Raw genomic sequence first — 57,671 nt, 5'->3', positions numbered from 1 at the left:
ACCAGGTCAGCTGGAATTGGTCCGACAAAGGCTCTGGCCCCAGTTTTTTTAATGGCAGATGTTTTTCTTCTTCTCCATAGGGAAACAGGTGCATTGTGCCAAATTGCCTCACATCCCGATAACGGAGTTCTGTCCCGTCAGTAAAATGAAAGATGACATGGGTGTGCTTTTCACAGGGTTCCCCCTGATGCGCCAAACGGTATTTCCCCTCCATCCTGAGATGGGAGACCAGTACCAGAGGAGGACAAACGATTTTCAAAAACTTGCCCCGCCGTCCGACCTCGGTAATTTTGGCGCCAATCAACTGCTGCCTGAATTCCCGGGGATCATCGGGAAGTCTCACAATGCGCGGCAGATGCACAGTTACATCCTGGATCTGCTTGCCGACAATCAGTTTCTGCAAGGTTTTTTTTACGGTTTCTACTTCAGGTAATTCTGGCAAGGTTTCTCCTCCTATTTTGCTTCGTACCAATTGCTGCCCACATTGACATCCACTTTTAACGGGACGGACAGTTCTACGGCATTTTCCATCGTATTTCGTACCAATTCTTTCATTTCCGGCAGTTCTTCTTCGGGCACTTCAAAGATCAGCTCATCGTGAACCTGCAGAAGCATCCGGCTTTTCATCCCTTTTTCGGCCATATGCTGATCCAGTTTCACCATGGCATGCTTGATAATGTCTGCCGCAGTCCCCTGAATAGGTGTATTCATTGCGGTACGCTCAGCAAAGCTTCTTTCTCCGTAATTTCTGGCGTTGATTTTTGGCAGATAGCGCCGCCTTCCCAGCATTGTTGTAACATAGCCGTCTTTTTTGGCCTGCCGGACAATTCTGTCCATGTATTCTTTTACACCCGGATAGGTGGCAAAATAACGGTCAATAAATGCCTTGGCTTCTTTTTGCGGAATATCCAGCCCCCGGGATAACCCATATCCGCTTATACCATATACGATGCCAAAGTTTACCGCCTTGGCTTGCCTCCGCATAAGCGGGGTAACCTCCTCCTCACAAACGCCAAATACATCCATGGCTGTATGGGAATGGATATCCTTGTCTTCCCTGAACGCTTTTTGCAGGCTTTTATCCCGGGAAAGATGGGCAAGCACCCTCAGTTCAATCTGCGAATAATCGGCTGACAGCATATACCAGCTTTCCTGGGAGGGAATGAATATCTGACGAATCCGTCGGCCTTCTTCCATCCGAATCGGGATGTTTTGCAAATTCGGCTCGGTCGAACTTAACCTCCCCGTTGCCGTAACGGTCTGCTGAAACTGGGTATGGATTTTTCCGTCAGAACCAATTTCTTTCCTTAGACCTTCTATATATGTAGAATACAATTTCCCAACCTGGCGATAATGTAAAATTTTCTCGACAATTTCATGCTGTGGCGCCAATTTTTCCAAGACGTCAGCGCTGGTAGAATATCCTGTTTTCGTTTTTTTAATGACAGGCAGTCCCAGTTTGTCAAACAGAATCTCCCCCAGCTGTTTTGGCGAATTGATATTGAACACAACACCAGCAATCTCATGGATTTCCTCTTCCAATTGATCCATGGAGGCTTTCAATTCCCTGCCCAGTTCATTGAGTCGGCTTTTGTCTACGGAAACCCCCCGTCTTTCCATTTTTGACAAAATGGATGAAAGCGGCAGTTCCAGGTTGTACATCAGTTGCTCAAGCCGGGCCTCCGCAAGCTGTTCCTGCAATACCGGCCCCAATTGATGAATATAATAAGCCTTGCGGGCAATATGTTTTGCCAGTTCTTCCCCTTCCAACTGCCGACGTTTCGCCCCTTTTCCATACACTTCGTCGTCTGACGGCAAGCCTCCGTCTCCCCTGCTGTTTACAATTCGGGACAGGGATGGATGCGAATCGGACGGGTCCAGCAGATAGGCGGCCAGAAGAACATCAAACGATAACCCTTCTACCTGGAGATTGGCTGATCCCAGTAAAACCGACTGGGCCGTTTTGGCATCATACACCGTTTTGGGCTGATCCGCCCGAGTCAACCAGTCACGAATCATGTTATTCTCCCTTACCAGTTCTGCTGGCAGAACCAGTTGCGTTTTTCCATCAGAAACTGCCAGGGCAATCAGTTTTCCCCTAACAGGATGGTCACTTGTCACTTCTGCGAAAAAGGACTTTTCTCCATCTGCAAAAAATCTGCTCCACGCGTCTAACTCTTCATCCGTTTCAATATACTGATATGGAATAGTTCTTTCGACCGAATGTTGTGCCAAATTGCTTTCACCGTCTTTGGCCAGACGGGAAAGCAAGGAGTTAAACTCCAGCCTTTCAAACAGCTGCACCACCTTCTTTCCATCCCGGCCTTTAAGTGCCAGATCATCCAGATTTAAAGAAAGCGGGACTTCTGTGTAAATGGTGGCCAGCTTTTTGCTTAACAGTGCCTGCTCCCGATGCTGTTTCACTTTTTCACGCAATTTTTTTCCAGGCAACTCTTCAGCATGCGCCACAACTTCTTCTACAGATGGAAAAAGATGCAACAGTTTGAGCGCAGTTTTTTCTCCCACTCCGGGAATCCCCGGGATATTGTCTGATGCATCTCCCATCAGCCCTTTCAGATCAATGATCTGTCGCGGCTTCAATCCGTATTTTTTCTCGATCGCCCGGGAATCGTACCGTTCCATTTCAGTTATCCCTTTTCTGGTTAACAGCAGATCGACATCCTCATTGACAAGCTGAAGCAGATCCTTGTCTCCGCTGACAATATGGACGGACACATCCTTGCACGCACATGTCCGCGCGAGCGTGCCAATAATATCATCCGCTTCATAGTCTTCCTTTTCAAAATAGGGAATGCCAAAGGCATCCAGTACCTGTTTGATCAGCGGAAACTGTTCGGAAAGCTCTGCTGGCGTTTTTTGCCGTGTTCCCTTGTATTCCTGAAAATCCTTGTGACGAAAGGTTGTTTTCCCGGCATCAAATGCGACCAGCATGTGTGTGGGCTGTTCATCCTCCAGGATTTTCAGCAGCATCATGGTAAAGCCATAAACGGAATTGGTATAAACTCCGCTTGCATTGGATAAAAGCGGCAACGCATAAAAAGCCCGATAGGCAATGCTGTTGCCATCAACCAAAATAAGTTTGTCCAACGATCTTCACACCTTTTCCCATCTCGTTTTCAACCATAAGCATATTGTAACACGTTCAAATTTGCGTCTTCCAGTAAATTGATAAAAATACACGAACAAACGATCTGTTTGCCGGCTTGACCGGGATATAGCATTACATTTTTCTTTTCCATACATTAATTTTCACAGGGAAAGGCGAGGGAACATGTACGGACGTTTACAGCGATCGGGCCTGTATGTACAAGGATCTGAACAGGTTGCTCCGGAATTTGTTAAAATCCGCATCCGGCGGGACCAAAGCCGCTGATTATTATTCCTGTGTTGCAGATCCTCCCGGGCACGGAAAAGTTTCCGGCATACTCTGGCAGATGAAAGAAACATTACCGGTCGTTTACATAACTGGATGCTTCTTTAACCGGGCACCGGATGCCTCCATTTCAGCCGGTTCAGCTTTCCGGTTTTGAAGACGCAAATGAAAAGACAATTGATGATTGCACCGGAAGTTTATGAAGTGTATCCAGGATCTGTATTTGTCAACTTGCGGTCCGGTGACCGGGGATGTCAAGCTTGAGAGGTCAATGAAGAGGAACAGGCCTTGCGTTCAGCTTTTAAATAAGATCAGGTTGTGTTTGACTATTGGCAAATTTTGCTGCGGAATCAGGAATTGAAATGCCCTGGCCGTTTCCGGAAGGGAGGAACCAGGGCTGGGATGATTCACATTCATGGATATGACAAGAGGCGATAGCCTTTAAACTACCGCCTGTCATGATGTTTTCCGGGCTGTGGCATTTCCGGAAGTTTTTCGTTAAGCGAACGGCTATCCTTTCATTGCTTCCAAAATGATCTCCCGGGCACGGCGGCCTTCTTCTTCGGTAGCCTGCCGGACTCCCTCCAGGGGATAAAAAAGTCCCATTTGCACCCATTTATAGACCCCCATGGTATGGTAAGGGTTGACCTCCACTTTTTCCACATTCCCAAGAGTTTGAAGAAAATGACCCAGCCTGCTCAGGTCTTCTTTCCGGTCGGTGACGCCGGGAACCAAAGTGTAACGGATCCAGACGGGAACCTTTCGTTCCGCAAGAAGCTTGGCAGTCTTTAATATTTTTTTGTTGGAACATCCGGTCAACTGGCGATGCCGTTCAGGATCAATCATTTTCAAGTCGAGCAAAACAAGATCTGTATAAGGGAGAATTTTTTTGATCCGCTCCGGATTATAACCGTTGGAATCCAGGGTGGTGTGTACTCCCAATTCCTTGGCCTGCCTGAACAGTTCACCCACAAAATCATTCTGCATGGTAGGTTCTCCGCCTGAAACGGTAAGCCCTCCATGAGACGCTTCGATATAGGGAAGATATCGACGGAGTTCATCCACCAACTCCTTGGCTGTCACTTCCCGACCTCCTTTTAAAGACCAAGTGTCCGGATTATGGCAATACTGACATCTCATTGGACACCCCTGCATGAAGACAACGAAGCGAATTCCGGGCCCATCCACTGTCCCAAAGGTTTCCAGCGAATGGATACGTCCTGTCACTGGTTTGTCCATAATATCCGTCACCTTCTTCCCACCGGTTTGATTGGTAAAACTTTTTCTGCCTGCATTTTTCCCGGAGACAAAAAACTTCTTGCTTCATCGATCAACCTGTCAAGGTATCAGATCTCCACAAGGAATTTTCGAATACAAAAACCACGTCCGCCTAATCGGTTGCCTCTCTATTTCTTAAACTGAAAGGGGGAGTAATTCTTTGTCAAAGATCAAGCAACCTGTATCTAAATCCGTTCATGGAAGGTTCTGCTGATGACATCTTCCTGTTGTTCTCTTGTCAGCTTGATGAAGTTGACCGCATAACCGGATACACGAATGGTCAATTGCGGATATTTTTCCGGATGTTCCATGGCGTCCAGCAAGGTTTCGCGGTTCAGGCAGTTGACATTCAGATGATGTCCACCTTGTACTGCATAGCCATCCAGCATGGAAACAAGATTGGAAACACGTTCTTCTTTTTCTTTCCCCAAGGCTTTGGGCACGATGGAGAAGGTGTTGGAGATTCCATCCTGGCAATCCTCGTACGGGATCTTGGCTACGGATGAAAGGGAAGCCAATGCACCGCTGTGGTCACGTCCGTGCATCGGGTTTGCACCCGGGGCAAATGGTTCTCCGGCTTTGCGTCCATCCGGGGTAGTTCCTGTCTTTTTCCCGTAAACAACGTTGGAAGTGATCGTCAAAATGGATTGGGTCGGAACAGAATTGCGATAGGTTTTATGTTTGCGCAATTTGTTCATAAATCTCTCAACCACTTCGACAGCAATAGAATCTACCCGGTCATCATTATTTCCGTATTGCGGGTAATCTCCTTCGATTTCGAAATCGACCGCTATGCCTTCTTCGTTGCAAACCGGTTTTACTTTGGCGTATTTGATGGCACTCAGGGAATCGGCCACGACAGACAATCCGGCGACACCGCATGCCATTGTCCGCAGGATTTCCTGATCATGCAATGCCATTTCAATCCGCTCATAGCAATATTTGTCATGCATATAGTGGATGACATTCAGTGTATTGATATAAAGTTTGGCCAGCCATTCCAGCATGTTGTCATAGCGTTCCCACACTTCGTCGAAGTCGAGGACTTCGCTGGTAACCGGACGGTAAGACGGTCCGACCTGAACACCGGATTTTTCATCTTTTCCACCGTTGATGGCATATAGAAGCGCTTTCGCCAGGTTGGCGCGTGCCCCGAAGAACTGCATTTGTTTACCGATGCGCATGACCGATACACAGCAGGCAATTCCATAGTCATCGCCGTAATTTACCCGCATGCGGTCATCACTTTCATATTGGATGGAGCTGGTATCGATGGATACCTGCGCACAGAATTTTTTAAAGGGCTCAGGCAGGCGGGGCGACCAGAGTACCGTCAGGTTTGGTTCCGGAGCCGGTCCCAGATTGTAAAGGGTGTTCAAGATCCGGAAAGAGTTTTTCGTTACCAGGGGTCTTCCATCCAGACCGATTCCTCCGATCGATTCTGTTACCCAGGTCGGGTCTCCGCTGAACAATTGGTCATATTCAGGAGTACGGAGGAATTTGACGAGACGCAGTTTCATGACGAAATGGTCCATCAGTTCCTGTGCTTCGACTTCGGTCAGTTTTCCTTCCCTGAGATCCCTTTCAATGTAGATATCCAGGAAGGTAGAGGTACGGCCAAGGCTCATTGCAGCACCATTTTGTTCCTTGATTGCAGCCAAATATCCGAAATACAGCCACTGGATCGCTTGCGCAGCGTTTTGGGCAGGGCCGGAAATATCATAGCCGTAAGAAGCTGCCATTTCTTTCAGCTCGCCGAGGGCCCGGATTTGTTCTGTCATTTCTTCCCGGTCACGGATTACTTCTGCTGTCATTGCATCCGTTTCCAAAATTGCCAAATCTTTTTTCTTCTCTTCGATCAACCGGTCAACACCATAAAGAGCAACACGGCGATAGTCTCCAATGATCCGCCCGCGCCCATAGGCATCCGGCAGTCCGGTAATAATTCCAGCTTTACGGGCAGCTCTCATTTCCGGAGTATATGCGTCAAATACACCCTGGTTGTGTGTTTTCCGGTATTTGGTAAAGATTTCTTCTACCTGCGGATCCAACTCATATCCATAGGCATCGCAGGAGTTTTTCACCATACGGATACCACCAAATGGCATGATCGCCCGTTTTAAAGGAGCATCCGTTTGCAAACCGACGATTTGTTCAAGATCCTTGTCAATATAGCCAGGTTTATGGCTGGTGATGGTGGAAACCGTACGGGTATCCACATCCAGAATACCGCCATTTTTGATCTCATCTTTAAAAAGCCCGCTTACTTTGTCCCACAATTTTTTCGTCCGTTCCGTCGGCCCTTCCAGGAAGGAATGGTCTCCGTAATAGGGTGTGTAGTTATTGACAATAAAATCACGGACATCAATAAGATTAACCCAGCGCGATTTCTTAAAACCTTTCCAAGCGCCCATGTTCAAACCTCCTCCGACAAATTCGGTCAACCTTTATCAATTTGCGCAAATGGTTTTTTGGTGAACCTGTGCAGAAAAGCACAGGCTCACCACCCGTTGCGATTGTTCCCCGTTTCATTGTGCAGATTGTTATTTGGTTTTTTTAGGTACACCCTCGTACGCCTTTCGATACAGAGCAGCCAGTTCCTTGACCAAAGGCATACGCGGATTGGCTGTGGTACATTGGTCTTCAAAGGCTTTGTCAGCCAGCCAATCCACCCTGGATTCGAAAACTTTCCGGTCTACTCCGCATTCGGCCAGGGACATGGGGACATTCAGGCTGTGTGCCAGTTGAGTAACCGCTTCAATCAGGCTTTTAACCCCTTCTTCCGTAGTCTTGGCCGGCAAACCGAGCATGCAGGCTATTTCCGCATAACGTTTGTCAGCGCGGAAATAGTTATATTTCGGGAACGAATTGAACTTGGTCGGTTTCTCCGCGTTATAGGCAATCACATGCGGCAACAGGATTGCGTTCGCACGGCCGTGGGCAATTCCAAATTCCGCTCCCAGCTTGTGGGCAAGGCTGTGGTTAATGCCCAAAAAGGCGTTTGAAAAGGCCATGCCGGCGATACAGGATGCGTTGTGCATTTTTTCCCGGGCAAAGGCGTCCTGTTCATGGTAGGATTTCGGCAAATATTCAAAGACAAGCTGAATAGCCCTCATTGCCAGTCCGTCTGTGTAATCATTGGCCATCACAGAGACGTAGGCCTCAATGGCATGGGTCAGCACATCCATTCCGGTATCGGCAACAACCTGTTTGGGCAGACTTTGAACGTAATCAGGATCGATAATTGCCACATCAGGCGTCAGTTCGTATTCGGCCAGCGGGTATTTGGTGTGACCCATTTGTTTGTCGGTAATAACCGAGAAAGAAGTAACCTCGGATCCCGTACCGGACGTGGTCGGAATGGCGACGAATTTTGCCTTGTTCCCTAATTTGGGAAATTTGACTACCCGTTTGCGGATATCCATGAACTTCTGTTTCAGCGCATTAAAGTCACTCTCCGGTTCCTCGTAATAGAGCCACATCACTTTTGCCGCATCCATTGCCGAACCGCCTCCCAGGGCGATGATGACATCGGGTTGGAAGGAATCCATCATTTTCTTGCCACGCATTACTGTCTCAACCGACGGATCCGGTTCAACATCGGAGAAAATTTCACTGTGAACGTAATCCGGTCGTTTGCGCAACCAGTACAATACTTTGTCCACATATCCCAGCTTGACCATCACGGGGTCAGTAACGATAAAGGCCCGACTGATACCCGGCATTTTTTCCAGGTATTTGGTAGAACCACTTTCGAAATAGATTTTTGGCGGAACCTTGAACCACTGCATGTTGACCTGGCGGTCTGCCACCCGTTTGGTATTGATCAGATTGACAGAAGATACATTGTCAGTGGTCGAGTTGTTTCCAAAAGACCCGCATCCCAGAGTCAGTGAGGGAATATTGGTGTTGTAAATATCCCCGATCGCTCCATGGGTAGATGGGGAATTGACCAGCAAACGCCCTGTTTTGATACGACCTGCAAATTTTTGTACAACCGCATCATCGTTGGAATGGATCACTGCACTGTGGCCCATGCCTCCAAAGTGAACCATTTCGTCAGCGCGTAAAATTCCTTCATCAACATCCTTCACCCGGTAACAGGCCAGCACAGGGCTCAGTTTCTCCTGGGAAAGCGGATATTTTTCCCCAACGCCCTCCAGTTCGGCAATCAGGATTTTGGTATCTTCAGGTACATTGATTCCGCCCATGGATGCAATCTTGTGAGCTGATTGACCAACAATGGCCGGGCGGATTTTTCCGGTCTTCGGATCGATAATGGCGGCTTCCAGTTTTTTGCGTTCTTCCGGTGAAAGGAAGTAACATTTGTTTTCGATCAGTAACTGCTTGACGGTTTCATATACTGGTTCCTCAATAATGACGGCTTGTTCCGAAGCACAGATCATTCCATTATCGAAGGTTTTGGAAAGGATCAAATCCGTCACCGCCTGCTGGATATTTGCTGTTTTTTCGATAAAGCAGGGCACATTTCCCGGCCCTACACCCAAGGCTGGTTTCCCTGTACTGTAAGCGGCCTTAACCATGCCGGAACCACCGGTTGCCAGCACCAGTGCCACATCAGGATGATTCATCAGCATGGTGGTCGCCTCAAGTGAAGGCTGATCAATCCACTGAATACAGTGTTCCGGAGCACCATTTCTTACCGCTGCCTCAAGCAACACTTCCGCAGCTTTGGCACTGCTTTTCTGTGCAGATGGATGAAAAGCGAAAATAATGGGATTACGGGTTTTGATCGCAATCAGGGATTTGAACATGGTGGTAGAGGTAGGATTGGTAACCGGTGTTACGCCGGCAATGGTTCCCACCGGCTCTGCCACAACGCGATATCCTTCATATTTGTTCTCTTCAATGATGCCGACGGTTTTTTCGTTTTTGATATTGTGGTAAATGTACTCTGTGGCGAACAGGTTTTTGACAATTTTATCCTCGTAAACCCCCCGCCCCGTTTCCTCATGTGCCAGTTTGGCCAACTCCATATGCTGATCAAGACCGGCCAAGGCCATTTGATGCACGATATGATCGATCTCTTCCTGCCCCATCCTGGCAAAAGCCTCCTGGGCCTTTTTGGCGTTGGAGCACAGACGATCCACCATCTCCCTGGCTTGATCAATCTTTTTTTCAGCAATGGGTTTTGTCGTCACTTTCCCCATGGTAAAAACCCCCTTTGGTAACCCTCTTGTCGTGATGCTGTTATACATTTTTTATATGAATTATTACAACAGCACCCTTCAAGCTTTTTCATGTGAATTATATCACAATATATCTCTGCTTTATATACTAAAAACAAAAAAACTCTGTTTTGTAAGCGTTTTACGGGTTAAATATTTGTGAACTATTTATCAAAGTTAGTTGTTTTTTCTAGCGACCAACAATCGTGTGTGCTCTGTTATATATATGTTGGTCAATTTTGATCCACCTGTATCAACTTTTGTTGTCAGGCTCCTTTTTATTGGCAACTATTTAACAGCCTCTGCGTCTATACGACTATATTCAATTACAAGCAAGGGGCTCACAGGTCCCTTTTCAGGTCAGCATCCTTCGCAGTTATTGGTCTGACCTCTTAAAGATCTGAGTTAAACTTGCTTGTCTTCGCTTAATCGCGATTTTGCATATTTAATCCATCAAGACAATCAGACAAAGCAAAAAGGCTCCCGGATCTGTCAGATCCGGGAGCCCTGCCGGAATAGTCGGTTGTCAGCCTTGAGAAAGACGCTTGTAAAATTCATACCTTTCCTTTGCGTCTTGCATGGTTTTTTCGAACAGTTCTTCTGCCTGCTCAGGGTACTGCTTCGCCAAAGAGGCATAGCGTACCTCGCCCATCAGGAAGTCCTTGAAAGCCGTGAAATCCGGTTCCCTGGAATCCATTTTAAAAGGATTTTTGCCTTCCTTTTTGAGATCCGGATTGTATCTGTAAAGACTCCAGTAACCCACTTTGACAGCATCGCTGATCTCTGCCTGGGCTCTGCTCATCCCGCCTTTCAGACCATGGTTGATACATGGAGAATAGGCTATGATCAAGGATGGTCCTTTGTAAGCCTCGGCTTCCCTGATCGCTTTCAAAGCCTGGTTCATGTTGGCTCCCATACCAATCTGGGCCACGTAAACATAACCGTAGGTCATGGCCATAGCACCGAGGTCTTTCTTCCTGGTACGCTTGCCGGAGGATGCAAACTTGGCAATGGCAGCAGCCGGTGTGGATTTGGATGCCTGACCGCCTGTATTTGAGTAAACCTCCGTATCAAAAACCAGCACGTTTACATCGGCATTGGATGCCAGTACGTGATCAAGACCACCGTAGCCGATATCATAAGCCCAGCCGTCACCCCCAAAGATCCAGACAGACTTTTTGATCAGGTGATCCTTCATGCCGTAAATCTGCCTGAGTACAGGATTGTCCTGTCCTTCCAGCAGAGGCAGCATCTTATCCGTGGCAGCTTTCGAAGCTTTCGCATCATCCCTGCCATCCAGCCACTGCTGGAACGCCTCTTTCAAAACTGGCGAAACGTCCATTGACAAGGCTTCCTTCATCAACTCAGCGATACGCTCCCTCTGCTGCTGGATTCCGAGATAGATTCCATAGCCGTACTCGGCATTATCTTCAAACAGCCCGCTGGTCCAGGCAGGCCCCTTGCCCTCGTTATTGGTGCAATAAGGCATGGATGGGGCGCTGGCACCCCAGATGGATGAACAACCAGTGGCATTGGCCACAATCATCCTCTCCCCGAACAACTGGGTAACCAGCTTGGCGTAGGAAGTTTCCGGGCATCCGCCGCAAGCGCCGGAAAACTCCAGCAGCGGTTGGGCAAACTGGCTGCCCTTGACACTAAACCTGTTGTGCCGGTTATCCTTTACGGAAACGGTCATCGCATAATCCCAGTTTTCGGATTGCGCCCTCTGGGTATCAATCGGCTTCATAACCAGGGCTTTTTCCCTGGAGGGGCAGGTTTCAACACAGACCCCGCATCCCATGCAGTCGTATGGACTTACCTGGATGCGGTAATGCAGGCCAGCAAGCTCCTTGCCAACAGCCGGCCTGGTTTCGAAAGATGCCGGGGCATTTTTTACTTCCTCTTCATTCAAAAGAAACGGCCTGATGGCTGCGTGAGAGCAAACGACAGAGCATTGGTTGCACTGGATGCAGTTCTCCAGGATCCACTCGGGAACAAATCCGGCCACACCACGCTTTTCGTACCTGGAAGTACCCACCGGGAAAGAACCGTCCTCCCTTCCTTTGAAGGTGCTTACCGGGAGCTTGTCTCCTTCCAGCCTGTTCATAACCTGCAGCACGCTCCTGATGAACTCCGGCGCTTGTTTGTCGGATACAGGTTCGTCAACTGCTTTTGCCCAGTCAGCCGGTACATCGATCCTGATCAGGGATTCAATCCCCTTGTCGACCGCAGTGTAGTTCAAGTTTACTACCCTGTCACCCTTGTGGCCGTAAGTCTCTTTAATAGTACGTTTCAACTCTTTTACAGCATCTTCCAGAGGAATTACATTGACCAGTTTAAAGAAAGCGGATTGCATGATCATGTTGGTCCGGTTGCCCAGTCCAATGTCTCTGGCAATATCCACAGCATTGATGATATAGAAATTGATGTCGTTTTCGGCGATATACCTCTTGACGGATGCCGGCAGTTTTTTATCCAGTTTCTCCGGCTTCCAGACGCAGTTGAGAAGGAAAGTACCGCCTTTCTTGAGACCGGTTAACATGTCCAGGGTATTGATATAAGACTGGTTGCTGCAGGAAACAAAGTCGGCACCCGTAATCAGGTAAGGCGATTTGATCGGTTTCTTGCCAAAACGCAGATGTGAAACGGTATAGCCGCCGGACTTCTTGGAATCGTAGGAGAAATAGGCCTGGACATACAGATCTGTGGTATCACCGATGATTTTGACCGACTGCTTGTTGGCCCCAACCGTGCCATCGGAACCCATGCCATAGAACTTGCACTGGATCGTTCCTTCTGGTGTTGTCTCAATATGTTCAGCCCGTGGCAAGGAGAGATGCGTGACGTCGTCAGTGATTCCGACGGTAAACCTCTTTTTCGGACGGGCCGACCTCAGGTTGTCAAAAACAGCGATGATGTCGGACGGCAGGAGTTCTTTTGAACCGAGGCCGTAACGACCGCCAATAATCAGTGGTCTCTCTTCCACATCATGAAAGAGGGTCTTCACATCCTCAAGCAATGGTTCGCCAAGGGAACCCGGCTCTTTTGTACGGTCCAGTACGGCAATCCTCTTTACAGTCCCGGGAAGGACTTTAAAGAAGTATTTGTTGGAGAAGGGCCTGTAGAGATGAACTTTAATAACCCCTACTTTTTCTCCCCTGGCAGTCAGGTAATCGACTGTCTCTTCGATGGTATCGCACGAAGATCCAATAGAAACAATGATATCTTCTGCATCTTCCGCGCCATAGTAATTGAAAGGCAAGTACTCCCTTCCGGTCAGACGGCTGATATACTGCATGTATTCGTATACAATGTCAGGTACCGCCTCATAATACACGTTGTTGGCTTCCCTGGCCTGAAAATAGATATCCGGGTTTTGGGCAGTACCCCTGATAATCGGATGTTCAGGATTCAGGCCTCTGCTTCTGAAAGACTTGACCGCCTCCCAGTCAACAAGTTCTGCCAAATCCTCATAGTCAAGGACTTCGATTTTCTGCTGCTCGTGAGATGTTCTGAATCCGTCAAAAAAATGCATAAAGGGCACTCTTGACTTAATGGACGCAAGATGGGCGATCGCGCCAAGGTCCATCACTTCCTGCACATTGCTGCTGGCCAGCATGGCAAAACCGGTCATGCGGCAGCTCATGACGTCGGAATGGTCTCCGAAAATGCTCAAGGCATGGGTAGACAGAGCACGGGCGGCCACATGGATCACGCCCGGCATAAGTTCGCCGGCGATTTTGTAAAGGTTGGGAATCATTAACATTAAACCCTGCGAAGCAGTATAGGTAGTCCCCAGTGCTCCTGACGCCAGGGTGCCGTGAAGAGCGGAGGCTGCTCCTGCCTCTGACTGCATTTCTACGACCTTTACAATTTGTCCGTAAATGTTTTTCTTGCCCTGGGCGGCCCATTCATCAACATATTCCGCCATTGGTGAAGATGGCGTGATCGGATAAATGCAGGCACAGTCGGTAAATGCATAAGACGCATATGCTGCTGCCTTTGTTCCGTCCATGGTCTTCATGTTTTTCTGCATTTCAAATACCTCCAGTAAGAGCTAAGGGTAATTCAGGATCCGTTCGTGGAAAGTTCAATGACATCTCCCTGTCGTTCTCTTGTCAACCCGATGAAGTTAACCGCATAACCGGTTACACGAAACGTCAATTGCAGGCATTTTCCGCATGATCTACGGCATCCGGAAATATCATAGCCGTACAGGGGGCGCCCCATTCTTTCAACCCGCCAAGGGCACGGATTGTGCTTTGTCATTTCTTCCCGGTCATGAGAAACTTCTTCGGTCATTGCATCCGTTTACAAAACGTCCATGCCTTTTTTTCTCTCTTCAATTAACCGATCATTCCTGGCCCTTTTGACACCGGAGCATAGACGACCCCACCATAACCATGGCATGATCAACAGCGGATTTGGCCGTCACATTCTCCATAATGAAAACCCCATAGATAAATCCACTTGACTTGAGCACTGTTATATAATATTTAATATTTGTTGTTATAACAGTAGCTTTCAAGCTACTCTATGAGAATTATAGCACAATATATTTTACAGTTTATATACAAATTGCGAAAACCTTATTTTATAAACGTTTTTTTGTTATTAGCATATTTATGGATTATTTATTACAATTAATTATAATTTTCTAGCAACCAAGATCTGTTATATATCTGTTAGTCATTTTTGATTTATCTGTACTAATCTTTTGTAATCACAAGCAACAGGAAGCGATTTTCCGGTCAGGGGATGGAGGCATTGCTTGCAGAGCGATCATGGATTTTTGCAGATGCAAGGCAGCATAAATAACCGGAGAAATGAAAAAGAAAACTTTTTGATGCATACCTCCAATTTTCTCCAAAAATGACATAAATCTTTTTCAAATAGGAGATTTCACTCCTGGTATTAATTCCCTTGAAATAAAAAAGAGCCCACAAGCGGCTCAAATATCAATGGAATTTCAGTTGAGACATGGTTTTGTTCATAAATTATATTTAAAGGGATGCTTGCTACATCCCTTTAATACCGGTGACCAGTCCCGAACAGATTGATTTTTTCTTTTACTGCCTGTTTGAGCGCCTCATTGGCCGGCTTTAGAATAACCCGAGGTTCATAAACATTACGGTTATTTTCATCTGCCAGGAAATCCCGTACCGCATTGGTCCAGGCCTGGGCACATTCTGTATTTACATTGATTTTGGCATGCCCCAGCCGGATCGCCCTTTGGATTTGATCATCCGGGATCCCCGAACCGCCATGCAATACCAGCGGAATATCGGTCAGTTCGGAAATCTCTTTCATTCTTTCAAAATTGAGCATGGGTTTACCCCGGTATGGTCCGTGAACAGAACCCAGTGCCGCTGCCAGAGCGTCGATATTCGCTTCTTTCACCATTCGCAGACATTCTGTGGGATCGGCATATCGAACACGGGTCTCCAGCCCGTCTTCCGAACCGCCGACAGTCCCTACTTCCGCTTCCACTGAAACTTCGTACAGCCGGGCATATTCCGTTACTTCCCTGGTCATGGCAATATTTTCATCAATCGGATATCTTGAGCCATCAATCATTACCGAAGTATAGCCGGCTTCAATCGCATACTTGCATCTGTCCACACTTTGTCCATGATCAAGATGCAAGACAACCGGAATGGTGACCGACATTTCCCTAATGAATTCCCTGATGACTGCAGCAATGGCGCGAAATCCACCCAAATCATCGACGAGACGGTCAGACGACGCCAGAATGACTGGGGCGCGCTCTTCTTCGGCCGCCTGCAAAATCGGAATCGCCCATAACAGGGAATTCAGGTTATAATGACCGACCGCATAATGATCTTCTTTCGCTCTCTGGACAATCTCTTTCATTGATACAAGTGGCATATTAAGTCTCCTGTCTATCCATAAACTGCGTCCATCCTGACCACGGCAATGAACTTGCCGAAACTTTTATTTGCCCGGTTTATGAGCAGAAGCAAATCAGTTTGTCTCAACTTTCGGAGCTTTGCCTGTCGTTTCCCGAATAATCAATTGGGGATTGTACAGGATGCGTTCTTTCCTGGAATGGCCAAGTTGGATTTCTTCTATTAAAAGATTTACCACTGTTTTTCCCATCCTGGCGATTGGCTGGGCAACCGTGGTTAAGCGCGGATAGGTTGCCGTTGCCAGAATGGTATCATCAAAACCAATCAGGGACAGCTGGTCAGGAATTCTGATTCCTCTCTCCTTGGCTCCCAACATTACACCGATCGCCAGCTGGTCATTGCAGGCAAAAATCGCGGTAGGCGGTTCGGGTAACTGAAACAGATTGTCAAAAGCCTTGATTCCATTGGCAATTTTGCCTCTCGTTCTGACTATATACTCCTGTCTTGGCCGGATTCCATAGGTTTTGAGAGCTTGCAAGTATCCTTCCGTCCGTTTGACGCTGGCAAGGGCCAATTGTTCACTGATAATCGCAATGTTGTGATGGCCATTCTGCAAATGGTGAATCGTTGCTTCATACCCGCCTTTAAAGTCGTCCACAAACACCTTGGATACATCCATGGCGGGATCATCCTGTGTCAGCATCACTACAGGCACCCCGTTTCTGATCAAATCCTGCAGAATGCTTTTATCACTGTATGTTGAACTTACAATAAATCCGTCTACAAGCTTGTTCTGTAAAAGTTCAACATTCTTTTTTTCTTTTTCCTCGTTTTCATCTGTACTGCACATGATGACACTGTAACCTTTTTCATGTGCCCTGTCTTCAATTGTTTTTGCAATTTCGGAAAAAAACGGGTTGGATATGTCCGGAACCAAAAGACCCATTGTTTTGGTACCTTTCCCCATGAGTGCCGACGCCATTACATTAGGATGATAGTTCAATTCTTCCATCGCTTTCTTTACCCGTTGTTTTGTCGAATCGCGCATGTTGCCGGTATTATTGTTGATAACTTTGGAAACCGTCGCAATGGAAACCCCGGCCTTTTTCGCTACATCATAAATCGTTGCCTTCATGTCCTTTGCCCCACTTCAACATCATTAGTCTCTTTTGGATATAAGATATCACAAATTTTAAACGATATCGCTATATTTTGCAGACATATCCATCGATTCTGCAACCAACCGTCCCTGGCATCGGCCGGAACTGCCAGGAGCATGAATCCGCAGGGCTTTGTTTCAGGACAGATATTGCCTGCACTTTCCTGCAGGCTGAAAATGCGGGCAGCCACGAACCGGTTCCGGTTGACAACCTTTTATGATTTCACTCGTACCAGCTTGCCTGTTTCAAATGACTTCTTGCAAGCATAACCAAGTCTGGTTGACTCAACGCCATCCCGAACGTTTACGGACGGCTTTCGGTTTTCCAGAATACAATTGATAAATTCTTCCGCTTCACTCAGGTAGGACTGTTCAAACCGTTCCAGGAATCCACCGGTACATTTTTTGACGGCTCCCGTTTCATTAAAGATCATTACCTGGTTGCGTTCCGGAACCGTACCGATGCGAAGGGTTCCATTGGTCCCGATGATTTCGGTTTCTATATGGTAACCGTGTGCACAGTTGCGTCCTGCAACGAAAATTCCGATTCGGTTACCGGAAAAGCGTACCATGGCAGCTCCTGTTTCCGCGTCCCCCAACTCCGCAAATTCCGGACGTGCATAACTGCCGCCAATCGCCCAAACTTCCTCAGGCTCCGCCTGCAAATACCAGCGGGCCAGATCGAGATCATGAATGGCCATGTCGAGAAACAGCCCTCCACTGTAATTGTCCCGGGCAAACTTTAGAAAACTGTCCAGTTTACCGGCCGGGTCCAATCCATAACAGCGAATCAGAACCGGTTCGCCGATTTCACCGCTGTCAATCATTCTTTTCGCATCTGCATAAGACCGGTCATAGCGCCGCATAAACCCCAGCATGAAAACTTTATCCGGGTGTCGGGAGACAGCCTTTTCCACTTTTTCGGCTTCTTCCAGATAAAGTCCGAGCGGCTTCTCGCTGAATACATGAAATCCTGCTTCCAGTGCTTTTTCGATCTGTTCGTAATGGAATCCCGACGGGGAGGCGATAAATATCGCTTCCAGTTCCCTGTTTTCAAGCATTTCATCGTAATCGGCATAGCCGTAAGGAATGCCCCATTTTTCCTGTACTTCTTTCACTTCTTTTTCCACAACACTGCAGACTGCAATCAGTTCACAATTAGGAACCCGGAGTGCCAGGTTTTCAGCATGCTGGTAACCCTGGCGACCCAGGCCGACAATTCCAACTTTTACTTTTTTATTTGCCATGAATGGCACCCGCTTCCCCCTGATAATTTTGTAAAGGGATTGCGACAGGGTTATCAGGCATGCCTCCAAAAACAAGGAAAAAGATTCCGGTTCCCTGGTTCATCGATAACCCCGTCATAAGACTCACTAAACAAACATGAATAGAACCTATTTATATACCGGCTTTTTCCCTGATATATCTCCGGGCTCTCAGCGCATATTCAAACGGGTTGGCTTTGGCCGGATCCTGTTCCGCTTCCACAAGCAGCCATCCTTTATAATCCGAGTTGGCCAGGATTTCAAAGATCCCGGTGAAATCGATGCTGCCATCCCCCGGTACAGTAAATACACCTTCGCGGACACCGTTTAAGAAACTCATTTTTTCTTCTTTTACTTTGGCGGCAACATGATCCCGAACATCCTTCAAATGGACATGCTTGATTCTGGGCAAATATCGTTTCAGGATTTCAACTGGGTCTTCTCCGGAAAGATACAGATGTCCGGTATCATAGAGAAGGAAAACAAGATTTTCATCGGTCATATCCATCAGTTTGCCAATCTCTGCGGTTGTTTGCACTCCTGTGCCCATATGGTGATGGTAAACCACTTTCATCCTTTTTTCCCTTGCCAGTTCTCCGAGTTTGTCAAGCCCTTCGGCCAGCCTTTTCCATTCCTCATCGGTAAAATGCGGTTTAGCGTCAAATACCGGTGTATCCATCTGTCCCTGCACACTGTGGCCCTGTTCAGAGACAACAATCACTTTTGCTCCCATTTCATGTAAAAAGTCGCGATGCCTGATGAACGCTTTTTCCGTTTCCTCAAATGGTTTTGTAGTAAGGAAAGCACTGAACCAGGCGCTGGCAATTTCCATGTTTCTCAGTTCAAGTGCTTTTTTGAGTATTTTTGTGTCGCGTGGATACTTGTTTCCTACTTCTGTCCCTGTAAAACCGGCCAGTGCCATTTCGCTGATGCATTGTTCAAAGGTGTTTTCCTTGCCCAGGTCCGGCAGATCATCATTTGTCCATCCGATCGGAGCAATTCCCAGTTTTACTGCATCTTTCCTGAACATAAACGTACCCCCTGTGTGGTAATCATCTGCATGTATTTTGGAACGGTTTCAAACAAGTACCCTATTCAATACTTTCTCGCTTTTTCCAATTGCTTCAGGCAATCCTGATATGCTTTGCGGATCGGTTCTTTTTCCGAGACCTCGGCAACTCCAACATGCCACCAGCTGTCGTAACCATCGGTCATTGTTTTGGGAAGCACTTTGATATCGATCAACGTGGAAACCGTCTGTTTTTTGGCATCTTGCAATGCCTGTTCCAGTTCCTCCATCGTCCGGACCGTATAGGTTACGGCACCATAAGCAGCGGCACTCTTGGCAAAATCAATCTGGATAATGGGTCCGTCCAGCTGCTTTGTTTTTTCACTTCGTTTGCGAAATTCAGTGGCAAAGCTGCCCATCCCGTGATCCATTTGCAAGTTGTTAATACAGCCAAACCCGGCGTTGTCAAAGACGATGACATTAATTTTCTTTCCTTCCTGAATACTCGTTATCAATTCAGAATGAAGCATCATGTAGCTGCCATCGCCGACCATGGCATAAACTTCCTGATCCGGCCTGGCGATTTTGGCTCCCAAAGCGGCGGCTATTTCATATCCCATGCATGAATAACCGTATTCCATATGGTAAGTATCAGGCCGGATACTGACCCACATCCGCTGCATGTCCCCTGGCAGGCTTCCGGAAGCACCTACCACAATGGCATCATCGGCAATCAATTCATTCACTTTTCCCAAAACGGCAGTCTGTGTCAAACAGGAATTGAAGGCCTGCACATATTCAGTCAGTTTCTCATCCAAATGCCCCGCAATTTCCGGCTTGTAGCCTTCCGCATGAAAATCGGTTTGGCAAAGGCGTTCCAGCTCTCTTTGCCAATCCTGTCTGGCCTGTTCAATTTCACCCTGGTAACCGGACCGGTACCCGATTTTCTTAAGCTCAGCCTGGAGATCCTCAAGACCTGCTTTCGCATCGGCAACAATCTTGGTGGCATCCAGTTTGGAAGCATGAAAATCTGAAACATTGATTGTAACAAAAGCCACTTTGTCATTTTGGAAAAGCTGTTTGGAAGCGGTGGTAAAATCCGTAAAACGGGTTCCGACTCCAATTACCAGGTCTGCTTCTTTGGCAATCCGGTTGGCAGCAGCGTTGCCGGTAACGCCGATTCCGCCCAGATTCAGCGGATGGGTGGATGGCAATGTGCTTTTTCCAGCCTGTGTTTCGGCAAACGGGATATGAAACGCCTTTACAAACTGGTCCAGCACAGCGGCTGCTTCCGAGTAGCGAACTCCCCCACCGCAGATGACTAACGGTTTTTTGCTGTTTTTGAACAGGGCCGCCACTTGTTCCAGTTCAAACCTGACAGGTCTTCTCCTTGCAAAACGATGAACACGTTTTTTAAAAAAGGATTCCGGATAATCATACGCTTCTGCCTGGACATCCTGCGGCAGGGCAACCGTTACCGCGCCGGTTTCGGCCGGGTCCGTCAGTACGCGAACAGCATTCAGCATCGCGGTCATCAGCTGCTCGGGGCGGGTCACCCGGTCCCAGTATTTACTGACCGGACGGAAAGCGTCATTCGTGGTCAAGCCGGCATTATAAGGCTGTTCGATTTGCTGCAGTACCGGGTCCGGCTGGCGGGTGGCAAATGTGTCACCAGGCAGCAAAAGGAGCGGAATGCTGTTGGCGGTGGCGGTCGCAGCTGCGGTTACCATATTGGCTGCCCCCGGACCCACCGATGAAGTACAGGCGATTATCTGCCTGCGGTGCTTCTGCTTGGCAAATCCGATTGCCGCATGCGCCATTCCCTGCTCATTTCTTCCCTGGTAAACTTCCAAATCCCCGGCATCCTGTTCGAGTGCCTGTCCAAGCCCCAGGACATTTCCATGACCAAAAATGGTAAAAATGCCCCTGAACAGTTTTTGTTCCTTGCCGTCCGCTTCGATATACTGGTTATTTAGAAATTTGATCAAGGCTTGTGCTGTCGTCAATTTCATACTCTCACCCCAATTCCCCAAAAATCCTGTTCTTGTCAGACCCAGCGGCTGGTAATCACTTTTTTGCGGGTGTAAAATTCGATACTGTCTTTCCCATTGGCATGCAGATCACCATAGAAAGAATCTTTCCAGCCGGAGAACGGGAAAAATGCCATCGGAGCGGGAACTCCAATATTAACGCCAAGCATGCCGGCATCCATGTTTTCCCGGAATTTGCGCACCGAACCACCGTCTCTTGTGAAAATGCAGGCTCCATTGGCAAAGCGCGACTGATTCGCCACTTTAATCGCTTCATCAAGATCTTTTACACGTACAATGCAAAGAACCGGGGCAAAAATTTCATCTTCCCAGATTTTCATATCTGTGGTGACATGGTCAAAAATGGTCGGGCCCACAAAGTATCCTTTTTCTTGAGCCGCCTTGTCCCTGCGTCCGTCGCGAACCAGTCTGGCCCCTTCTTTTTCGCCTGTTTCAATGTAGCCAAGGGTTCGATCCTTGTGTTGTTTGCGGATGACCGGTCCAAGAAAAACATCATCATCGAGACCGTTGCCAATTGTTACATTGTCCGCTTTTTGCACAAGCTCACTGATAAATTGGTCTGCAACCGTTTCTTCCACCGTGACGACTGCGGCCGCCATGCAACGTTCACCGGCTGACCCGAATGCCGCATTCAGAACCTGGGTGGCGGCATTGTCAAGATTGGCATCTTTCAGTACGATCGAGTGGTTTTTCGCGCCGGCCAACGCCTGAACACGTTTCAGATTTTCCGTGCCCCGCTTGTAAACATATTCCGCCACAGGCCGGGAACCAACAAAGGAAATGCGGGCAACGTCCGGATGATCCAGTAACCCGTTTACGACATCATGTGCACCGTGAACGATGTTGAAAACACCTTTGGGAAAACCGGCCTCTTCTGCAAGCTCAACCAGACGGTTGGCGGTAAGGGGGGTACGCTCCGACGGTTTCAATACAAAGGTATTGCCGAGGACAATTGCCATTGGGAACATCCAGCATGGAACCATCATCGGAAAGTTAAACGGGGTAATCCCTCCTATGACACCAACCGGATACCGGTACACTGCTGATTCCAGTTCCGTTGCGATGGTGGCAAGATTGTCCCCCATCATCAGGGTTGGGGCTCCGGCAGCAAATTCGACATTTTCAATGCCCCGTTGTACTTCACCTTTTGCTTCCTTCAGATTTTTCCCGTTTTCCACCGTAATCAGTTTCGCCAGTTCATCTGAGTGGTCAACAAGCAATTGCTGATATTTGAACAGGATGCGGGCCCGTTTTGGAACAGCGACATTTTTCCATGTTTCAAAAGCGGTTTTTGCTGCTTTGACGGATTCATCCACTTCTTCTTTGGTAGAAATCGGAACAAAGGCGATCACTTCACCGGTTGCCGGGTTAAATACTTCTTCGGTTTTGTCGGATCCGGATTCAACCCATTTCCCGTTGATATAGTTTTTCAGCGTTTTCACGGATGTTTACCTCCTGCCAGAAATATTGACGTTAAATTATTGTTGCTCAGATCCTATCAGGTATCGATTCTTTCCGCCGTTTTGACAAACTTATCCAATTCTGCCTTTGTCGGCATTGCTTCAGAACAACTGTGCCGGGATATGACGATTGCAGCAGAAGCACTGCCATATTCCATGGCCCGCGAAATCTCCCATCCATTCATCAAACCGTAGATGAATGCGGACGCATAACTGTCCCCGGCGCCAAATGTTTTCAGTACTTTTGTCCTGAAAATGCCGCCAGTATAGGAGTGGCCATCTTTGGTATAGGTGATCGAACCTTTGGAACCATGCTTGATCACAACGATTTCTGCATGATGACCAAACCATTTCCCTGCGGTTTCCCGATCGGTCTTTTTTTCTTTTTCAAATTGCTCCATCATGTCAAATTCTTCTCTTGTTCCGATAATGACGTCACATTTTTCCGCTGCCAGATTATAATAGATGGCGGTCTCCTTATCGGAAGTCCAGGTATAGGGGCGATAATCGAGGTCAAAAAATACAACTGCATCATGTTTGCGGGCATACTCCAGTGCAAGAAAGACAGCTTCGCGTGACGGGCTTGCGGCCAGGGCAGTGCCGGAAATCAGCAATGCCCTGGTCTTTTTGATATAATCTTCGGAGACCTCGGATGTTTCCAGCTTCAAATCTGCAACATTGTCACGGTACATCAAAATGCTGCAATCATTGGGACTCTTGATTTCTGTAAAAGCAAGTCCGGTAACAGCGCCCGTTTTATCCACGACAACACCGGAAGTATCCATTTTTTTCTCTTCCAGGAAACGAACGATAAACCGTCCCATCTGGTCGTCGGAAACCTTGCCGATAAAACCGCATTTAAGCCCGAGTTGCGCGGCGCCAATGGCGATGTTGGCTGGTGAACCGCCGACATATTTGGTAAACGATCTCGTTTCTTCCATCGGGCAATTGATTTGCTCGGTGTTCAGATCGACAGCAAGTCTGCCAACAGCGATCAGATCGAGCGGTCGATCCGTTTTGAAATTCAGGTTAACCACCATAATCCTCCTAACTCTGTTTGTTTAAAAAAAGCTGCGGCAGGGTGAAAATCTGTCTGCCTTATTCATGGCATCAGCCCGTTTGTCTTGCCGTAGCCGTGAAACATCTCTTGCGTGATCATTACAGAAAATTGACAGGTTCATCCTTCAATTCGATAAAGCGCTTAACTTAATCCTGTAAAAAGAACTCCGTTGATTCAATTTTTCTCAAACAGCCATTCATGTTCCGGTGCATTGTGAAATTTCCAGGTTCTGACCGGACCGGCCATGACATTCAAATAGTATGATTCATAACCGGGTACCGTCGTAAAGGGATGATAACCTTCCGGCACAAGAACAACGTCACGGTTTTCGATGCAGATCGTTTCATCCACGGAACGGTCATCGTTATAAACCCGCTGAAATGCGAACCCCTGCCTGGGATGAAGTTCATGATAATATGTTTCTTCCAGATAGGATTCATGCGGAAGATTTTCCCGATCATGTTTGTGCGGCGGATAACTTGACGTATTGCCATCCGGTGTGAATACTTCAACAACAAGCAGACTGTCGGCTTCCCTGTCCTCGGGAAGGATATCATGAATCCGTCTGCTCATTTTTCCGGAACCGCGATCAGACTTCCTTACGTCTTCCGGTGCAATCAATCGCGCCTGATAAGTTCCCTTTCCGGGGGCCATGCATACGGCAAGTTCCAGATCCGAGAGCGATTCAACCTGGTAACGGTCATCGTTTGGAATGTAAACGGAATAAGGCGGTATTTTTTCAAATACGCTCATTCGCCTGCCGATGCCGTTAAATTCCTTTTTCTCGGTCCGGATCGTCGCTCTCCCTGACAACAAAACGAGACAAACTTCATTTTTTCCTGTTTTTCTCTCAAGCAAATCGCCTTTTTTCAATGAGTAAACTTCAAACCCCACATACTTCCAACCTGCCGATTCCGGCGTCACTCCCAGGATTTTGCCATCCTGATCAGGTTTATGAGGTTTCAAATGCAAACCAGACATCCAGCCTTCCTCCTCGCAGCACTGTTGGTAAAGCGCTTAATCTATCCAAATATGAGTATACCCCATTCATTTTTTTAATACAATGATCGAGCTCTCTCACCAAAGCGCATCAAATCATTCCAGTCCCTTAACCTTTGCCGGTTGTCCGCTTTCCAGAGATTCTCTGGCGGCCATGGCAATTCTTTGCGCCATGATTCCATCTTTGAATGTGGTCCGGATTTCCTGATTGTTCATAACCGCTTCCACGAACTCTTTCACTTCCTGGATAAATGCATCATTGTACCTTTCAAGGAAGAAATACAGTGGATTGTCCCCCTTTACCCCGTCTTCCGACAATAAATCCACTCTGGACTCCGTCTCATTGTTTACTTGTGCAGACCCTTTTGAACCGAAAGCTTCAAGGCGCTGATCATACCCGTACACTGCCTGGCGGCTGTTATCAATTACTCCCATCGCACCATTTGCAAATTTCAAAGTGATGATGGCAGTATCCACGTCACCCAGCTCGGCAATCTTCGGATTGATCAGGGTGGCTCCCTGAACATGGACTTCTTCCACTTCCGAACCGGAAATGTAGCGTGCCATGTCAAAATCGTGAATGGTCATATCCATGAAGATACCTCCGGAGCGCGACACATAGTCCAGCGAGGGTGGATTGGGGTCTCTTGAGGTGATTTTCAAAACATGCAGATCTCCGATTACTTTTTTCTCCACCAGCTGTTTTACTTTGTGAAAGTTCCTGTCATACCGCCTGTTAAATCCCACCTGAAACTTTACGCCAGCTTTCTGTACTGCTTCATAGGCTTTTAGAGTTTCTTCCTCTGAAAAACTGATCGGCTTTTCACAGAAAATGTGTTTTCCGGCACCGGCAGCCTCCCTGATGATCTGCATATGCGTATCCGTGGAAGTACAGATAAACACGGCATCAATCCCAGGGTCATTTACAAGTTCCCGATAATCCCTGGTCAACTTTTCTGCGCCGCTTTCTGCAAACCAGTCCTTCAGGTCATCAGCAAAAATGTCAGAAACCGTTTTCAATCTGACTTGTGGCATATTTTTCATGTTGTTCATATGCAATTTCCCGATTCTTCCCGCTCCGACAACTCCAACCGTAATTTTTTTGCTCATCGGATCCACTCCCTTTATAAATTGTGCCAGAGTAAAATGAAGTTTATTTGGCAAGTCCCAGCGGTGAAAACGTCAGGTACATTACAATTACAGTAATAACCACCAGAGCGCTAACCCATTTGACATGTTTCCACGGGGTTAAATCCACTTTATGCCGCCCTTCCTGAAATTCGAACGGTCGATCAAGCGGTTTGATTCTTCCAACCAGCCACAGGATGAATACATCCGCCAGGAACAGAACACTTAATACATACAGGTAATGAATGTGGGACAAAAAGAAACTTGCAAACGCATAGGTCACAACGTGGAAAACAAGGGTTACTTTTGCTCCAAATGCGGTTACATACCTGGAGTAAAAACCAAGCACGATAATTGCCAAAAGCGGCATGCTGTACAAGCCGTTAAATTGCTGCACGACATTGTACAGCCCGGTTGGAGCGAAAGAAATCAGCGGGGCGATTATTACCGATATCATGCCGACAATAACAGTAACCGTTTTTCCAGCTCTTGCAACCTGTTTATCAGTTGCATTTTTCCTGAAAACAGGCTTGTAAAAATCCAATGTAAACAAGGTTGCTGTGGCATTCAAGGCACCCACAAATGAACTCAGGATCGCACCAAAGATCACGGCTCCAAAAATCCCGTACGCCCATTCGGGCAATACTGCGGTAAGCAGGCTGGGATAAGCATCATCAGGAGTTGAAAGCGAATCTCCAAACATATTGAATGCGATAATGCCCGGGAAAACAAGGAACAGCGCGCCGAAAATCTTGAAAAAACCTACATACAATGCTCCTTTCTGGCCTTCTTTCAGGTTTTTTCCAGCCAATGTCTTTTGAACAATCATCTGGTTTGTACACCAATAAAACAAGTTGTTAAAGAACATGCCGAAAAAAAGCGTTGGCCAGGGAACAATTTTGGAATCGATTGCTCCGATCGAGTTCAACTTTTCCGGTGTATTGGTTCTGATCAGATCAAGCCCGCCAAAAAAGCTCCCATCTCCGAGAACAATCAGCCCCAGCACCGGGATGGACAGCCCCCCGATCAACAGGCCAATCCCATAGACGGTATCACTGAATGCACCCAATGACAATCCGCCCATCAGCAAGTACATCAGACCGATAACACCAATGCCTGCGGCAATAAGGGCGACAGCCACCAGCTGATCGATCCCCATCGTTTCACTCACGTTGAAAATTTTGTTGAAAACGAGTGAGCCCGAATACAGCACAACTGGCAGAAATGAAATCATATAAGTAAAAATAAACAGGACAGAAACAATTCTTTTGGTAGTTGTATCATAGCGTCTTTCAATAAAGTCGGGGATCGTATCCACGCCATACTTCAAATACTTTGGCAAAAAAACAAGCGCCAGCAAAACAATGGCAATCGCAGCCGTAACTTCCCAGGCCATCACTTCCATCCCGGCCATATAACTCTGGCCATTCTGTCCGACGATCTGCTCCGTGGACAAATTGGTCATGATGATTGAACCGGCGATCGTCACCGCCGTCAAACTGCGACCACCGAGAAAGTAACCTTCTGAACTGGTATTATCAACTGCACGACTTCTCTTGTAAGCAAAAAACCAGACTGCAGCTATAATCAAAATGAAAGACAGAACAGAAAAATAAATCAAATTGGCTCTCTCCTCTGCAAGTTAGTCAGGATGTTCACCGAACCAGATCAGTTACCTTCGTGGTGTTCCGGAATATTGGAAGCTTTTTTATATCTATCAACTGCAATTCAGATCCGTTTAAGCAGCATGAAAAAACATAAAAAAGCGCTTAACCAACAAACAGAATAAAATAATATCTGTTTTAAATAGATTGTTCTTTTAATATTCGGCTATTCCCCCTTTACTCAATATTTAGTAAAGCGCTTAACTAAAAACCAAAAAATAAAACGATTTCTTTACTTGATATATATCTTCAATTTTTGCCGCAAACCAATCTTCTTTTTGTAAACGCTTACTTGATTTAAGTATAATTTTCTTTATCTTTAAAATCAACACCTGGATTTGTGGCAGATTTGTAAAAACATGATCAATTTCCATATTGCAAAGTTTTCCATCCGGATCTCTGTCCCGGTTTTACTCCCCTTTAGCGAAGTCCTTTACACAGCAAACAATCAAAACCATGTTTTTTCCCAAATTGAAAAGTCCCCCTGATATGGGAGACAGAAAAAGAGGATTGATATTGATGCTGGAGTTTGAGGAGAAACCTGCTGCCCGTTACGATGAAGTATGCCTGTTCCTGTCTTCACATGTTTGTGAATCTTTTGCTTTCCGTATGCTCTACCTGCACATAAACAGGCGTTGCAGTGATGAACTGTCCCTGGTTCTCAATTCAGGTCGATCCGTTTTCCGGTTTGGATATAAACGATATTTTCAGCAATATTGGTTACATGATCCGCAATTCTTTCCAGAAAGCGGGCCACAAAGCATACTTTCCGTGCCGCATCTGCGTACTGGTTCTTTAACGGCATGTAATCGCTCATTTCCCGGACCACTTTTTCATACATCTGATCCACCTGATCATCACGGCGGGCCAACATCCGGGCGAGATCGATATTGCCGTCAATATAGCTGTTGAGTCCATCATTCACCATCTGCTGCGTCATTTGCGCCATTTGCAGAATCAGGGACAAATTATTGATTCGGGGCTGATTGGATTCTTCCAGAGCAACCACTTCTTCTGCAATATCGACGGCCAAATCGGCCATTCTCTCCAGATCGGAGGCAATATTCATAGCCGCAATCAGTTTGCGCAAATCGGTTGCAACTGGCTGCCTGGTAGCAATCAGTTTCGTGACAGTGTCGTCTATCTCCACTTTCAGTTCATCGATTTGACAATCCAGTTCAATGATTTCCCTGGCAAGCTGTACATCCCTTTTTACAAAGGATTTTATGGACTTGTTGATGGAGATTTCAACTTGTTCGCCCATCTTCAGCAACTTTTTTTTCAGCTCGCCCAGAGACTGGTCAAATTGTCGGGCAGCCATGGTAACCTCTCCTCTCATCAGCCAAACTGGCCACTAATATATTGTTCCGTTCGCTGATCTTCAGGATGGGTAAATAATTGCTCGGTATCATTCACCTCGATAATTTCCCCATTCAGAAAAAATACGGTTTTGTCAGATACACGGGCGGCCTGCTGCATGTTATGAGTAACAATGACAATGGTATAATCCTTCTTCAACTGAATTACCAGCTCTTCCAGACGCTCCGTGGAAATGGGATCCAGGGCGGAGGCCGGCTCGTCCATCAGAATAACATCCGGTTCAACCGCCAGCACACGGGCAATGACCAAACGCTGCTGCTGCCCGCCGGACAGTCCCATCGCGGAAAGATGCAGGCGATCTTTCACTTCATCCCACAAATTGGCCTGTTTCAGGGTACGTTCCACAATCTCGTCCAGCTTCTTTTTTGTTTTTATTCCATGAATGCGCGGCCCATAGGCGACATTATCATAGATCGAGATGGGAAAGGGATTGGGTTGTTGAAACACCATCCCCACATTTTTCCGCAGCTGCACCAGATCAGTTTCCCGATCATAAATATTTTTCCCGTCAATTGCGATCCGCCCCGATGTGTGAACCCCCGGAATCATGTCATTCATCCGGTTCATGCTTCTTAAGAGCGTGGATTTTCCGCATCCGGACGGGCCGATGAAAGCTGTCACCTGATTGGGGATAATATTTAACCGTATCTTTTTAAGCGCCTGGTTCTCTCCGTAATAAAGGTCAAAATCCTCGATGCTTATTTTGTCTGTCATGCTTCTTTTTCCCCCTCAACTTATACCATGCCAGATCATCCAAAACGGCCGGTCAAATAATCTTCCGTCTCTTTCTTCTTTGGATTGGTAAATAACTGTGCGGTCTCGCCAAATTCAACCAGATTTCCCATGTAAAAATAGGCCGTATAATCGGAAATGCGCGCTGCCTGCTGCATATTGTGCGAGACAATGGCAATCGTAAAGTCTTTTTTCAGCTCTTGCACCAGCTCTTCGACTTTCCCGGTTGAGATCGGATCCAGCGCAGAAGTTGGTTCATCCAGCAAAATGATTCTCGGATTCATCGCAATCGCTCTTGCAATGCACAAACGTTGCTGCTGTCCACCGGAAAGCGCCAGAGCTGTTTTGTGGAGCCGGTCCTTTACTTCATCCCACAGGGCAACTTTTTTCAGGCTTTCTTCAACGATTCTGTCCAGATCTTTTTTGGAAGCCCCATACAGGCGGGGTGCAAAGGCGATATTTTCATAAATCGATTTGGAGAACGGATTGGGCCGCTGAAACACCATGCCGATATGACGTCTCAGATGACTCGTATTGATCACAGGCTGATTGATATCAATCCCTTCCACCATAATCCTGCCCTCGACCCTGGCTCCGGGAATGGTATCGTTCATTCGGTTGAGACAGCGCAGAAAGGTTGATTTTCCACATCCGGACGGACCAATAAATGCTGTCACGGTATTTTGGTACAAGGGCAGATCCACTCCTTTTACGGCATGGGTTTCCCCGTAATAGACATGCAAATCAACGGTTTCCAACTGGACACGCAGTTGTTTTTTTTCCTGCGGTTGGGAAATTTTGAATTTGGGTTTTACCTGAACCGGAAACGGAACGGTTATTGTTTGAGGCATCACATACTCCCCCTTAATCAGCTTGAAGTGAGGCGTGCATGGATAAACCGGCCTAACCAGCGCGCCACCAGATTGAAAATCAATATCGCAATCACCAGTAATGCAGAAGCGCCGCTCGCTACTTCTTTCGCATCAGGAATAATTCCTTCTGCATTCACTTTCCAGATATGAACCGCCAGTGTCGACGCAGGGCGAAACGGATTCAGCGGTGAGGTGGGTGAAGTGAAGTCCCAGTTCGTAAAATCAAGCGGAGGTGACGTCATTCCAGCCGTAAACAGCAAGGCGGCGGCTTCCCCGAACACACGTCCTGATGCCAGGATGGTTCCGGTTATAATACCTGGCAAAGCGGCAGGGATCAGTATCTTTAAAATGGTCTGCCAATGGGTAACTCCCAGCGCAAAGCTTGCTTCTCTCTGTTCACGGGGGACTGCTGTCAAGGACTGTTCCACAATTCTGACCATCAAAGGCAGGTTGAAAACGGTCAGGGCCAGAGCACCGGCCAACATGGAATAGCCCCAGCCGGTATACTGGACAAAAACCAGCAATCCAAACAGGCCAACCACAATGGATGGCAATGAGGACAACACCTCAATGCTTAAACGGATAAAGTCGGTCAGTTTTCCCGGTTTGGCATATTCGGCCATGTAAATGCCGCCGCCAAGACCAAGCGGAATGGTGATCAGCATGGTCAGGATTAACAGGTAAAATGAATTGAATAATTGCGGCCCCACGCCGCCGCCTCCGGTAAGAACCGAGCCGGGCGCTTCCGTGACAAAAGACCAGTCGATCACGCCAAGACCGCGAATCAGGATAAAACTGACCAATCCAAGCAGGATGCCGACAATTAAAACAGCGATGGAATAAAAACAGAAGGTCGCGATTCGGTCGATTGTCTTTGCGTTCATCTAATACTCTCTCCTTCGGGTAATGAAACGGATCAAAAAGATAAAAAGCATGGTTATCAATAACAGGATTAAGGCCATCGACCACAATACGTTGTTATAAGTGGTTCCTTGTACGGTATTTCCCATGTTCAGGGTGATGACACTGGTCAGTGTGCTGATCGGTTCAATGAAACTTGCCGGCAGGTTGGGCGAGTTTCCGATTACCATCTGCACCGCCAATGCTTCGCCAAAGGCCCGGGCCATTCCCAAAACAACCCCTGTCATCAACCCTGGTATTGCCGCGCGCACAACCAGACGGGAGACCGTTTGCCACCGGGTTGCCCCCAAAGCATAGGAACCTTCGCGTATTTGCCTTGGAATCGCCTGGATCGCATCCACACCGACACTGATGATGGTAGGCAAAATCATGATGGACAAGACGATAATCCCGGCCAGCAAGCCAAAACCAAGCCCGCCTGCGGTTTCCCGGATCACCGGGACAATAACGGTCAATCCGATAAATCCGTAAACAACCGAAGGAATCCCAACCAGCATTTCAATCACCGGCTGCAAAATCTTTTTCCCCCAATCAGGCGCAATCTCGGTCATGAAAATGGCTGCTCCGATTCCCAACGGAGCACTGACAACGGTCGCGCCCAACGTAACAGCAAGCGATCCCAGGATAAACGCCATCGCTCCGTAAAAAGGACCTCCTTGCTCCGCTGAAGCAGTGGGGCCCCATTCAAAAGAAAAAAATTCCGCCAGCGTAATCTGATTGTTGACAAACGGGGAAATCCCCTTTGAAGTAATAAAATACAAAAGCGAAAACAAGGTAACAATCAGGACCCATGCGCAAACAAGCGTAATGATTTTACCTTGTTTCTCAATGATCAACATTTTCCGCATCGGCTTCATCAGTTGTTCTGAAAGCGATTCTTTGCAGGAAGACCCTTGTGCTTTTGCTGCCTGTTCCACTTTTCCATCTCCTTTCTGTCAATTGAAGCAGGGGATCGCGCCTGCGCAAGCCCGCCCCCTGTTCTGGACAGATAGTCTGTCTTATTTCACAATATTGCCGTTAACATCCCGTTCCACTTTCATTTCACTAATCGGAATATAACCCAGTTTCTTTACGAGTCCGTTCTGGATTTCATCAGATTTGATGTAACCGATAAATGCTTCTTCCAATTGTTTGTTCTTCTCATTTTGGTTCGTATACATATGTTCATAGGCCCAGATTTTCCAACTGTTTGTATAAACGTTTTCGTTCGTCGGCTCAACATTGTCCACTTTTAATGCCCTGACAGAATCATCGATGTAGGAGAATGCGAGATAACCAATGGCTCCAGGCGTTTCAGAAACAATTTTGCGAACGGTTCCGGACGATTCTTCTTCAATGCCGCCTTCCCCGCGGAACTCTTCATTTCCGAGCAATCCATATTTGGCAAACGTAGCGCGTGTCCCGGAACTTGCCGGACGGTTCACGAGCACAATCGCCTGATCTTTTCCGCCAAGTTCTTTCCAGTTTTTGATCTTGCCGGTAAAAATATCGATCAGTTGCTGATGTGTCACATTATCAACACCCGTTCCCGGGTTTACGATCGGTGCGATGCCGACAACAAAAACTTTATGGTCAACGACTTGTTTGCTGTCAACTTTCTCTTTTTCTTCTGCATATACATCTGAATTGCCGATATCGGCTGTATCATTCATGACGGCACTCAGTCCTGCACCGCTTCCGCCGCCTTGAACATTCACCTGAACTCCGGGATTGGATGTGGTAAATGATTTTCCAGCTTCATCGACAAGCGGCTGCATGGCTGTCGATCCTACCACGGTCAGAGTGCCGGACAGTTGTCCCTTTTGTGCCCCCTGACTGTTCCCGCTGCAACCGGTCAAAACACCCAAAGCCAAAGCAAAAATACTGCCAAGTAAAAATCCCTTCTTTATCATTGTTTTGCCCCCCAAGGTAAAGAATGGTTGCCAATCAACACTTTGTACTATAGTCTTTTTCTTTTATATTCAAATAATACCGCTCCAACCAGTAAACATCCGAAGCCAAAGCAAAAATACTGCCAAGTAAAAATCCCTTCTTTAATTATTGTTTTCCCTCCAAGGTAAAGAATGGTTGCCAATCAACACTTTGTACTATAGTCTTTTTCTTTTATATTCAAATAAAAGAATAGTTAAGATTATGTTAAACTATTTTAAAAATAAAAAAGCCCGCGGGGTTATCCTGAACCGCAAGCACAAAGTCCCGATTATTTGGATAAGAGAGGGAACGTCAGTATAAAGGTTGTGCCTTCTCCCACTTTGCTTTTAACTTCGATTTGTCCCTGATGTTCCTCAACCAGATGTTTCACAATTGCCAAACCCAATCCGGTTCCTCCCGAATCTCTTGCCCTTGCCTTGTCTACCCTGTAAAACCGTTCAAAGATGCGGGGCAAATCCTGTTCCGGAATCCCGATTCCCGTATCGCTGATCTCCAGTTGCCAACGGTCGGTGCCGCCCGTTGCCCGCAACCTGATTTTCCCGCCCTGGGGGGTGTAGTTGATTGAATTGGAAAGCAGATTTAACAGGATCTGCCGGAAACGGTCCTCATCCACTTCTACCTCGAAAGGATGGTCAATTTTTACGGATAAAGACTGGTTCTTGCTTTCAATCTGATCCTGCACCATCCTTCTGACAGACTGCAACAATGATTCAACTGACACTTTGCTGATTTTCAACGGGGTTTGCTTTGATTCAATCTGTGTAAGATCGAGCAGATCGCCAATCAGCCTTTGCAAACGCAAACTTTCTTCATGGATAATGCGCAGGAATTCCCTGGCAGTCTCAGGATCATCCATTGCCCCATCCAACAGCGTCTCCGCAAAACCCCTGATCGAAGTGATCGGTGTCTTCAGTTCATGCGATACATTGGCCACAAAGTCCTTGCGCAATTGCTCCAACCGGCGGATGGCTGTAAGATCATGAAAAACGACAACCACCCCCACACCGTTTTTTTCCACCCACATCGGTGCCAGATTAGCTTCCAGTATTCTTTCCTCCGGGTAATACAAGGGGATTTCTTTCCGTATTCGGGTGTTGGATTCAGCACATTCGGTAATTAACGAACTGATGTCATAGGGATAGGTAAGCTGCCTGAAAGACCGGCCAACCAAATCGGACTGCGGAATGCCAAACATTCGTTCAAATGACCGATTGGCAAGGCTTACCTTTCCTGTCGCATCAATCATGATCAGGCCGCTTTCCATGGATTCGATAATGCTGTTCAGCCTCCGCTCGCTTTTACGGATGGTTTCCATTTGATTTTGCAAACTGTAAGCCATCCGGTTAATTGCCCGCCCCAGAAATGCAATTTCATCCTGCGTATCTGCCCGAACCCGCCGATGAAACTTTTTGCGGGCGATATCCGAGGCTACCTGTGTAATTTCCTCAACAGGACGGGTTATTCCGCTGGCGATGCGCGAACTGAAAAATGCGGCCAGGGCGTAAGCGATAATCAAGCCCAGGATCAGGGAGATCCAGACCTGGCGTAACGACTGGTTGATTTCTTCCATATCCAGTGATAACAAAATGGCTCCCACCACTTGATTGTCACGAATGACGGGAACAGCGGCATATAAATATTCTCCGCGAATGGACGTTTGCACTTCTCTCTCTTTCCCATGATGCAGAACACTGTTTACTTCCGGTATGTTATGGCCATTTTTGTCCAGCCCTGTTTTCAAATCCCGTTCTCCAATCAAATTTCCTGACTGATCAAAAAAATTTATGTGCACATCCAGTGTTTTCTGGAATAACTCTTCCTGCTTCCTCAATTTGCTGTAATCAGTCCATTGGACCGTTTCAGCCAGGACTATTCCTTCCTTCTCCAGGCGGTATGTTAATGAATCCAGATAGGATGATCTCAGCAACAAGGCGACAAAAATCCCTGTCCCCAATACGGAACAACCAATTAAAAGCAGAAATGACCAGGTAATCTTGGAACGCAGTGATCTCATTGTTTTTTAGGCCCTTCAAATTTGTATCCAATTCCCCGTACGGTTTTAATGTAAACCGGGTTGCGTGAGTCGGGCTCTATTTTATCGCGCAGATGGCTGACATGAACATCCACAATTCTTGAGTCGCCCACATAGTCATAATTCCATACCGCATTTAACAACTGGTCCCGTGACAATACCTTGCCGCGATGGTTGGCCATGTAAAGCAGCAATTCAAACTCTTTCGGGGTCAAATCGATCTCCTCGCCATCCCGTAAGACAACATATCCGTCCGAATCAATTTGCAAATGGCCGATCCGGAGCAAAGAACCGCTCTCTTCCGCCTGATGTCCGCCAGTCAGGGCTTCAATCCGCCGGAATATCGCCTTCACCCGTGCTGTAAGTTCCCGCGGGCTAAACGGTTTGGTCATATAATCATCAGCACCCAGTTCCAGTCCCAGCACTTTATCCAGTTCATCCGTTTTTGCCGTCAGCATCAGGATAGGAATATGTTTTCTCTCCTGCCGCAAACGCCGGCATACCTCCAACCCGTCCAACTTGGGCAACATCAGGTCCAATACCACCAGATCCGGGTCCGTCTCTTTTACCATTTTGAGAGCCATGAGTCCATCATAGGCAACCTCAACCAAATAGCCTTCTTTTTTCAGGTTGAACTGAACCAGCTTCACGATTGATGCTTCATCATCCACTACCAGGATTTTTTTGCTCATTTTGCAGCCCCCCTCTTTACTACCGGTAAATTATTTCTAATTTATTAATCTATTATTTACAATGAAAATCATAACATAATAAAGTTAAGAAAAAGTAAAAAACACCCTCTTGTCAGAAGGTGTGTTTTCCCAATTCAGAAATTATCAAAAACATTATGAAAAATCGGCCGCAAGGGCTGCGGAGGCAACACGACGATTTCTCCTTCTGCAATTGTTCGCTGATTGCCGGTAACAAGCGCTTGCAGGGTTATTGTTTTATCTGTCTGACATTTATGGCTCACTTTCAATAACAGGAATATTTCTTTTTCTGGATGAAATGTTTCCGGAAAAGAGATGCGCATCTCTTTCATGACGCTTCCAGGCCCCGGCAATTCAGTGGAAATCAGTGCGGAAAGCCAGCTGACGATCAGGCCGGCCGGAACAATCACCTGACCATATCCGGTTTGGGCAGCATAACTTTCTTTCAGGTAGATTGGATTGTAGTCATCGGCGGCACCCAGATAAGCAAAAATATCACGTAAAATGACTTTCCTCTTCACTTCCACACGATCCCCCGCTTGAATCTGGCTCCAATCTTTTCCAGAAGCTGTGATTTTGCCAAAGTCCAACGAAACCCCTCCTTGTGTATACGCTTACATTTTATCACAAACTTATACTGAAAATTCACAGAAAAGCAAAAATAACTCCATTTCTTTTTAAGAAAATATCTGGTTTAATTATCTTTAGTTTTCCGACTTTCCCCGTTTTTCATGAGCCTGGTGGTAAAAAAGCCGGGAATCCTGTTTCCGGGGCCAGACTGCAGCAGATTTTTTAAGGTTTCAGTACGTCTATGCCCTTGCCTGATGCAAGATGTTTCGTTTGAACAACGCACCCGTTTCCATCAAAAGTTTGTCCGCTCGTTCCTGCAAAAACTTTGCCCTGCAGAAAAGCCCAGGGGCAAAGCCCCCGGGCACATTTATTATTATTTATTGTAATACTTTCATTACGTTTCTTACAGATTCAGCCGATTTATCTAATGCTTTCTTTTCATCTTCTGTTAATTCAAGTTCAATTACTTTTTCCAATCCGTTACCGCCCAGGATGGTTGGCACCCCAAGATACAGATCCCGGTAGCCATATTCACCTTCCAGGTAAGCAACTGCGGGCAGGATCCGTTTTTTATCTTTCAGGATTGCTTCTGCCATTTGTACCAGTGAAGCAGCCGGAGCATAATAAGCGCTTCCGTTACCTAACAGATTTACAATTTCCCCTCCACCTTTGCGGGTACGATTAACAATGGCTTCCAGCCGGTCTGCGGGAATCAGTTTTTCCAAAGGAATGCCGCCTGCATAGGAATAGCGTACCAAAGGTACCATATCGTCACCGTGTCCGCCCAGAACAAATCCAGTGACATCTTCAACAGAAATGTTCAGTTCTTCGGCGACGAATGAACGGAAGCGGGCGGTATCCAATACGCCGGACTGGCCGATTACGCGGTTTTTCGGGAATCCGGAAGTCCGATAGGCTTCATAGGTCATGGCATCTACCGGATTGGTCAATACAAGAATAATACAATCAGGGGAGTATTTCACCACTTGTTCAGTGACTGATCGGATAACCCCGGCGTTAATGTTTACCAGATCATCCCGGCTCATACCAGGTTTACGGGCAACCCCTGCCGTTATGATTACCAGATCTGAATCTTTGGTATCCTCATAATTGCTTGTGCCAACAATATTGGCATCAAATCCCTGTACAGGACTTGCTTCAAACATATCCAGGGCTTTTCCTTTGGTAGGCCCTTCCACTTTGGGAATATCGACAAGCACAATGTCTCCCAATTCTTTTTGTGCGAGCATCAATGCTGTCGTACTGCCGGTAAATCCTGCACCAATTACGGAAATTTTTCTGCGACGAATGGCCATTATTGTTCATCCTCCTCAAGTTATTTACATGTTAGAAATAAGATGATCAGCGAATTCGGAGCATTTCACCTGTGTGGCTCCATCCATCAAACGTGCAAAATCATAAGTTACCGTCTTGTTACTAATTGTATTGCCCATTGCCTTATAAATCAGTTCAGCAGCTTCACGCCATCCCAAATGTTCCAACATCAATACTCCCGATAAAATCAGTGAACCCGGATTAACTTTATCCATCCCTGCATATTTTGGGGCAGTTCCATGAGTTGCTTCAAAAATGGCATGACCTGTAATGTAGTTAATGTTTGCTCCGGGGGCGATTCCAATTCCGCCAACCTGAGCCGCCAATGCGTCAGAAATATAATCTCCGTTTAAGTTCAAAGTAGCAATCACGTCATATTCAGTGGGACGTGTCAGAATTTGTTGCAGGAATGCGTCTGCAATAACATCTTTGACAATCAGTTTTCCTTCTGCTTCGGCTTTTGCCTGTGCATCATTTGCAGCGTCAATTCCGTATTCTTCCTTAATGCGGTCATACTGGGCCCATGTAAAAACCTGATCAGCATAATCGCGTTCTGCAACTTCATATCCCCAGTTTTTGAATGCCCCTTCTGTAAACTTCATAATGTTGCCCTTATGTACCAAGGTGACACTGCTGCGATTATGTTGAAGTGCATATTCGATTGCTGCTTTTACCAGCCGTTCCGTTCCTTCTTTGGAAACTGGTTTTATGCCAATTCCGGCGGTTTCCGGAAAACGGATTTTTTTGACACCCATTTCATTTTGCAAGAAGTCAATTACCTTTTTCACTTCTTTGCTTCCGTATTCCCATTCGATCCCGGCATAAATATCCTCAGAATTTTCGCGGAAGATGACCATGTCCACTTTTTCAGGATGTTTGACGGGAGAAGGAACACCTTCAAAATAACGGACCGGACGCAAGCAAACATACAGATCCAGTTCTTGTCTCAGTGCCACATTGAGCGAACGGATTCCGCCTCCAACAGGAGTGGTAAGGGGCCCTTTGATTGCAACAAGGTATTTGCGAATGGCTGTCAGTGTGTCTTCGGGCAACCATTCACCCCATCCATTATATGCTTTTTCTCCAGCATATACTTCATACCATGCAATCTCTCTTTTACCATTATACGCTTTTTTTACTGCTTCATCTAATACACTTTTGGTGGCGGCCCAAATATCCGGACCTGTTCCATCACCTTCAATAAAAGGAATAATGGGTTGATCCGGTACATTAAGTACTCCGTTTTGTACAGTAATCGGTTCTCCTTTGACGGGAGCTTCCAAATGCTTGAATGGCATTATGATTCACACTCCTTTAAATGATCAAAAGGGACAGGATTCTTCACCCGTCCCTCCAATACAACTTTGATTTACTATTGAAGTGGCGGGCTTCCTGTATTCAAGAAAACCCTTACGTAAATAACTGCATTTTTTGTATTTTTCATACACAGCAACCTGATTGTACCAAAAATCTGTCAAATTTGCGAGAAAGCAAGCCTCTTCCTGCAAAAAACTTGCTTTCTGCTGCTTATGTTTAAGAATCACCATCAAACCGGGATTAACGTTGATCAACCGAAACATAAACCTGGTTGGTTTTTCCAACATATTCGGCCCGCGGGCGAATGAGACGGTTGTGAGCGTATTGTTCCAGAATATGGGCTGTCCATCCGGTAACCCGACTCATCGCAAAAATCGGTGTAAATAACTTTCTCGGAATCCCCAGATAAGTATAAACAGTCGCAGAATAAAAATCTACGTTAGGCTGCAAACCTTTCTTTTCATAAACAAGTTTTTCTATCTCTGTAGACATATCAAACCATTTGGTATCACCAGTCTGACTGGCCAACTGACGTGACATTTCCCGTAAATGTTTGGCGCGGGGATCTCCGTTTTTGTAAACGCGATGGCCAAAGCCCATGATTTTTTCTTTATTGTCAAGTTTGGCCTGGATCACTGGCTGGATCCGATCCATTGTTGCGATTTCTTCCAATGTCGCCATCACCTGTTCATTCGCACCGCCGTGCAACGGGCCTTTTAACGTTCCGATAGCAGTCGTTACCGCAGAGTAAATGTCAGAAAGTGTTCCGGTTGTTACCCGGGCTGCAAATGTTGAAGCATTCAATTCATGGTCTGCGTGCAGAACAAGGGCTTTGTCAAAAGCTTTTACGGAAACAGGTGTGGGTTCTTTTCCAGTCAGCATATAGAGAAAGTTAGAAGCAAATCCCAGGCCTTTTTTTGGTGCGACAGGTTCCAGACCTTGTTGGATTCTGGCATATGCGGTAATAACGGTCGGGATTTTTGCTGTCAACTTGATGGCTTTGTTTTTATTGGCTTCAACGCTGTTATCTTCTGCTTCTTCATCAAAAAGGGCCAGTGATGAAACAACCGTACGCAATACGCTCATCGGATGTACATCTTTAGGGAACATTTTCAGTTGATGGATGGCTGCTTTTGGGACTTCAGCGTGCTGTTCCAGTTTTTCCTTTAACTGGTCCAATTCCGCTTTGGTCGGGAGATAGCCATTCCACAGCAGAAAAGCGACTTCTTCAAAGGTTGCGTTATCTGCCAAATCATCAATATTATATCCGCGGTAGGTTAAAACCCCATCGACAATCGAACTGATTTCCGAATTACAAACGACTACTCCTTCAAGGCCTCTGGCTATTGTCATATGATCGCTCCTTTACAAAAAAATTTATACTATTTGGGCACTACGGCTTTACTTTGAAACCAGTTAAAGAAAGCTAAATTGAGAAATTTTAAACGAATGAGCAATCATTCTCTTAATTGATTATAAAGTATTTTTTCTGATAATACACTACTTGTTCGTATTTACACAAATTTTAGATTTTTTCTACATATTTGTTTTGAGAATTTGCTTTTTTGTTCAGTAATTTGACACGAATGTGTATCAGCTCAGTTTCCTTCAGCAGTGCCCATACGTTTTTGTCGATTTTTATTTTATCATAAATTGAACAATTTATCACACCTGATATTTATTATTATTTAGCGATTAATAAATCCTATGAATTTTTTGTTTTGAATTTCCTTTATTGGCAATGATTTGGCCGTGCTATAATACTTACAAGAATGTGTTTTTAGGAGGTTACCCGGCAGATGGTCTTTCCTCAATGGGCAGGGCCCGTCCTCAGAGCTTTTGTGGTAATTGCCACGTTGTTTGGTACATATTTGTTGATTTCCTATACGATGCCGCTTGTCTATCCGTTTGTAATCGGATGGCTGATTGCGATGCTGATCGAGCCCATGGTCAAGTGGCTGGAACGAAAAACCAGGATTCCGCGGTGGGCAGCGGTCACCATGATTCTATTGCTGCTTTTAAGCCTGTTGTTGTCACTGGTCATTTTTTTGGTCGCCGAAATTGTTGTGGAGCTGACCAAGCTTGCCGATTTTCTGCCTGCGATCATTGAAAAAACGGGACAAACCTTCGTTCAGATGTTCACACAGGAAAATACGGACTTTCAGCGGATCATTGATACCGTGCAAACATACCTTGAAAGAAATCCGGAACACGAACAGCGAATATCTGCCAGCATTCAGGAAAACATCGGGATCATCGCCAACAAGGGTACGGAACTGATTACGGAAATTGTAGCCGGAATCGGGCGTTTCATCAGTGATCTTCCCTATATTATCACTGTACTTGTATTCATTACCCTGGCAGCCCTTTTTATCGGTCTGGACTGGCCGCGTTTAAGGCGCAAAATCATAAGAATCGTACCCAAAAACATATTAAAGACCGCCAAATATATTACCGCCGATTTGAAAAGGGCGTTATTCGGTTTTGTCCGTGCGCAAATTACCCTCATCACTATAACTGCTGTAATCATGTTTATCGGACTTACCATTTTGGATGTCCCTTATGCATTTACCATTGCTTTTATCATCGGGCTTGTTGATTTGTTGCCATATCTGGGTGTAGGTGCAGTACTGGTTCCCTGGATCATTTACCTGTTTTTGACGGGCAATTGGTATTTGGCAATAGGGTTGACCATCGTTTATGGAATCATTATCATTTTCCGCCAGTTCCTGGAGCCAAAACTGGTCGCCAGCAATGTTGGAATTGATCCGCTGCTCACTTTAATTTCCCTTTTTGTGGGTCTGAAACTGTTCGGGATTCTTGGACTGGTGTTAGGTCCGGTCACGATTGTTATTTTGATAGCACTCCATCGGACCCATGTGTTTCAGGATATCTGGAGATATATTATCGGCAATCAAAAATGGCCCTCTCGCCAAAAATATGAATAAGCATGGAGACCGTTTTTCTCCATGCTTTTGATATTTGGCGGGACATTAACCCTGATGTCAGCATGGGAAGCTTGACCGGATTTTTGCCGGAAAACTCTTACAACCATCTAATCATGCCCGTTTTTATCGCCGGTACCAGATGATTTCGCCGTTTTCCAGTTTCTTTTTCAACCAGCGTTTCAACAGATGCTTGACAATGGCGCGGGTATAGGGAAATACCAGTAAAAACCCGGCGATATCGCTAAAGAACCCGGGCGTGATCAGCAAAATTCCTCCCGACAATATGCAGACTCCATCCAGCAAAGCTTCAGCCGGCAGCTCCCCGTTATTCAGCTGGATCATTGCCAGCCGGTAAGTATTCCATCCTTCCCGTTTTGCCAGGTAACCGCCAAGCACACCTACCAGAATGACCAATATAATGGTAGGAAAAGTCCCAATCCATCCCCCAACCGTAATCAGTCCCCAAATTTCCACGATTGGAAGCAAAATGATCAAGCCGATGATCACCCACAGCATCAATTATTCTCCTCCTTTTGCAGTCAGGCGGGACAACTGCATGTAAAGTTCAGGGAAAGAGTGTTTGAGATTAACCCGTTTCATTTCCTGATTTACCCACAGATGAATTGATTCCCCTTTTGCCAGGCGCCTGCCTGTTTCCTGGTGAATCACTTCATAGGAAAAAATGATCTTGCTCCGGTTAAATTCACCGATTTTTGTACGGACAATTACCGGGTCGTCATACCGGGCCGGGTACTCATACTTACAGTGAATATCCACTACGGGCAGCAATAATCCCCTTGCCTCCAGATCCTTGTATGAAAAACCGCGTTCTCTCATCATTTCGGTACGACCTACTTCAAACCATACCAGATAATTTGCGTGATAAACCACGCCCATTTGATCAGTTTCCTGATAACGAACGCGCAATTTAGTTTCTGCCAGATTTTCCATCATATTACTACCTCCAGGCACTTATTTAAGACATTTGACATATTGTCTTAATGATAAACCTGTTTTTATAATATCCTTAGCAAATACAAATCGACGGAGCTTCCCCTGACACATATTTCAAATCTTCTTCTCACATAATGAGAATAACCCATTCTCATTCGCACAACAATCTAAAAAGGGAGGGACATTGATGAGCCTTAGAAAGAAAAGAAAAATACGGAGAAAACTTCGCTGGTGGGTATACCCTCGTCTAGGATTGGTTCCAATCACATTCATTTATCTGCACTAATATGAAAAGCGCTGGTCTTTCCAGCGCTCTTTGTTTTACAGAATTTTTGCGATTCCCGAATAGATATGGCCGGTATCTGTATCAACCGTTACCTCTTTTTCCGCAGCCAGGAGTTTTGTTGCATCTTCCACGCCCACAACGATGGGGATTCCAAGGCTTACGCCTACCACTGCTGCATGTGAGGTCAATCCGCCTTCCTCAGTTATGACGGCTGCCGCCTGATTAAACCATTCCGCCATTTCTTTGTCTGTACCGCGGGTTACAATAATGGCACCATCCACCATTTTCCGTTTCAATTCATCCGCACTGTTGGCAACGACAACAGGCCCGGCCACTACCTTTTTGCCGATTCCCTGCCCTTGAGCGATCACTCCGCCAATCACATGCACTTTCATCAGATTCGTTTTCCCTGATCTTCCCACAGGAATCCCCGCAGTAATAACAACCAGATCCCCCTGTTTCACATAATTGTTTTCCAAAGAGGTGGAGATGGCCGAGGTAAACATTTCATCCGTTGTGGTGGCATCGGCCCCCTTTACCGGGTAAACTCCCCATACCAGCTGTAATCTTTTTAAAGTCGATTCGTTCGGAGTTACAGCGATAATTGGAGTTTTGGGACGATATTTCGAAACCATGCGCGCCGTATACCCTGATTCTGTTGATGTCAGGATCGCTGAACACTCCAGTGTGTAGGAAGTTTGAACCACAGCCTGACTGATCGATTCGGTAATGGTCTGGCTCATTTCCCTGATTTTTTGCTGGAACCGTTCTTTATATCTCAGGGATGCTTCAGTTCGAATGGCTATCCGGGCCATGGTGCTGACGGATTCTGCCGGATACCTGCCGGCAGCCGTTTCCCCTGACAGCATAATCGCATCCGTTCCATCCAGGATCGCATTAGCCACATCACAGGTCTCTGCCCGGGTAGGTCTCGGATTGCGCTGCATGGAATCAAGCATCTGGGTTGCCGTGATCACCGGTTTTCCCAGCTGGTTACATTTATAAATCATCTCTTTTTGCAAAATCGGCAAATCTTCGGCCGGAATTTCGACACCAAGATCTCCCCGGGCAATCATTAATCCGTCACTGACCTCCAGGATGGAATCGAGATTTTTAATTCCCTCCTGATTCTCGATTTTGGATATAATCGGGATATTGGTTTGATATTCCTCTAGGATTTTCCGGATTTCCAAAACATCCTGCGGTTTTCGCACAAAAGAAGCCGCAATAAAATCAGCCCCATGCCTGATCCCAAAGATAATATCTTCTTCATCTTTTTTTGTAATGCCTGGCAGGTTGATCTTGACTCCGGGGATATTTACACCTTTCCGGCTTTTTATGACACCGCCGTTTTTAATTGTGCAATAAATCTCCGTGCCTTCAACCCGATCCACCTTCAATCCGATCAGCCCGTCATCAATCAGAATGGTGGAACCCGGGTTTACATCTTGCGGCAACCCTTCGTAGGAAACCGAGATGCGTTTTTCGTCTCCCAGGATGGGCTTCGACGTTAGAATGATCTTTTCTCCGGCAACCAATGTCGCCTCACTTTCTTTCAAATCGCCGGTGCGGATTTCAGGTCCCTTTGTATCCAGCAAAATGGCAATATTTTTCCCTTCTTCTTCTGACGCTTTCCGAATCCCTAAAATCCGCTGCTCATGTTCTTCATGTGAACCATGCGAAAAGTTTAGCCGGGCAACATCCATGCCATTTCTCATCAATGTTTTTAACATGGAAATATCTTCACTTGCCGGGCCAATGGTACATATGATCTTTGTTTTGCGCAGCATTCCAGTATTCAACCCCTAACCAAAGTCAAATTGACAGAATTTTAGCCAGTTCATACAGTTCCAAATCAGGCAGGTGCTTGTTGGCAAAAGCTTCATCAATATTTACGCCTAAAACCTTGTTATTGCGGATCGCCACCATTTTATCCTTTTCACCTTTAACCAGAAGCTCGACGGCCTTGGCACCCATCCGACTGGCCAATACACGATCGAAAGCTGTTGGAGACCCACCGCGTTGCACGTGCCCAAGTACGGTCACTCTTGTTTCCACACTAAGCGCCTGTTTGATTTTTTCCCCAAATTCAACGCCGCTGCCTACGCCTTCCGCCAAAACAATGATGCTGTGCCTTTTTCCCCGTTCGCTGGCAAATCTGACACGTTCAATCACTTCATCCAGATCAAATGGCGCTTCAGGGATCAAAATGGATTCCGCTCCGTCAGCAAGTCCGGCCCACAAAGCGATGTCTCCGGCATTGCGGCCCATTACTTCAATCACATAGGCTCTTTCGTGTGAAGTCGCTGTATCACGAATCCGGTCAATGCACTCAATGACGGTATTAATCGCTGTATCAAACCCGATCGTAAAATCGGTTCCTGAAATGTCATTATCAATCGTACCGGGTATTCCAATGGTTGGAAAACCTAATGATGTCAGCGCCTTGGCTCCGCGAAAACTGCCATCTCCACCAATTACAACTAAACCATCAATTTTGTTTTTCTTCAACTGTTCAACCGCATTTTTCCGGCCTGCTTCAGTTTTGAATTCATCGCACCGCGCACTGTACAGAACGGTACCGCCGCGATGAATAATATCTCCTACCGATCTCAAACTTAAGCGTTTCATGTTTCCTTCAATCAGACCGGCGTATCCGCTTATAATCCCGTATACTTCCAATCCGTGGTAATGACCGGTTCTTACAACTGCTCGTATCGCTGCATTCATTCCTGGTGCATCGCCGCCACTGGTCAGTACTGCTATCCGTTCCATCCTATCATCACCTCTTGATATTTATACTTCCCTATCCCATAGGGACAAAAAACGTCCATGCGGGACAAAAAGATAACCCGTATAGGGTTAAGTGGTTCTACATTTTGGTAAGTAAAGTATACTCACCGATCATAGCATATTTTTGGTATCGATCTCCAATCAATTCTTCCTCTGACATGGAAAGTAATGGAGATAAATGTTTAATAATGGCTTGTTTAATATATTTAGATTGTAACACGGGATCTTTATGAGCTCCACCTTTTGGTTCTGAAATAATTTCGTCAATAATACCCAATGATTTCAGGTCAGCAGACGTAATTTTCAAAGCTTCTGCAGCCTCCTGCGCTTTCGTTGCATCCCGCCACAAAATCGCAGCCGCTCCTTCCGGAGTGATCACGGAATAGTAAGCATGCTCCAGCATCAACAGACGGTTTCCGACGCCGATTGCCAATGCCCCGCCGCTTCCTCCTTCACCGGTAACCACACAAACAATTGGAACGGAAAAACCGGCCATCTCCCGCAGATTTCGAGCAATTGCCTCGCTCTGTCCCCGTTCTTCTGCCTCCATCCCGGGATGGGCGCCTTGCGTATCAATAAACGTAATGATCGGACGACCAAATTTATTGGCTTGCTGCATTAAACGGAGTGCCTTGCGGTAACCTTCGGGATGAGGCATCCCAAAATTGCGGGCAATTTTTTCTTTCGTGCCGGTTCCCCGCTCATGTCCAATCACGGTTACAGGGCGGCCATCCAATTTGGCAATTCCGCCCACGATTGCCGGATCATCGCCATAAAGACGATCTCCATGCAATTCCATGAAATCGGTAAAAATGGTACGGATATAGTGCATTGTCGTTGGACGGCTGGCATGGCGGGCAATCTGTACTTTTTGCCAGGTTGTCAGATTTTTGTAAATTTGCTTTTCCAAATTGGTTGCCTTGTTTTGCAAGGTTTGAATTTCATCCGACAAATCTATCCCTTTTTGCTGTGAAAACTTTTCAAGTTCAGCAATTTTTTCTTTTAATTCCAACAATGGTCTCTCAAATGGCAAATAATTATTTTTCATCAAGCTTCCCTCCGATCAGCGTGAATATCCAGTATGCGTATCAGTGTTTCACGCATCTTCGAACGAGGAACTACTTGATCCAACTGCCCGTGTTTCAGCAAGAACTCGGCTGTCTGAAAATCATCCGGCAACTTTTGGCGGACCGTCTGTTCAATCACCCGCCGGCCGGCAAAACCGATCAGTGCACCTGGTTCAGCAATATTGATATCACCCAGAGAAGCAAAACTTGCCGAAACGCCTCCCGTCGTCGGATTGGTCAACACCGAAACAAACAACAATCGGTGACGATTCATTTTCTGTAAAGCGGCACTGGTTTTCGCCATCTGCATCAGGGAGAGAACTCCCTCCTGCATGCGTGCCCCTCCTGAAGCAGCAAAAAGTATAAAAGGAAATCTTTTTTGCACAGCCTTTTCGGCAGCACGGGCGATTTTCTCCCCTGCCACAGAACCCATGCTTCCCATGCGGAAACGTGAATCCATCACACCCAATACAACCGGGTAACCGCCTATATACCCTTCACCGGTTACGACTGCTTCATTCAATTTGGTTTTTTCCATATCCTTTTGCAATTTATTACGGTAACCAGGAAATTGCAAAGGATCTTCAGACTGCAAATCCTGATCATATTCCACAAAACATCCGGTATCAACCAATGATTCTATGCGTTCCCACGCAGACATGGAAAAATGGTAATCGCAAGCCTTACAAACGTTCAGATTTTTTTCCAGTTCTTTTGTAATCAAGATTTCTCTGCATTTGGGGCATTTTTGCATAATTCCTTCGGGAATATCCTTTTTCACCTGTTCTGAAGGAATGGTTGCGTACTTTTTCTGTTTCCTGAATAAATCTCGTAACACGTTAACACCTTCTTTAGGAAACTTTCTCGTTGCTTCAGTCAAGTTCCCGCTTTTATTATGATTCACAGTGCCAATCGAAACAACCGGCAAAAATATGTCTGTCCATCCCTTTCATTCAGATAATGTATGGACAAACCCCTGATTATATTCAGTCTTTTATCAGTCTTTTTTGCACAGGGGTCCCCCATTTAATATCACAAACAGAATGATAGATCCAATGAATGAATCCGTCTTTTGTCCAAAAAAGCTCCCAAATCCGAGTAATCGCTTCACTTTCCAATGGGGATCAACCATTTGGAAAGGAGGCGGTTACCCGGCTAGAGCCACTTTAATTAATCAGCGAATCCTTTCACTGGGGTTTTTTCACATTCACAGACTTGTTTTCTGGTCAATTGTTTCGTTTTTTGATAAATAATTTCCGGATCGACGACAATCCTGGCTTCTCCCGTTTCCATTGCCTTTTTGGCAACTTCCATGGCCACTTTTGGTGCCACGCGCGGATCAAACGGTGCCGGGATCACATAGTCCGGATGCAATTCATGTTCTTCGATCAGGCTGGCAATGCCATAAGCAGCGGCGATTTTCATTTCATCGTTAATCGCTTTTGCCCTTACATCCAGAGCCCCGCGAAAAATCCCCGGAAACGCGAGCACGTTATTCACCTGGTTTGGGAAGTCGGAGCGCCCGGTACCAACCACTTTCGCACCGGCCTTTTTTGCCTCCTCGGGCATAATTTCCGGAACCGGATTGGCCATGGCAAATATAATCGGATCTTTGTTCATCAACTGTACCATTTCAGGGGTAACGGCTCCCTCGACGGAAACGCCGATAAAGACATCCGCGTCTTTGATGACATCGGCCAGTTCTCCGCGTTTGAGACTCTGGTTTGTAATTTCGGCCACTTTTTCCTTGATTGGATTCATCCCGTAAGGACGTCCCTGATAAATGGCCCCTTTGCTGTCACACATAATAACATCCCGAACACCCATCCTGATCAGCAGCTGAATAATTGCAATTCCTGCCGCACCTGCACCATTGGCTACGACACGGATCTCTTCCATTTTCTTTCCGACAACCTTGAGCGCATTGATCAGCCCGGCCAGTGTAACAATCGCCGTGCCGTGTTGGTCATCATGAAAAACAGGAATGTCCAGTTCTTTTTTCAGTCGCTCTTCAATGATAAAACAATTCGGTGCAGCGATATCTTCCAGGTTGACTCCGCCAAACGTAGGTGACATTAATTTGACAGTTTCCACGATTTTATCAATTTCAGTAGTATCCAAACAGATTGGAAATGCATCCACACCGGCAAAGGATTTAAACAGAACAGCTTTCCCTTCCATCACCGGCATGGCTGCTTCCGGACCAATATTCCCGAGTCCAAGGACAGCCGTACCATCAGTAACGACAGCCACCAAATTCCCTTTTGATGTATAATCATAGATTGCGTCCAACTGACCATGAATTTCCCTGCAAGGCTCCGCCACTCCAGGCGAGTAAGCAAGACTGAGATCATATGCCGTGTCAACCGGAACTTTGGATTGCACAGTCAATTTACCCCGCATTTCCCGGTGCAATCGCAACGATTCTTCTCGCAAGTTACCCAAAAACCATTCTCTCCTTTATATCCGAATAAAGTGATCTGACCATTAATAAAACACATTATACCAAAACCAGGGAGAAGAGAAAACGATACAGATTATCTTGTATTTTCATTTCATGCCTCAGATCCAGATTCTTTCGCCCCTGTTCGTTTTTTCTGATTATTCCCTTTCCGGACAAGGAAAAAACGTTCCCTGTTCGTCTTTCCCCGTTTACTCAACCTTTTCGACTAATATCACCAAAAATGAAAGTTTTGTGAGTCGATCTGCCCTTTCTGTTCTTATTTTAAAAAATAATTAAAATGTTAATAATAATTGAATAAATGCAATTTTGTCTATAGAAAGATACTTTTTATTTAATTTAACATTTGTTACCGGCGATTTAAACATTTTTTTCGTACAAAAATTGCAGTCTCCTTGCTTGGGAAAAGTCTTGACTTTTAAGAGTGGAACAATCAATGAGAACAATGAAGATTTCCATATATGGGGATTGCAGGGCCTGCAAAAAGAGGAACATCCTGAAAGAGGCAATTCAGATGAGATTCCTGAAACCCTTGGATTTCCGGTTTCGGGAACGACTGCGGTTTATGATTTGTCTGTAACTTATCCGCCAGGCATCCTGCCCGGATAAAAACTTATATATTCATATTAATTGCTATCGTTTTAAATAAATGTCCATTTTATATTTTACTATTTAAATGAAAAAATAAAATCTATTTCCCTGTCAAAAAGAAAAGCCCATAAACGAGCTTTTCCTTATGTTCCCTCGCCAGCTCATTTATTTTCTATAAAACTAGATCCAATTCCCGTTTGGCCACTTTCTCAAACCAACAGGCTTCGTCAGACAGCAATCCTTTGACATATTCCCGTGCTTCCCACTGATGGGCCGTAGCAAAACCCAAATCTTCTCCCATCCATACTTCCCATCCCTTTTCCTGTCCCGGACCCTTGTTCACTTTTATATCCAGTCCGTAGCTGACGTCAAAAAAGTTCCAGATTCTGTTGGTTTGAAACACATTCTCCAGATAAGAATCCGTAGACCCCCGAAACCGTTCATATAAAGGATGAAGCTGATAAACAACCTGATCCATCTCCAGATAAACAGCCTGCTGCTCCGTATCATTTTTGCGGGAAACAAAAAAGACCTTTGACGGTTCAAAACGGATAACATACTGTTCATCCAATACGGGATCAACCAATTTTCGAGTCATTTGTTTTCTCCAAAGCTTTTTGACCGCTCTTTCCATCAGGATCCCTCCAACAATAACAGAAAAATTAGTAATACATATTCTGATCTAAAAATTATATTTATACAATATCCATTATAAACCATGACGAAAAAATTTCACCCCAAAAAAGGAAATAAAAAGGCGGGATTATTTCACCCCGCCTCAGGAAGCTGAAATCATTCAGTTCACAAAAACATAACCCAAATAATAATTTTTATGGTCTCGGCTGTCTTTCCTTCAGGCCGGGGGTTCCTGCATTTTGCCTTTTGGGGCAGATTTTTCCCCGACCTTTTCTGGTTTCAATCGGTATAATCGGAAATATCGGTATCCAAATTCACTTGTTCATTCAGTACATACGGCTTCAGATCCGGATGCTTGTGGGCTATCTTTGCCGACGCTGCGGCGGCAATTCCGGCTACAATATCATCCAGAAACACATGGATTTTACTTCCATGGTTATTCAGCTTTTGCATGATCCCGACTTTATTTTTGTCCAGATAGCCAAAACTGGTCAGCCCGATGGTTCCGTAAACATTCGTAATGCTTAATGCCAGAATTTCATCAATCCCGTATAAAGGCTCATCCACTTCCATGATGGTTTGAAAAGGTTCGGGCAATTTTTTCTGTTCCGCCAGCATATCCAGAGAAATCCCTGTAATAATGGCATGTTGGACTTCCCTTTTTTTCAGGACCGATTTCACATTTTCCTCACAATATTGAAGCGACAGCTGTTCGTTATACGGTGACTGCAACTGATAAACGATTTCTGCAATGCCCCTGATAGTGACGCCACGTTTTTTCAATAAATTCAACGAATGTTCATAAAACACGTTTCCACCCTCTTCAAAGGCTTTCGCCCATTTAAATAAGTAAATATATTCCAGCTTTTTTTATTTATGCTTTACTCTCAGCCCGTCTTCCCCGACAATCTGTTTAAGCCTGGAAATGCATGATTCCGTCAGCGAGATCCCATACCGGTCAACCGGCAGGGCACGCAGCTTTTTTACCCGTTCATAATACAAATGGACAGGAGTGTTTCCGGGGTTGTCCAAAATAACTGTTTTCAGACGACTCAACAAGTCCGGGCGTTCCATCTTTTGTGAGATGCGCAAATACAGGATGGTTTGGGAATAGGTCTCGAGAACCTTCAGCTCCCGTAAATCCCTTACCCAATCAATGATTAATTTAACCTGATCCTCCTCATCTTCTTGCACTGTTCCTTTGATGAAAAGCAGGGAACCCTCTTCAATCCGGGTCCGGTACCTGGCAAAACCTTTTGGAAACAGAACAGCTTCCACCTGACCCCTGCGATCGGCAACTGTCAAAAAGGCCATCTGTTCCCCTTTTCTGGTTCGAATCACCTTCATTCTGCTGACCCAGCCGGCTACCTTTACCTGTTCCCTGTCGCGGCAATTCCTGAGTGCAGCAATGGTATGGGTAGCGGTCTGGTTGATCACATTTTGATAGGCGTCCAGCGGATGCCCGGACAAATACAGGCCCAACAGTTCCCGTTCTTTTTCCAGGTTCTCCTGCTCCGTAAACGGAGAAACCCGGCTACTGGCAAGGAACCGGTTGATATCTTCACTTTTCTTTTCGGAAAAAACCAGACTTAACTGGCTCTTGTTGGCCAGCTGTTTTTCCAACATGGAGGTATCGATCACTTCATCCAGAATCGCCAAATTCTGTGACCGATGACCGGGAAAGGAATCCATCGCACCGCATTCGATCAGGGAAGACAGGACACGGCGGTTGCACATGTGCAAATCAATGCGGCGGCACAAATCCAGCAAATCGTGAAAAGGCCCTTCTTTTCGAGCCTCTATGATATTTTTGATGGCTGATGTTCCCACATTCTTTACCGCCAGGAGCCCGAAGCGGATCGAACTGTTTTCCACGGAAAAGGTCAGGTCACTCTTTTGCACGTCAGGTGGCAAAACCCTGATCCCCATACGCCTGGCTTCTTCGATGTATTCAGCCAGTTTGGCATGATTTCCGACCACTGTTTGCAGAAGCGCGGCCATAAATTCGAGGGGATAGTTGGCCTTCAGATAGGCGGACTGGTAGGCAAGAACACCATATGCAGCCGAATGGCTCCGGTTAAACCCGTAATCGGCAAATCTTACAATCAGATCATAAATCTGCTCTCCCGTTGGTTCATCATATCCCTGTTCCATGCATCCTTTAACAAACGCCTGCCGGTATTCCAACAGCCATTCCCTTTTTTTCTTGCTGACCGCACGCCTCAGCAGATCAGCCTGTCCCAGGGAAAAGCCGGCCATTTTGGCCGCAATCTTCATGATTTGCTCCTGGTAAATAATGATGCCATAGGTATTCTCCAGAATCCCTTCCAGATCGGGATGAAGGTAATGCACTTTTTCCAAACCGTTTTTGGCCCGGATAAACCGGGGAATTTGTTCCATGGGCCCAGGCCGGTGCAGGGCCAGTGCAGCAATAATATCTTCAAAACGGGTCGGTTTCATCTCCTTGAGCACTTTTTGCATGCCCGGAGATTCCAACTGGAACACACCCGTTGTTTCTCCCCTGGATAACATGTGATACGTAGCCGGGTCATCATATTCCATTTGTGAAAAGTCCGGAGCGGTTCCACAGGACTGTTTGATAAACCGAAGCGCATTTTCAATAATGGTCAAATTCCTTAACCCCAAAAAATCAGCTTTCAACAACCCGATATCTTCCAATACTTCCATCGGGTACTGGGTAAGCGGAATTCCTTCGTTTCCTTCCTGCAAGGGTACAAAGTTTGTCAGAGGTTCACTTGAAATCACGACTCCGGCCGCATGGGTCGAAATATGCCTCGGTATGCCCTCAATTTTTTTCACCGCTTCCAGTAACCGGGACATCTGCGGATCTTTCCCCAGCTGTTTTAACCGTGGCTCGAGCTGACAGGCCTTTTCCAGTGTCATGCCGGGATTGCCCGGAATCATCTTTGCCAGTTTGTCAACGGTTGAATAAGGCAATCCCATCACACGTCCCAGATCCCGCACAGCTGCCCGGGGAGCCATCGTACCAAAGGTAATGATTTGTGCGACATGGTCAGCTCCATATTTTTCCACAACATAACGAATTACTTCGTCTCTTCGTTCATAATTGAAATCTATGTCAATATCCGGCATGCTCACCCGTTCCGGATTGAGGAACCGTTCAAACAGAAGACCGTAGCGAATCGGGTCGATCTGAGTAATGTAAAGGACATAAGCAACCAGGCTTCCTGCTGCCGATCCGCGGCCAGGCCCGACTGCAATCCCCTGTTGATGTGCAAACCGCACAAAATCCCAAACGACAAGAAAATAATCATTCAGATCCATCCGGTCAATAATCTTCAATTCATAATCCAGCCTGTCCCTGATCCGGGCAGTAATGGTTTCAAACCTCGACCGAGCCCCCCGGTAACACAGTTTTCGCAGATAATCTCTTGCATTCATGCCGTCAGGCACTTTGAACCGTGGAAACAGATGCTGCCCCAAGGGAATATCTACCTTACATCGCTCGGCAATCCTGACCGTATTATGAATCGCTTCCGGGACATGCTGAAAAAGTTTTTTCATTTCTGCCGCGGACTTCAGGTAAAACTGGTCGGAAGAAAAACGCAGGCGATTTTCGTCTTTTAATTTGCTTCCTGTTCCAATGCACAGCAGACAATCGTGAATGGCATTATCGCTTTTCTCGATATAATGGACATCATTGGTGGCAACAAGGGGAATATCCATCTCTTCAGCCCACCGGATCAAAACCCGGTTAACTTTTTGCTGTTCCGGCAGCTGGTGGTCCTGCAGCTCAAAATAAAAACAGTCTTTTCCAAATATTTCCGTATATTCCCCGACCAGCCGTCTCGCTTCGTCATAATCGCCACGTAAAATCGCCTGGGGAATCTCCCCGTTCAGACAGGAACTGGTGGCAATCAATCCGCTCGCGTATTTCCTTAGCAGCTTCCGGTCAATCCGCGGTTTGTAATGGAAACCATGCAAATGCGCTTCTGTGGACAGGCGAATCAGGTTCCGGTATCCTTCGTTTGATTCCGCCAGTAACAACAAATGATAGTTTTTCTGTTTTTTCAGGGATGGTTTCTTTTGATAATCATCGGGGGTAAGATACATCTCACAGCCAATGACAGGTTTGATCCCTTCTTCCAGGCAGGTTTTGTAGAACGGAAGCACTCCGTACATGACACCGTGATCGGTAATGGCCAGTGCCTTCATTCCTGACTGTTTGGCTTTTGCAATTACTTCTTTGATCCGTGCTGCCCCATCTAACAAACTGTACTCCGTATGAAGGTGCAAGTGGACAAAATCATCTCGCTCCACACAACCAACCTCCTATCTCTTAACTCTATTATATCAGAGCAATAATACAGAATATTCTTTAAATATACTTTTACATATTTTATTAGACCGCGTCATAGGGTGGAATAAGTAACCGATTGGAGGCCGTGGGGGTTATGGAACAGGAATTTTGGACAACAGCTGTCCTGGATTTTTTGATCGCGCTGGGGGTTGTGCTTGGCGGAGTTATTCTGGGTGGACTGGGAGCGTTTATAACCGATGAATATCCGATGTTTAAAATGATGCGTCTTGCTGAACAGCTGAAAATATGGGCCATGGTGGCTGCCATTGGCGGTACCTTTGATACGATCAAAAATTTCGAAATTACCATTCTGGGAGGCCAGCTGAATTTGGCATTCCAGCAGATCGTTTTTATTGTAAGTGCTTTTTTGGGCGCCCATACCGGAACGGTTCTGGTTCGCTGGCTGATTCAGGGTGGGTTCTGATGGCCAAAGGAATTGTCCGGGGATTTGAAAAAAATCGTCGCTGCTTCGTCATGTTTCTGTTGGGAATCATTGCAGGAAGCAGTTTTTTTCTCTTTGTGTACGGGCAAAAAATAGACGGGCTGCTCTCTGAACGCAATGCCATTTACTATGCCAACAACCAGAAATACAAAGAGATTATGAAATTGCAAAAAGAACTTGAACAGCTGTCTAAAAAAGGAAGCAGCGCACAAAAAGAAGAGAAACGGATCAAAAAAATCATGGTGGAAGTGGATGCGGAACAGTCGTATATCACAGATGCCGTCAAAGCGCAAATCGAAAAAAAACTGGCTCCCTTCCTTGACAAATCCATGGACTGGATCGGCAACAATCCCGAAATCCTGGAACTCATCCTCGAAAAAGAACAGGTCATCATCGAAGACTCGCAAAAAACCAGGGTGGAAGTTCATCTGAAATACGTCTCTTTATATGATGAAACGTTAAAGATCTGGCTGAAAGTCGAGGATCTTTCCGGCAGTCAAATTTCGGATACAGTAAAGTAGTGCATCTTCTTCCGTAATAAGGTATGATGTTTTTAAGAAAAAGGGGGAGTTGCCTTGATCATTAGTCCAAAGAAGATTGCTCAGGCAAAAGTCAAAAAACTGAAAGATGGCTATTCCGCTTTTGCTGAAACAGAAAAGGTTGCAGCCTTGATCAGGAAACAATTGAAAAAACTGGATATTTATGTAATCGTTGATAAAACAGACCACGGATACTGGTTTATCCCCCACAATTCCGGAAAAGGAACAATAGGAATTACATCTGGGAGCGCCTCATCAGGTTGAACGAGGCGTTTGTTTTAACGGGAGGTATTCATAATGACCGTCTTCATGATTATTTTGGTATCGCTCATTTGCCTCAGCATTTTTGGCACCTTTTTCAACAGTATCCTGTCCAGACGGAAACAGGGGGTCCATAAACAGATTTATCGCGCCCGCATGAATGTGAACATGGGCATCATGTTTATTTCTATTGCCATTTTGCAGATTATTTCGATATCTCTGTCCATTATTCAGGGAATACTGATGGCCCTGGTTTTCGGATTGGGTTTTGTAAACCTTTACTACGGTATTAAAAACAGCCGCTTTTACAAACAGATTCAAAACAAACAAGAAGCATGACTGTGTCAACCTTTGCCGGAGAATTGAGTATCAACAATGCGGTCATATTGCCACCGTCAATTTTTATCCGGCTGCCGTTTGGCGTACACGATAAATCCGGGAAACTTCTTTTGCCTGAAAGTCTCCTCACAACAAAGGGGAAAGCCATATATTCAAGTGTCAAAGTTAATAAAAACCTTTACATTCAGTCTCCTTCCTCATGCTCTATTTCATACTGCCCGGGGAGTTTGCATATCACTGGCAGAGTTTCCCCATACTGTCAAAAAACTTGTACACCCGAATTAACAACCGAAGAGATGCTCTGACCAGACCACCGGTTTTGTATTTTGCCCGGAAAAAAGAAAGAGACATGGTTTGAATCCATGTCTCGAGCTTGATGACAAACCCCAAGCTTTTTCGCAAGAAAAGGGCTTGGGGTTGTATATTTCAGGGAGATAAACAAATGAAGGAAATTCAATTTATTAATTAGCCGGATCACAAGGCTTTTTCCTCTCTTCGAGAGGAGCAAAGCCAGTTTTTTAACATTTTGGGCCATGGCCGTAAGGAGGCATTGCTCTTTCACTTTGGCAAGCCCCCTGTAACGTGCATAGCGAAGACTATGCAGTTCTTTTGCGTCAGCAAAGCTGCGCTCAATGGTTTCGCGACGTCGTTTGTACAGTTGTTTTCCTCTTTCACTCAAACGTTT

The 57,671-nt window shown here is 46.1% G+C and carries 50 protein-coding genes and 1 pseudogene (1 of these 51 running past the window's edge); 8 read left to right on the top strand and 43 right to left on the bottom strand.

Features of this window, described 5'->3' with window-relative positions:
• Both mutM and polA read right to left on the bottom strand, forming a co-directional pair.
• On the bottom strand, positions 1-442 hold the 5' portion of the coding sequence (gene mutM, locus H2C83_RS04795; protein ID WP_181738320.1) for a DNA-formamidopyrimidine glycosylase. Its footprint begins 383 nt before the window's first position; 442 of the gene's 825 nt are visible here — the first part of the coding sequence; the start codon lies at positions 440-442; its stop codon lies beyond the left edge, outside the window.
• 11 nt (positions 443-453) lie between these two features.
• Positions 454-3,108, bottom strand: a complete 2,655-nt coding sequence (gene polA, locus H2C83_RS04790) for a DNA polymerase I (protein ID WP_181738318.1) — start codon at positions 3,106-3,108, stop codon at positions 454-456.
• Positions 3,109-3,323: 215 nt separating this feature from the next.
• On the opposite strand from polA, the gene H2C83_RS04785 reads away from it, so the two are divergent.
• On the top strand, positions 3,324-3,551 hold the full coding sequence (locus H2C83_RS04785; RefSeq protein WP_181738316.1) for a hypothetical protein: 228 nt from the start codon (positions 3,324-3,326) through the stop codon (positions 3,549-3,551).
• Between the two features lie 353 nt (positions 3,552-3,904).
• Here the strand turns inward: H2C83_RS04785 and pflA are convergent, their stop codons facing one another.
• The 30 genes from pflA to H2C83_RS04640 form a co-directional block, all read right to left on the bottom strand.
• Positions 3,905-4,621, bottom strand: a complete 717-nt coding sequence (gene pflA / locus H2C83_RS04780; protein WP_181738474.1) for a pyruvate formate-lyase-activating protein — start codon at positions 4,619-4,621, stop codon at positions 3,905-3,907.
• A 236-nt stretch (positions 4,622-4,857) separates the two neighbouring features.
• Positions 4,858-7,086, bottom strand: a complete 2,229-nt coding sequence (gene pflB, locus H2C83_RS04775) for a formate C-acetyltransferase (RefSeq protein WP_181738314.1) — start codon at positions 7,084-7,086, stop codon at positions 4,858-4,860.
• 129 nt (positions 7,087-7,215) lie between these two features.
• On the bottom strand, positions 7,216-9,843 hold the full coding sequence (adhE, locus tag H2C83_RS04770) for a bifunctional acetaldehyde-CoA/alcohol dehydrogenase (RefSeq protein WP_181738312.1): 2,628 nt from the start codon (positions 9,841-9,843) through the stop codon (positions 7,216-7,218).
• Between the two features lie 544 nt (positions 9,844-10,387).
• Positions 10,388-13,897 (bottom strand): pyruvate:ferredoxin (flavodoxin) oxidoreductase, encoded by a 3,510-nt coding sequence (gene nifJ / locus H2C83_RS04765; RefSeq protein WP_181738310.1) that lies wholly within the window; start codon positions 13,895-13,897, stop codon positions 10,388-10,390.
• 32 nt (positions 13,898-13,929) lie between these two features.
• The gene (locus tag H2C83_RS04760) at positions 13,930-14,163 is read right to left on the bottom strand and encodes a hypothetical protein (RefSeq protein WP_181738307.1); all 234 of its coding nucleotides are present in this window, start codon (positions 14,161-14,163) and stop codon (positions 13,930-13,932) included.
• Positions 14,164-14,584: 421 nt separating this feature from the next.
• Positions 14,585-14,713 carry a hypothetical protein gene (locus H2C83_RS18065; protein ID WP_281364092.1) on the bottom strand — a complete coding sequence of 43 codons (129 nt, stop codon included), beginning with the start codon at positions 14,711-14,713 and terminating at the stop codon, positions 14,585-14,587.
• A 176-nt stretch (positions 14,714-14,889) separates the two neighbouring features.
• Positions 14,890-15,750: a class II fructose-1,6-bisphosphate aldolase gene (fba, locus tag H2C83_RS04755; RefSeq protein WP_181738305.1), complete on the bottom strand. Its 861-nt coding sequence runs from the start codon at positions 15,748-15,750 to the stop codon at positions 14,890-14,892.
• Between the two features lie 96 nt (positions 15,751-15,846).
• Positions 15,847-16,866, bottom strand: coding sequence for a LacI family DNA-binding transcriptional regulator (locus H2C83_RS04750; protein WP_181738303.1), 1,020 nt, complete (start codon positions 16,864-16,866; stop codon positions 15,847-15,849).
• A 239-nt stretch (positions 16,867-17,105) separates the two neighbouring features.
• A complete protein-coding gene (locus H2C83_RS04745; RefSeq protein ID WP_181738301.1) occupies positions 17,106-18,137 on the bottom strand; it encodes a Gfo/Idh/MocA family oxidoreductase in 1,032 nt (343 codons plus the stop codon).
• 151 nt (positions 18,138-18,288) lie between these two features.
• The gene (gene iolE / locus H2C83_RS04740) at positions 18,289-19,185 is read right to left on the bottom strand and encodes a myo-inosose-2 dehydratase (RefSeq protein ID WP_181738299.1); all 897 of its coding nucleotides are present in this window, start codon (positions 19,183-19,185) and stop codon (positions 18,289-18,291) included.
• A gap of 65 nt (positions 19,186-19,250) precedes the next feature.
• Positions 19,251-21,176 (bottom strand): 3D-(3,5/4)-trihydroxycyclohexane-1,2-dione acylhydrolase (decyclizing), encoded by a 1,926-nt coding sequence (iolD, locus tag H2C83_RS04735; protein WP_181738297.1) that lies wholly within the window; start codon positions 21,174-21,176, stop codon positions 19,251-19,253.
• 35 nt (positions 21,177-21,211) lie between these two features.
• Positions 21,212-22,657, bottom strand: coding sequence for a CoA-acylating methylmalonate-semialdehyde dehydrogenase (locus H2C83_RS04730; protein WP_181738294.1), 1,446 nt, complete (start codon positions 22,655-22,657; stop codon positions 21,212-21,214).
• A 56-nt stretch (positions 22,658-22,713) separates the two neighbouring features.
• Positions 22,714-23,715: a 5-dehydro-2-deoxygluconokinase gene (iolC, locus tag H2C83_RS04725; RefSeq protein WP_220184007.1), complete on the bottom strand. Its 1,002-nt coding sequence runs from the start codon at positions 23,713-23,715 to the stop codon at positions 22,714-22,716.
• A gap of 194 nt (positions 23,716-23,909) precedes the next feature.
• Positions 23,910-24,716 carry a 5-deoxy-glucuronate isomerase gene (iolB, locus tag H2C83_RS04720; RefSeq protein WP_181738292.1) on the bottom strand — a complete coding sequence of 269 codons (807 nt, stop codon included), beginning with the start codon at positions 24,714-24,716 and terminating at the stop codon, positions 23,910-23,912.
• 114 nt (positions 24,717-24,830) lie between these two features.
• Entirely contained in the window at positions 24,831-25,844 is a 1,014-nt protein-coding gene (gene iolG / locus H2C83_RS04715; protein ID WP_181738290.1) for an inositol 2-dehydrogenase, read from the bottom strand.
• 43 nt (positions 25,845-25,887) lie between these two features.
• Positions 25,888-27,483 carry a solute:sodium symporter family transporter gene (locus H2C83_RS04710; RefSeq protein ID WP_181738288.1) on the bottom strand — a complete coding sequence of 532 codons (1,596 nt, stop codon included), beginning with the start codon at positions 27,481-27,483 and terminating at the stop codon, positions 25,888-25,890.
• A 243-nt stretch (positions 27,484-27,726) separates the two neighbouring features.
• Positions 27,727-27,900, bottom strand: coding sequence for a hypothetical protein (locus H2C83_RS04705; protein ID WP_181738286.1), 174 nt, complete (start codon positions 27,898-27,900; stop codon positions 27,727-27,729).
• Positions 27,901-28,187: 287 nt separating this feature from the next.
• Positions 28,188-28,847, bottom strand: a complete 660-nt coding sequence (gene phoU / locus H2C83_RS04700) for a phosphate signaling complex protein PhoU (RefSeq protein ID WP_181738284.1) — start codon at positions 28,845-28,847, stop codon at positions 28,188-28,190.
• A gap of 17 nt (positions 28,848-28,864) precedes the next feature.
• Complete coding sequence (pstB, locus tag H2C83_RS04695; protein ID WP_181738282.1) at positions 28,865-29,620, bottom strand: phosphate ABC transporter ATP-binding protein PstB; 756 nt, start codon at positions 29,618-29,620, stop codon at positions 28,865-28,867.
• A gap of 35 nt (positions 29,621-29,655) precedes the next feature.
• Positions 29,656-30,489 carry a phosphate ABC transporter ATP-binding protein PstB gene (gene pstB, locus H2C83_RS04690; RefSeq protein WP_181738280.1) on the bottom strand — a complete coding sequence of 278 codons (834 nt, stop codon included), beginning with the start codon at positions 30,487-30,489 and terminating at the stop codon, positions 29,656-29,658.
• Between the two features lie 17 nt (positions 30,490-30,506).
• Positions 30,507-31,394, bottom strand: a complete 888-nt coding sequence (pstA, locus tag H2C83_RS04685; RefSeq protein WP_181738278.1) for a phosphate ABC transporter permease PstA — start codon at positions 31,392-31,394, stop codon at positions 30,507-30,509.
• Positions 31,395-32,288, bottom strand: a complete 894-nt coding sequence (gene pstC / locus H2C83_RS04680) for a phosphate ABC transporter permease subunit PstC (RefSeq protein ID WP_181738470.1) — start codon at positions 32,286-32,288, stop codon at positions 31,395-31,397.
• 141 nt (positions 32,289-32,429) lie between these two features.
• Positions 32,430-33,323: a phosphate ABC transporter substrate-binding protein PstS family protein gene (locus H2C83_RS04675; protein WP_181738276.1), complete on the bottom strand. Its 894-nt coding sequence runs from the start codon at positions 33,321-33,323 to the stop codon at positions 32,430-32,432.
• A gap of 308 nt (positions 33,324-33,631) precedes the next feature.
• Positions 33,632-35,377 (bottom strand): two-component system histidine kinase PnpS, encoded by a 1,746-nt coding sequence (pnpS, locus tag H2C83_RS04670; protein ID WP_181738274.1) that lies wholly within the window; start codon positions 35,375-35,377, stop codon positions 33,632-33,634.
• The gene (locus H2C83_RS04665) at positions 35,374-36,087 is read right to left on the bottom strand and encodes a response regulator transcription factor (RefSeq protein ID WP_181738272.1); all 714 of its coding nucleotides are present in this window, start codon (positions 36,085-36,087) and stop codon (positions 35,374-35,376) included. The genes pnpS and H2C83_RS04665 overlap by 4 nt, the downstream gene beginning before the upstream one ends.
• Positions 36,088-36,221: 134 nt before the next feature.
• A complete protein-coding gene (locus tag H2C83_RS04660; RefSeq protein WP_181738269.1) occupies positions 36,222-36,695 on the bottom strand; it encodes an FAS1-like dehydratase domain-containing protein in 474 nt (157 codons plus the stop codon).
• Between the two features lie 357 nt (positions 36,696-37,052).
• Entirely contained in the window at positions 37,053-37,991 is a 939-nt protein-coding gene (gene mdh, locus H2C83_RS04655) for a malate dehydrogenase (RefSeq protein WP_181738267.1), read from the bottom strand.
• Between the two features lie 24 nt (positions 37,992-38,015).
• Entirely contained in the window at positions 38,016-39,308 is a 1,293-nt protein-coding gene (gene icd, locus H2C83_RS04650) for an NADP-dependent isocitrate dehydrogenase (RefSeq protein WP_181738265.1), read from the bottom strand.
• Between the two features lie 24 nt (positions 39,309-39,332).
• On the bottom strand, positions 39,333-39,590 hold the full coding sequence (locus H2C83_RS04645; protein ID WP_181738263.1) for a hypothetical protein: 258 nt from the start codon (positions 39,588-39,590) through the stop codon (positions 39,333-39,335).
• The gene (locus tag H2C83_RS04640) at positions 39,568-40,680 is read right to left on the bottom strand and encodes a citrate synthase (RefSeq protein WP_181738261.1); all 1,113 of its coding nucleotides are present in this window, start codon (positions 40,678-40,680) and stop codon (positions 39,568-39,570) included. The genes H2C83_RS04645 and H2C83_RS04640 overlap by 23 nt, the downstream gene beginning before the upstream one ends.
• 446 nt (positions 40,681-41,126) lie before the next feature.
• On the opposite strand from H2C83_RS04640, the gene ytvI reads away from it, so the two are divergent.
• Together ytvI and H2C83_RS04630 are read left to right on the top strand one after the other, a co-directional pair.
• Positions 41,127-42,275, top strand: a complete 1,149-nt coding sequence (gene ytvI, locus H2C83_RS04635; RefSeq protein ID WP_181738259.1) for a sporulation integral membrane protein YtvI — start codon at positions 41,127-41,129, stop codon at positions 42,273-42,275.
• 2 nt (positions 42,276-42,277) lie between these two features.
• The gene (locus H2C83_RS04630; protein WP_181738256.1) at positions 42,278-42,418 is read left to right on the top strand and encodes a hypothetical protein; all 141 of its coding nucleotides are present in this window, start codon (positions 42,278-42,280) and stop codon (positions 42,416-42,418) included.
• On the opposite strand, the gene H2C83_RS04625 is transcribed toward H2C83_RS04630, so the two are convergent.
• From H2C83_RS04625 to ystJ, 7 genes are all read right to left on the bottom strand, one after another.
• Positions 42,399-42,791, bottom strand: coding sequence for an FxsA family protein (locus tag H2C83_RS04625; RefSeq protein ID WP_181738469.1), 393 nt, complete (start codon positions 42,789-42,791; stop codon positions 42,399-42,401). The two genes, H2C83_RS04630 and H2C83_RS04625, sit on opposite strands and share 20 nt — an antisense overlap.
• A 3-nt stretch (positions 42,792-42,794) precedes the next feature.
• A complete protein-coding gene (locus tag H2C83_RS04620; protein WP_181738254.1) occupies positions 42,795-43,229 on the bottom strand; it encodes an acyl-CoA thioesterase in 435 nt (144 codons plus the stop codon).
• Between the two features lie 321 nt (positions 43,230-43,550).
• Entirely contained in the window at positions 43,551-45,305 is a 1,755-nt protein-coding gene (gene pyk / locus H2C83_RS04615) for a pyruvate kinase (protein WP_181738253.1), read from the bottom strand.
• Positions 45,306-45,330: 25 nt separating this feature from the next.
• Positions 45,331-46,290: a 6-phosphofructokinase gene (gene pfkA / locus H2C83_RS04610; protein WP_181738251.1), complete on the bottom strand. Its 960-nt coding sequence runs from the start codon at positions 46,288-46,290 to the stop codon at positions 45,331-45,333.
• A gap of 97 nt (positions 46,291-46,387) precedes the next feature.
• A complete protein-coding gene (locus H2C83_RS04605) occupies positions 46,388-47,356 on the bottom strand; it encodes an acetyl-CoA carboxylase carboxyltransferase subunit alpha (protein ID WP_181738249.1) in 969 nt (322 codons plus the stop codon).
• Positions 47,356-48,213 (bottom strand): acetyl-CoA carboxylase, carboxyltransferase subunit beta, encoded by an 858-nt coding sequence (gene accD / locus H2C83_RS04600; RefSeq protein WP_181738247.1) that lies wholly within the window; start codon positions 48,211-48,213, stop codon positions 47,356-47,358. Before accD ends, H2C83_RS04605 begins: the two co-directional genes overlap by 1 nt.
• A 332-nt stretch (positions 48,214-48,545) precedes the next feature.
• Complete coding sequence (gene ystJ, locus H2C83_RS04595) at positions 48,546-49,778, bottom strand: NADP-dependent malic enzyme (RefSeq protein WP_181738467.1); 1,233 nt, start codon at positions 49,776-49,778, stop codon at positions 48,546-48,548.
• 457 nt (positions 49,779-50,235) lie between these two features.
• Here ystJ and H2C83_RS04590 point away from each other — a divergent pair, with 457 nt between their 5' ends.
• Positions 50,236-50,445 carry a hypothetical protein gene (locus tag H2C83_RS04590; protein WP_181738246.1) on the top strand — a complete coding sequence of 70 codons (210 nt, stop codon included), beginning with the start codon at positions 50,236-50,238 and terminating at the stop codon, positions 50,443-50,445.
• A 154-nt stretch (positions 50,446-50,599) separates the two neighbouring features.
• On the opposite strand, the gene H2C83_RS04585 is transcribed toward H2C83_RS04590, so the two are convergent.
• From H2C83_RS04585 to H2C83_RS04575, 3 genes are all read right to left on the bottom strand, one after another.
• A complete protein-coding gene (locus H2C83_RS04585; protein WP_181738244.1) occupies positions 50,600-51,061 on the bottom strand; it encodes a hypothetical protein in 462 nt (153 codons plus the stop codon).
• A gap of 281 nt (positions 51,062-51,342) precedes the next feature.
• The gene (locus tag H2C83_RS04580; RefSeq protein WP_181738241.1) at positions 51,343-51,873 is read right to left on the bottom strand and encodes a phosphatidylglycerophosphatase A family protein; all 531 of its coding nucleotides are present in this window, start codon (positions 51,871-51,873) and stop codon (positions 51,343-51,345) included.
• 60 nt (positions 51,874-51,933) lie between these two features.
• Positions 51,934-55,365 carry a DNA polymerase III subunit alpha gene (locus H2C83_RS04575; protein ID WP_181738238.1) on the bottom strand — a complete coding sequence of 1,144 codons (3,432 nt, stop codon included), beginning with the start codon at positions 55,363-55,365 and terminating at the stop codon, positions 51,934-51,936.
• Between the two features lie 134 nt (positions 55,366-55,499).
• On the opposite strand from H2C83_RS04575, the gene H2C83_RS04570 reads away from it, so the two are divergent.
• From H2C83_RS04570 to H2C83_RS04555, 4 genes are read left to right on the top strand one after another with little or no spacing between them, the layout of a single operon-like run.
• A complete protein-coding gene (locus H2C83_RS04570; protein WP_181738237.1) occupies positions 55,500-55,829 on the top strand; it encodes a YtrH family sporulation protein in 330 nt (109 codons plus the stop codon).
• A complete protein-coding gene (locus H2C83_RS04565) occupies positions 55,829-56,368 on the top strand; it encodes a hypothetical protein (protein ID WP_181738235.1) in 540 nt (179 codons plus the stop codon). Before H2C83_RS04570 ends, H2C83_RS04565 begins: the two co-directional genes overlap by 1 nt.
• Positions 56,369-56,422: 54 nt before the next feature.
• The gene (locus H2C83_RS04560; RefSeq protein ID WP_181738233.1) at positions 56,423-56,650 is read left to right on the top strand and encodes a YtzJ family protein; all 228 of its coding nucleotides are present in this window, start codon (positions 56,423-56,425) and stop codon (positions 56,648-56,650) included.
• Between the two features lie 33 nt (positions 56,651-56,683).
• A complete protein-coding gene (locus H2C83_RS04555; RefSeq protein ID WP_181738231.1) occupies positions 56,684-56,986 on the top strand; it encodes a YtpI family protein in 303 nt (100 codons plus the stop codon).
• A 493-nt stretch (positions 56,987-57,479) separates the two neighbouring features.
• Here H2C83_RS04555 and H2C83_RS17645 read toward each other — a convergent pair.
• Positions 57,480-57,671: pseudogene (locus H2C83_RS17645) on the bottom strand (transposase); the annotation flags it as partial.

Source organism: Thermoactinomyces mirandus, from assembly GCF_013868055.1.
Taxonomy (GTDB): domain Bacteria; phylum Bacillota; class Bacilli; order Thermoactinomycetales; family Thermoactinomycetaceae; genus Thermoactinomyces; species Thermoactinomyces mirandus.
The sequence above is the reverse complement of the archived record's forward strand: the minus strand, read 5'-3'. Positions and strand labels throughout refer to the sequence as shown.

What these genes read in the sequence shown, in the direction of transcription:
- ytvI (WP_181738259.1), top strand. Translation starts at nt 41,127, where the DNA reads ATGGTCTTTCCTCAATGGGCAGGGCCCGTCCTCAGAGCTTTTGTGGTA.
- iolG (WP_181738290.1), bottom strand. Translation starts at nt 25,844, where the DNA reads ATGAGCAAAAAAATTACGGTTGGAGTTGTCGGAGCGGGAAGAATCGGG.
- pyk (WP_181738253.1), bottom strand. Translation starts at nt 45,305, where the DNA reads ATGCTGCGCAAAACAAAGATCATATGTACCATTGGCCCGGCAAGTGAA.
- pstB (WP_181738282.1), bottom strand. Translation starts at nt 29,620, where the DNA reads ATGACAGACAAAATAAGCATCGAGGATTTTGACCTTTATTACGGAGAG.
- pfkA (WP_181738251.1), bottom strand. Translation starts at nt 46,290, where the DNA reads ATGGAACGGATAGCAGTACTGACCAGTGGCGGCGATGCACCAGGAATG.
- H2C83_RS18065 (WP_281364092.1), bottom strand. Translation starts at nt 14,713, where the DNA reads ATGCATCAAAAAGTTTTCTTTTTCATTTCTCCGGTTATTTATGCTGCC.
- H2C83_RS04565 (WP_181738235.1), top strand. Translation starts at nt 55,829, where the DNA reads ATGGCCAAAGGAATTGTCCGGGGATTTGAAAAAAATCGTCGCTGCTTC.
- fba (WP_181738305.1), bottom strand. Translation starts at nt 15,750, where the DNA reads ATGCCACTTGTATCAATGAAAGAGATTGTCCAGAGAGCGAAAGAAGAT.
- pnpS (WP_181738274.1), bottom strand. Translation starts at nt 35,377, where the DNA reads ATGAGATCACTGCGTTCCAAGATTACCTGGTCATTTCTGCTTTTAATT.
- H2C83_RS04605 (WP_181738249.1), bottom strand. Translation starts at nt 47,356, where the DNA reads ATGAAAAATAATTATTTGCCATTTGAGAGACCATTGTTGGAATTAAAA.
- iolE (WP_181738299.1), bottom strand. Translation starts at nt 19,185, where the DNA reads ATGTTCAGGAAAGATGCAGTAAAACTGGGAATTGCTCCGATCGGATGG.
- H2C83_RS04760 (WP_181738307.1), bottom strand. Translation starts at nt 14,163, where the DNA reads ATGACCGAAGAAGTTTCTCATGACCGGGAAGAAATGACAAAGCACAAT.
- H2C83_RS04705 (WP_181738286.1), bottom strand. Translation starts at nt 27,900, where the DNA reads ATGGAAATTGATCATGTTTTTACAAATCTGCCACAAATCCAGGTGTTG.
- mdh (WP_181738267.1), bottom strand. Translation starts at nt 37,991, where the DNA reads ATGGCCATTCGTCGCAGAAAAATTTCCGTAATTGGTGCAGGATTTACC.
- H2C83_RS04630 (WP_181738256.1), top strand. Translation starts at nt 42,278, where the DNA reads ATGGAGACCGTTTTTCTCCATGCTTTTGATATTTGGCGGGACATTAAC.
- iolB (WP_181738292.1), bottom strand. Translation starts at nt 24,716, where the DNA reads ATGTCTGGTTTGCATTTGAAACCTCATAAACCTGATCAGGATGGCAAA.
- H2C83_RS04640 (WP_181738261.1), bottom strand. Translation starts at nt 40,680, where the DNA reads ATGACAATAGCCAGAGGCCTTGAAGGAGTAGTCGTTTGTAATTCGGAA.
- iolD (WP_181738297.1), bottom strand. Translation starts at nt 21,176, where the DNA reads ATGAAATTGACGACAGCACAAGCCTTGATCAAATTTCTAAATAACCAG.
- H2C83_RS04645 (WP_181738263.1), bottom strand. Translation starts at nt 39,590, where the DNA reads ATGTTTCGGTTGATCAACGTTAATCCCGGTTTGATGGTGATTCTTAAA.
- pstC (WP_181738470.1), bottom strand. Translation starts at nt 32,288, where the DNA reads ATGAAGCCGATGCGGAAAATGTTGATCATTGAGAAACAAGGTAAAATC.
- pstA (WP_181738278.1), bottom strand. Translation starts at nt 31,394, where the DNA reads ATGAACGCAAAGACAATCGACCGAATCGCGACCTTCTGTTTTTATTCC.
- pflB (WP_181738314.1), bottom strand. Translation starts at nt 7,086, where the DNA reads ATGGGCGCTTGGAAAGGTTTTAAGAAATCGCGCTGGGTTAATCTTATT.
- H2C83_RS04620 (WP_181738254.1), bottom strand. Translation starts at nt 43,229, where the DNA reads ATGATGGAAAATCTGGCAGAAACTAAATTGCGCGTTCGTTATCAGGAA.
- H2C83_RS04555 (WP_181738231.1), top strand. Translation starts at nt 56,684, where the DNA reads ATGACCGTCTTCATGATTATTTTGGTATCGCTCATTTGCCTCAGCATT.
- H2C83_RS04675 (WP_181738276.1), bottom strand. Translation starts at nt 33,323, where the DNA reads ATGATAAAGAAGGGATTTTTACTTGGCAGTATTTTTGCTTTGGCTTTG.
- nifJ (WP_181738310.1), bottom strand. Translation starts at nt 13,897, where the DNA reads ATGCAGAAAAACATGAAGACCATGGACGGAACAAAGGCAGCAGCATAT.
- H2C83_RS04625 (WP_181738469.1), bottom strand. Translation starts at nt 42,791, where the DNA reads ATGCTGTGGGTGATCATCGGCTTGATCATTTTGCTTCCAATCGTGGAA.
- H2C83_RS04585 (WP_181738244.1), bottom strand. Translation starts at nt 51,061, where the DNA reads ATGGAAAGAGCGGTCAAAAAGCTTTGGAGAAAACAAATGACTCGAAAA.
- phoU (WP_181738284.1), bottom strand. Translation starts at nt 28,847, where the DNA reads ATGGCTGCCCGACAATTTGACCAGTCTCTGGGCGAGCTGAAAAAAAAG.
- pstB (WP_181738280.1), bottom strand. Translation starts at nt 30,489, where the DNA reads ATGCCTCAAACAATAACCGTTCCGTTTCCGGTTCAGGTAAAACCCAAA.
- H2C83_RS04785 (WP_181738316.1), top strand. Translation starts at nt 3,324, where the DNA reads ATGTACAAGGATCTGAACAGGTTGCTCCGGAATTTGTTAAAATCCGCA.
- adhE (WP_181738312.1), bottom strand. Translation starts at nt 9,843, where the DNA reads ATGGGGAAAGTGACGACAAAACCCATTGCTGAAAAAAAGATTGATCAA.
- H2C83_RS04665 (WP_181738272.1), bottom strand. Translation starts at nt 36,087, where the DNA reads ATGAGCAAAAAAATCCTGGTAGTGGATGATGAAGCATCAATCGTGAAG.
- H2C83_RS04570 (WP_181738237.1), top strand. Translation starts at nt 55,500, where the DNA reads ATGGAACAGGAATTTTGGACAACAGCTGTCCTGGATTTTTTGATCGCG.
- iolC (WP_220184007.1), bottom strand. Translation starts at nt 23,715, where the DNA reads ATGGTGGTTAACCTGAATTTCAAAACGGATCGACCGCTCGATCTGATC.
- ystJ (WP_181738467.1), bottom strand. Translation starts at nt 49,778, where the DNA reads ATGCGGGGTAAATTGACTGTGCAATCCAAAGTTCCGGTTGACACGGCA.
- icd (WP_181738265.1), bottom strand. Translation starts at nt 39,308, where the DNA reads ATGCCATTCAAGCATTTGGAAGCTCCCGTCAAAGGAGAACCGATTACT.
- H2C83_RS04750 (WP_181738303.1), bottom strand. Translation starts at nt 16,866, where the DNA reads ATGAAGGCAACGATTTATGATGTAGCGAAAAAGGCCGGGGTTTCCATT.
- H2C83_RS04745 (WP_181738301.1), bottom strand. Translation starts at nt 18,137, where the DNA reads ATGGCAAATAAAAAAGTAAAAGTTGGAATTGTCGGCCTGGGTCGCCAG.